Source organism: Pseudomonas sp. LBUM1661, assembly GCF_059695925.1.
In genome coordinates this window covers 6,213,462-6,271,132 of record NZ_CP166794.1, presented here as the reverse complement: position 1 = coordinate 6,271,132, position 57,671 = coordinate 6,213,462, and the positions used below count along the sequence as shown (strand labels likewise).

At 59.7% G+C, this 57,671-nt stretch carries 47 protein-coding genes and 1 tRNA gene (2 of these 48 cut by a window edge); 19 read left to right on the top strand and 29 right to left on the bottom strand.

Features of this window, described 5'->3' with window-relative positions:
* A protein-coding gene (locus ACA057_RS28870; RefSeq protein ID WP_497344214.1) for an acyl-CoA dehydrogenase C-terminal domain-containing protein crosses the window boundary here: on the top strand, positions 1-665 show its final stretch. 1,114 nt of this gene lie to the left of the window's left edge; only the last 665 of its 1,779 coding nucleotides appear in the window; its start codon lies off the left edge, out of view; it ends in the stop codon at positions 663-665.
* Positions 666-892: 227 nt separating this feature from the next.
* Here ACA057_RS28870 and ACA057_RS28865 read toward each other — a convergent pair whose 3' ends face one another.
* A complete protein-coding gene (locus ACA057_RS28865; RefSeq protein WP_497344212.1) occupies positions 893-1,822 on the bottom strand; it encodes a LysR family transcriptional regulator in 930 nt (309 codons plus the stop codon).
* 169 nt (positions 1,823-1,991) lie between these two features.
* On the opposite strand from ACA057_RS28865, the gene ACA057_RS28860 reads away from it, so the two are divergent.
* Together ACA057_RS28860 and ACA057_RS28855 are read left to right on the top strand one after the other, a co-directional pair.
* Positions 1,992-3,275 (top strand): aspartate aminotransferase family protein, encoded by a 1,284-nt coding sequence (locus tag ACA057_RS28860; protein ID WP_497344210.1) that lies wholly within the window; start codon positions 1,992-1,994, stop codon positions 3,273-3,275.
* 207 nt (positions 3,276-3,482) lie between these two features.
* Entirely contained in the window at positions 3,483-3,641 is a 159-nt protein-coding gene (locus ACA057_RS28855; protein ID WP_007904205.1) for a YqaE/Pmp3 family membrane protein, read from the top strand.
* Between the two features lie 119 nt (positions 3,642-3,760).
* Here the strand turns inward: ACA057_RS28855 and ACA057_RS28850 are convergent, their stop codons facing one another.
* From ACA057_RS28850 to ACA057_RS28805, 10 genes are all read right to left on the bottom strand, one after another.
* Positions 3,761-5,584 (bottom strand): S9 family peptidase, encoded by a 1,824-nt coding sequence (locus ACA057_RS28850; RefSeq protein WP_497344208.1) that lies wholly within the window; start codon positions 5,582-5,584, stop codon positions 3,761-3,763.
* Positions 5,550-6,692 (bottom strand): pyrroloquinoline quinone biosynthesis protein PqqE, encoded by a 1,143-nt coding sequence (pqqE, locus tag ACA057_RS28845; RefSeq protein WP_161794744.1) that lies wholly within the window; start codon positions 6,690-6,692, stop codon positions 5,550-5,552. Before pqqE ends, ACA057_RS28850 begins: the two co-directional genes overlap by 35 nt.
* Before the next feature lie 4 nt (positions 6,693-6,696).
* Complete coding sequence (pqqD, locus tag ACA057_RS28840; protein WP_008024193.1) at positions 6,697-6,972, bottom strand: pyrroloquinoline quinone biosynthesis peptide chaperone PqqD; 276 nt, start codon at positions 6,970-6,972, stop codon at positions 6,697-6,699.
* The gene (gene pqqC / locus ACA057_RS28835; protein ID WP_497344206.1) at positions 6,969-7,721 is read right to left on the bottom strand and encodes a pyrroloquinoline-quinone synthase PqqC; all 753 of its coding nucleotides are present in this window, start codon (positions 7,719-7,721) and stop codon (positions 6,969-6,971) included. The genes pqqD and pqqC overlap by 4 nt, the downstream gene beginning before the upstream one ends.
* A gap of 139 nt (positions 7,722-7,860) precedes the next feature.
* Positions 7,861-8,772 (bottom strand): pyrroloquinoline quinone biosynthesis protein PqqB, encoded by a 912-nt coding sequence (gene pqqB / locus ACA057_RS28830; RefSeq protein WP_497344204.1) that lies wholly within the window; start codon positions 8,770-8,772, stop codon positions 7,861-7,863.
* A 72-nt stretch (positions 8,773-8,844) separates the two neighbouring features.
* A complete protein-coding gene (pqqA, locus tag ACA057_RS28825; protein WP_009045898.1) occupies positions 8,845-8,919 on the bottom strand; it encodes a pyrroloquinoline quinone precursor peptide PqqA in 75 nt (24 codons plus the stop codon).
* Between the two features lie 155 nt (positions 8,920-9,074).
* Positions 9,075-11,498, bottom strand: a complete 2,424-nt coding sequence (pqqF, locus tag ACA057_RS28820; RefSeq protein WP_497344202.1) for a pyrroloquinoline quinone biosynthesis protein PqqF — start codon at positions 11,496-11,498, stop codon at positions 9,075-9,077.
* 48 nt (positions 11,499-11,546) lie between these two features.
* Positions 11,547-12,341 (bottom strand): carbon-nitrogen hydrolase family protein, encoded by a 795-nt coding sequence (locus ACA057_RS28815; protein WP_497344200.1) that lies wholly within the window; start codon positions 12,339-12,341, stop codon positions 11,547-11,549.
* A 12-nt stretch (positions 12,342-12,353) separates the two neighbouring features.
* The gene (locus ACA057_RS28810; protein ID WP_497344198.1) at positions 12,354-14,036 is read right to left on the bottom strand and encodes a flavin monoamine oxidase family protein; all 1,683 of its coding nucleotides are present in this window, start codon (positions 14,034-14,036) and stop codon (positions 12,354-12,356) included.
* A gap of 164 nt (positions 14,037-14,200) precedes the next feature.
* Positions 14,201-14,662, bottom strand: coding sequence for an Lrp/AsnC family transcriptional regulator (locus ACA057_RS28805; protein ID WP_008067391.1), 462 nt, complete (start codon positions 14,660-14,662; stop codon positions 14,201-14,203).
* Between the two features lie 176 nt (positions 14,663-14,838).
* On the opposite strand from ACA057_RS28805, the gene ACA057_RS28800 reads away from it, so the two are divergent.
* Together ACA057_RS28800 and ACA057_RS28795 are read left to right on the top strand one after the other, a co-directional pair.
* The gene (locus ACA057_RS28800; RefSeq protein ID WP_497344195.1) at positions 14,839-17,193 is read left to right on the top strand and encodes a glucose/quinate/shikimate family membrane-bound PQQ-dependent dehydrogenase; all 2,355 of its coding nucleotides are present in this window, start codon (positions 14,839-14,841) and stop codon (positions 17,191-17,193) included.
* 140 nt (positions 17,194-17,333) lie between these two features.
* On the top strand, positions 17,334-18,014 hold the full coding sequence (locus ACA057_RS28795) for a zinc metalloprotease (RefSeq protein WP_497350048.1): 681 nt from the start codon (positions 17,334-17,336) through the stop codon (positions 18,012-18,014).
* 685 nt (positions 18,015-18,699) lie between these two features.
* On the opposite strand, the gene ACA057_RS28790 is transcribed toward ACA057_RS28795, so the two are convergent.
* The 5 genes from ACA057_RS28790 to rpsU all read right to left on the bottom strand — a co-directional run bounded on the left by ACA057_RS28790 (position 18,700) and on the right by rpsU (position 27,244).
* Positions 18,700-18,776 (bottom strand) — tRNA-Ile (locus ACA057_RS28790).
* Positions 18,777-18,791: 15 nt separating this feature from the next.
* Positions 18,792-22,538: a bifunctional diguanylate cyclase/phosphodiesterase gene (locus ACA057_RS28785; protein WP_497344193.1), complete on the bottom strand. Its 3,747-nt coding sequence runs from the start codon at positions 22,536-22,538 to the stop codon at positions 18,792-18,794.
* Positions 22,539-22,660: 122 nt separating this feature from the next.
* Positions 22,661-24,511, bottom strand: coding sequence for an RNA polymerase sigma factor RpoD (rpoD, locus tag ACA057_RS28780; RefSeq protein ID WP_401353833.1), 1,851 nt, complete (start codon positions 24,509-24,511; stop codon positions 22,661-22,663).
* 67 nt (positions 24,512-24,578) lie between these two features.
* A complete protein-coding gene (dnaG, locus tag ACA057_RS28775) occupies positions 24,579-26,558 on the bottom strand; it encodes a DNA primase (protein ID WP_497344191.1) in 1,980 nt (659 codons plus the stop codon).
* Between the two features lie 470 nt (positions 26,559-27,028).
* Positions 27,029-27,244, bottom strand: coding sequence for a 30S ribosomal protein S21 (gene rpsU / locus ACA057_RS28770; protein WP_002551877.1), 216 nt, complete (start codon positions 27,242-27,244; stop codon positions 27,029-27,031).
* Positions 27,245-27,443: 199 nt separating this feature from the next.
* Here rpsU and tsaD point away from each other — a divergent pair, with 199 nt between their 5' ends.
* Positions 27,444-28,469 (top strand): tRNA (adenosine(37)-N6)-threonylcarbamoyltransferase complex transferase subunit TsaD, encoded by a 1,026-nt coding sequence (gene tsaD / locus ACA057_RS28765; RefSeq protein WP_401363502.1) that lies wholly within the window; start codon positions 27,444-27,446, stop codon positions 28,467-28,469.
* Positions 28,470-28,492: 23 nt separating this feature from the next.
* Here the strand turns inward: tsaD and plsY are convergent, their stop codons facing one another.
* Positions 28,493-29,062 carry a glycerol-3-phosphate 1-O-acyltransferase PlsY gene (plsY, locus tag ACA057_RS28760; RefSeq protein ID WP_401363505.1) on the bottom strand — a complete coding sequence of 190 codons (570 nt, stop codon included), beginning with the start codon at positions 29,060-29,062 and terminating at the stop codon, positions 28,493-28,495.
* A gap of 74 nt (positions 29,063-29,136) precedes the next feature.
* Here plsY and folB point away from each other — a divergent pair, with 74 nt between their 5' ends.
* Positions 29,137-29,493, top strand: a complete 357-nt coding sequence (folB, locus tag ACA057_RS28755) for a dihydroneopterin aldolase (RefSeq protein WP_497344188.1) — start codon at positions 29,137-29,139, stop codon at positions 29,491-29,493.
* The gene (gene folK / locus ACA057_RS28750) at positions 29,484-30,002 is read left to right on the top strand and encodes a 2-amino-4-hydroxy-6-hydroxymethyldihydropteridine diphosphokinase (protein WP_497344186.1); all 519 of its coding nucleotides are present in this window, start codon (positions 29,484-29,486) and stop codon (positions 30,000-30,002) included. The genes folB and folK overlap by 10 nt, the downstream gene beginning before the upstream one ends.
* Positions 30,003-30,013: 11 nt before the next feature.
* Here folK and ACA057_RS28745 read toward each other — a convergent pair whose 3' ends face one another.
* The 11 genes from ACA057_RS28745 to ACA057_RS28695 form a co-directional block, all read right to left on the bottom strand.
* Positions 30,014-31,243, bottom strand: a complete 1,230-nt coding sequence (locus ACA057_RS28745; protein WP_497344184.1) for a multifunctional CCA addition/repair protein — start codon at positions 31,241-31,243, stop codon at positions 30,014-30,016.
* A 63-nt stretch (positions 31,244-31,306) separates the two neighbouring features.
* A complete protein-coding gene (locus ACA057_RS28740) occupies positions 31,307-32,869 on the bottom strand; it encodes a SpoVR family protein (RefSeq protein ID WP_497344182.1) in 1,563 nt (520 codons plus the stop codon).
* Entirely contained in the window at positions 32,866-34,137 is a 1,272-nt protein-coding gene (locus ACA057_RS28735; protein WP_007980218.1) for a YeaH/YhbH family protein, read from the bottom strand. The genes ACA057_RS28740 and ACA057_RS28735 overlap by 4 nt, the downstream gene beginning before the upstream one ends.
* 204 nt (positions 34,138-34,341) lie before the next feature.
* The gene (locus ACA057_RS28730; protein WP_059407387.1) at positions 34,342-36,264 is read right to left on the bottom strand and encodes a PrkA family serine protein kinase; all 1,923 of its coding nucleotides are present in this window, start codon (positions 36,262-36,264) and stop codon (positions 34,342-34,344) included.
* 297 nt (positions 36,265-36,561) lie between these two features.
* Positions 36,562-36,891, bottom strand: coding sequence for a thiosulfate sulfurtransferase GlpE (gene glpE, locus ACA057_RS28725; RefSeq protein WP_497344179.1), 330 nt, complete (start codon positions 36,889-36,891; stop codon positions 36,562-36,564).
* Positions 36,892-36,924: 33 nt separating this feature from the next.
* Positions 36,925-37,809: a symmetrical bis(5'-nucleosyl)-tetraphosphatase gene (locus tag ACA057_RS28720; protein ID WP_497344177.1), complete on the bottom strand. Its 885-nt coding sequence runs from the start codon at positions 37,807-37,809 to the stop codon at positions 36,925-36,927.
* Positions 37,809-38,189: a Co2+/Mg2+ efflux facilitator ApaG/CorD gene (gene apaG / locus ACA057_RS28715; protein WP_401363526.1), complete on the bottom strand. Its 381-nt coding sequence runs from the start codon at positions 38,187-38,189 to the stop codon at positions 37,809-37,811. Before apaG ends, ACA057_RS28720 begins: the two co-directional genes overlap by 1 nt.
* Positions 38,190-38,312: 123 nt before the next feature.
* Complete coding sequence (rsmA, locus tag ACA057_RS28710) at positions 38,313-39,131, bottom strand: 16S rRNA (adenine(1518)-N(6)/adenine(1519)-N(6))-dimethyltransferase RsmA (protein WP_497344175.1); 819 nt, start codon at positions 39,129-39,131, stop codon at positions 38,313-38,315.
* Positions 39,128-40,117: a 4-hydroxythreonine-4-phosphate dehydrogenase PdxA gene (gene pdxA / locus ACA057_RS28705; protein ID WP_497344173.1), complete on the bottom strand. Its 990-nt coding sequence runs from the start codon at positions 40,115-40,117 to the stop codon at positions 39,128-39,130. The genes rsmA and pdxA overlap by 4 nt, the downstream gene beginning before the upstream one ends.
* Entirely contained in the window at positions 40,114-41,430 is a 1,317-nt protein-coding gene (surA, locus tag ACA057_RS28700; protein ID WP_497344171.1) for a peptidylprolyl isomerase SurA, read from the bottom strand. Before surA ends, pdxA begins: the two co-directional genes overlap by 4 nt.
* Entirely contained in the window at positions 41,411-44,209 is a 2,799-nt protein-coding gene (locus tag ACA057_RS28695; RefSeq protein ID WP_497344169.1) for an LPS-assembly protein LptD, read from the bottom strand. Before ACA057_RS28695 ends, surA begins: the two co-directional genes overlap by 20 nt.
* A 130-nt stretch (positions 44,210-44,339) precedes the next feature.
* On the opposite strand from ACA057_RS28695, the gene ACA057_RS28690 reads away from it, so the two are divergent.
* Genes ACA057_RS28690 through ACA057_RS28680 form a run of 3 tightly spaced genes read left to right on the top strand, consistent with a single transcriptional unit; the run spans position 44,340 to position 46,796 of the window.
* Positions 44,340-45,359: an aminoglycoside phosphotransferase family protein gene (locus tag ACA057_RS28690; protein ID WP_497344167.1), complete on the top strand. Its 1,020-nt coding sequence runs from the start codon at positions 44,340-44,342 to the stop codon at positions 45,357-45,359.
* A complete protein-coding gene (gene murU / locus ACA057_RS28685; protein WP_497344165.1) occupies positions 45,356-46,027 on the top strand; it encodes an N-acetylmuramate alpha-1-phosphate uridylyltransferase MurU in 672 nt (223 codons plus the stop codon). Before ACA057_RS28690 ends, murU begins: the two co-directional genes overlap by 4 nt.
* 1 nt (position 46,028) lies before the next feature.
* On the top strand, positions 46,029-46,796 hold the full coding sequence (locus ACA057_RS28680; RefSeq protein ID WP_497344163.1) for a TerB family tellurite resistance protein: 768 nt from the start codon (positions 46,029-46,031) through the stop codon (positions 46,794-46,796).
* A 142-nt stretch (positions 46,797-46,938) separates the two neighbouring features.
* Here the strand turns inward: ACA057_RS28680 and ACA057_RS28675 are convergent, their stop codons facing one another.
* Entirely contained in the window at positions 46,939-47,925 is a 987-nt protein-coding gene (locus tag ACA057_RS28675) for an alpha/beta hydrolase family protein (protein WP_497344161.1), read from the bottom strand.
* Positions 47,926-47,998: 73 nt separating this feature from the next.
* Here ACA057_RS28675 and ACA057_RS28670 point away from each other — a divergent pair, with 73 nt between their 5' ends.
* The 8 genes from ACA057_RS28670 to rpe all read left to right on the top strand — a co-directional run.
* Positions 47,999-50,395, top strand: coding sequence for a PAS domain-containing sensor histidine kinase (locus ACA057_RS28670; protein WP_497344159.1), 2,397 nt, complete (start codon positions 47,999-48,001; stop codon positions 50,393-50,395).
* 112 nt (positions 50,396-50,507) lie between these two features.
* Positions 50,508-51,137 carry a response regulator gene (locus tag ACA057_RS28665; RefSeq protein WP_003210977.1) on the top strand — a complete coding sequence of 210 codons (630 nt, stop codon included), beginning with the start codon at positions 50,508-50,510 and terminating at the stop codon, positions 51,135-51,137.
* Between the two features lie 343 nt (positions 51,138-51,480).
* Positions 51,481-52,605, top strand: a complete 1,125-nt coding sequence (locus ACA057_RS28660) for an ABC transporter ATP-binding protein (RefSeq protein ID WP_497344157.1) — start codon at positions 51,481-51,483, stop codon at positions 52,603-52,605.
* Positions 52,606-52,656: 51 nt separating this feature from the next.
* A complete protein-coding gene (locus ACA057_RS28655) occupies positions 52,657-53,700 on the top strand; it encodes an ABC transporter substrate-binding protein (protein WP_497344155.1) in 1,044 nt (347 codons plus the stop codon).
* A gap of 191 nt (positions 53,701-53,891) precedes the next feature.
* Positions 53,892-55,139 carry an ABC transporter permease gene (locus tag ACA057_RS28650; RefSeq protein WP_059407373.1) on the top strand — a complete coding sequence of 416 codons (1,248 nt, stop codon included), beginning with the start codon at positions 53,892-53,894 and terminating at the stop codon, positions 55,137-55,139.
* A 12-nt stretch (positions 55,140-55,151) separates the two neighbouring features.
* Complete coding sequence (locus tag ACA057_RS28645; RefSeq protein WP_307342881.1) at positions 55,152-55,976, top strand: ABC transporter permease; 825 nt, start codon at positions 55,152-55,154, stop codon at positions 55,974-55,976.
* Positions 55,977-56,196: 220 nt separating this feature from the next.
* On the top strand, positions 56,197-57,345 hold the full coding sequence (locus ACA057_RS28640; protein ID WP_401363562.1) for an iron-containing alcohol dehydrogenase: 1,149 nt from the start codon (positions 56,197-56,199) through the stop codon (positions 57,343-57,345).
* A gap of 80 nt (positions 57,346-57,425) precedes the next feature.
* On the top strand, positions 57,426-57,671 hold the 5' end (the start) of the coding sequence (rpe, locus tag ACA057_RS28635) for a ribulose-phosphate 3-epimerase (RefSeq protein WP_008035979.1). 429 nt of this gene lie beyond the right edge of the window; only the first 246 of its 675 coding nucleotides appear in the window; the start codon lies at positions 57,426-57,428; the stop codon falls past the right edge of the window.

Here is a 57,671-nt window from a genome sequence, read left to right as displayed (position 1 = left end):
TGGACACCGCCAAGTTCAGCGAAGACGCGACCACACGTAAACGTGCGGAAGACCTGGTGGCTCTGCTGACGCCAGTGGCCAAGGCGTTTCTGACTGACCTGGGGCTGGAAACCACGGTTCACGGCCAGCAGGTGTTCGGCGGCCATGGCTACATCCGTGAATGGGGCCAGGAACAACTGGTGCGCGACGTGCGCATCACCCAGATCTACGAAGGCACCAACGGCATTCAGGCGCTGGACCTTGTAGGGCGCAAGATCGTCGGTACGGGCGGGGCGTTCTACAACCTGTTCGCTGACGAGATTCGTCACTTCACCGCGACCGCCAGCGCCGATCTGGCCGAGTTCACCAAGCCGTTGAACGATGCCGTGACCACCCTCGACGAACTGACCGCATGGTTGCTCGACCGGGCGAAAAGCAATCCGAATGAAATCGGCGCTGCGTCGGTCGAGTATTTGCAGGTTTTCGGTTATGTCGCTTACGCCTATATGTGGGCACTGATGGCCAAAGCCGCCTTCGGTAAAGAAGCGCAGGACGATTTCTACGCGAGCAAGTTGGGTACGGCGCGCTTCTATTTCGCCCGCCTGCTGCCGCGCATTCATTCGTTGGGCGCATCGGTGAAGGCTGGTAGCGAGTCGCTGTTCTTGCTGGATGCAGCGCAGTTCTGACCTCGTAACGTTCTGTAAGCATTCTCTTACATAACGTGCTGCTGTTCTCCCATAGATGCAGATTGGATCCACAGCTAATCTAATTCACATGGACGTCGCGCAGGAAGCGCAAAGCAACAACACGGACACGTAGGATTCTGCCAGGACGGCGGAGTGAAATGGATGTCAGGGAAACAGTCTGCAAAGCCCCGCTTCGGCGGGGTTTTCTTTTGCCCGCAAAAAAGTGTTCAGCTCAGCCCATCGAGGGTTGTTGCGCTGTTCAAGCGCTCATCCGGTCGATTCATCACTTCCTCAAGCAATGTCCGCAATAAGCCCAGCGAGGCTTGTTGACGTTGCACATCGCGACACACCAGCCCGACTTTCAGCGGCACTCGCGGCTCGGTCAGCGGTTTCCACAGCAGCTCCCTATTGCCGTGTGCCTGTTGCGATCGTCCCGGCAACACCGTAGCGAGTCGCGTGTGTGGCAAGCTGTCGAGAATGCCTGCCATGTTGTTCAGTTCGGCCTGCACTTGCGGGCGTCGACCGAGGCTGGCCAGTTGTGCCTGCCAGATCTGCCGCACCTGAAACTCTTCACCCAACAGCAACATCGGCAACTCGGCGGCCTGACTCATGGAGACTTTCTTGAATTCCCGCAGTGGATGGTCCGCCGGGATGACCAGGGTCAGTTCATCTTCGTACAGCAATACGCCGTGCAATCCCGCCTGACGAGGCGGCAGATAGCTGATGCCGATATCCAAAGAGCCATTGAGCAAGCGCCGTTCGATTTCCAGCCCGGTCAATTCGTAGATCTGCACCACCAGATGCGGCTGCGCCTTGCGCACCCGTTCGAGCATCTGGGGCACCAGGCTGCTGTGGACGGTCTGCAAGACACCGATAGCCAGAGTCCGCAGGGCTTGTCCCTTGAAGTTGCCCAAGGCTTCGCGCGCCCGTTGCAAACCATCGAGCAAGGGCAGGGCGTGGTTGTACAACGTGTGGGCTGCCAAGGTCGGCAGTAGTCGCTTGCTGCTGCGTTCGAACAGGCTCACATCGAGGTTCTGTTCGAGATGGCGGATCTGTTGGGACAGCGCCGGTTGGGAAATAGAAAGTCGCTCAGCGGCCCGGCCTACATGGCCCTCTTCGTAGACCGCGACGAAATAGCGCAGTTGCTTGAAATCCATAAGGTGTGCTTATCGAAAATGCTGTGAAATCGAAATGGCTCATCGCCTTTGCTGCGCCTAGTCTAACCGCATTCACAAGGCTTACAGGGCCATAGAGCGCGATGAATACCGTTTACGTCGATGGTGTTTACATAGGTAAGGCAAAAAACCTCACGCGAGGTTTTTTCAGATGAATTTGTTCAACTTGCGTCGCAATCCACCGAGCCTCGATGACTTGGCCGTGGGCATCGCCCTTCCATCCCAAGGCGACAACCTGTCCAGCGAGCACCTGATGCCCAGTGTCGAGCGGCCGAAACAGATGTTCGTACGCGGCCAGGGCTCGTGGTTGTGGGACAGCGATGACCGCGCTTATCTGGATTTTTCCCAAGGTGGAGGGGCGAATAGCCTTGGACATAGCCCTTCGGTACTGGTCAACGCCATCGCGGCGCAGGCTCAGTCGCTGATTAATCCCGGTTTCGGCCTGCACAACCGCGGCATGCTCAATCTTGCCGAGCGACTGTGTACCAGCACCGGCAGTGATCAGGCGTACCTGCTCAACAGCGGCAGCGAAGCCTGTGAAGCGGCGATCAAACTGGCGCGCAAATGGGGTCAACGCTATCGAGGCGGCGCTTCGCGAATCATCGTGGCCAGTCAGGGTTGTCATGGCCGTAGTCTGGGGACGATTTCGGCGTCGGACAGTGCGAACCTGGTCAACCGATTCGAGCCGCAGCTGCCTGGCTTCAGCCATGTACCCTTCAACGACCTTGCGGCGTTGCATGCGGTCGTTGACGCCCGGACCGTAGCCATCATGCTCGAGCCGATTCAAAGCGAGGCCGGAGTGATTCCAGCCACCGAACATTACCTCAGGGGTGTCGAACGCCTGTGCCGTGAACTTGGCATCCTGCTGATCTTTGACGAAGTGCAAACCGGTATTGGCCGCTGCGGCACCTTACTCGCTGAAGAGTCCTACCGCGTTCGGGCAGACATCGTTGTTCTCGGCAAAGGGCTGGGCGGTGGCGTGCCATTGGCGGCGTTGCTGGCGCGGGGCAAGGCCTGCTGTTTCGATGTCGGCGAAATGGCCGGTACACATCATGGCAATGCACTGATGACCGCAGCCGGACTGGCTGTGCTCGACAGCGTGCGAGACAAGGGCTTTCTCGAGCACGTCAGGGAAACCGGTCAGCACCTGCGCGAAGGACTCGAGCGTTTGTCCCACCGCTACGGTCACGGTGAATGGCGCGGGCAAGGGCTGCTCTGCGGACTGACGCTGTCGGACGATTCGGCGGACGCCGTCGTCAAAGCGGCGTTATACGAAGGCTTGTTGCTCAACGCCCCACAACCCGACTGCCTGCGCTTTACCCCGGCCCTCACCGTCAGCAAAGCCAACATCGACGAAATGCTCCTGCGCCTGGCCCGCGCCTTCTCCCGCGTACGCACCGCGCAACTGCAGTGCCGCAAAGGGATTGCCGTCTGATCAGACTCGCCCTACACGAATTCCCGAACCGTCTCGCGGTATAACGCATCGCCCCACGCCTGATTCTTTTGGCGTGGGGCGTTTTTTTGTCTGCGCAATCACGCTGATCCTGATATTCGGCCGAGACTCACACTGAACCCTGACGAACGGTACAGGTCGATTAGTTGTATGGCTCACGCGAGCCAACTTCAAATCAGGAGCTGCCCCATGGACTTTATTCGTATCATCATCGCCATTCTGTTGCCGCCACTGGGTGTGTTTCTGCAAGTCGGTTTCGCCGGGGCGTTCTGGCTGAATATTCTGCTGACGTTGTGCGGTTATATTCCAGGGATCGTGCATGCGGTTTATATCATCGCCAAACGCTGAGTTTTTTGGCGTCAGGTAGATCGCTTTCGCGGGCAAGCCTCGCTCCTACAGATTTGGTGTCGCAGCACGACATGGCACCTGTAGGAGCGAGGCTTGCCCGCGAAGGACGCGCTGCGGTTTCAATCTGTTTGATCCATCACCCGCCGATAAAACAACCACTCCTGCTCCAGCGCATGCGCCTGATTGCCAGCCTTTCGAAAGCCGTGACGCTCGTCGGCGTAGTAATGCGCTTCAACCAGAATCCCGTTGTTATGCAGCGCCGTGACCATGTCCCGGGTCTGTTGCGGTACCACCACGGCATCCAGTTCGCCCTGAAAGAAAATCACCGGAACACTGATATTGCTCGCATGCAGCAACGGCGTTCGTGCGGCGTAGCGTTCGGCGTCCTGCACCGGGTCGCCGATCAGCCAATCCAGGTAATCGCCTTCAAACTTGTGGGTCGCGCGGCCGAGGGCGACGGGGTCGCTGACGCCATAAAGGCTGGCACCGGCGCGGAAGACTTTATGGAACGCCAGCGCACACAGCGTGGTGTAACCGCCGGCACTGCCGCCACGAATGAACGCCTGTTTGCCGTCGACCAAGCCGCGTTCATCGAGATGGGTCACGACCGCGCAAGCATCCTCCACATCGACATCACCCCAACTCAAATGCAGCGCCTGGCGATACGCCCGGCCATAACCACTGCTGCCACGGTAGTTGAGGTCGGCGACGGCAAACCCGCGTTGCGCCCAATACTGGATGCGCGGATCGAGCATCGGATAGCACGCCGATGTCGGGCCGCCGTGGATAAACACCACCAATGGCGGTTTCGCGTCACCGGTCATCGCCGGATAAAAGAAACCGTGAGCCTCACCCGAACCGCTCGGATAGCGCAGGGTTTGCGCAACGCTGATCTTTTCGGCCGGCAACGGTGCAACGCCACCGGCCAGCACCTCGACTTTCCGGGTCTTGCGGTCGATGGCAATAACCGCTGAGGGACTGACCGGCGAAGCGACGATGCAATAAATGAACTGCTCATCGAGGGCGAGATGGCGGAAGCGGCTGTAGTTGCCGGTGAAATCCTCACTGACGCCACCGCAAATACCCAATCGACCAAACCCGCCTTCGGTCCAGCTGGCCAGGTAGGTGTCTTCGCTGAGCGGTATCCAGGTGCTGCCGCCCAACTGCCACGGCGCCGGTCCATGATCGGCGGCAGCACTGGGCAGAGGACTCAACCCATCTGCCGACTCCATCCAGGGCTGCCAGAAACCGCCGCGATCGGTCAGGCAAAACAGACGACCGCTGTCATCGAATCGAGGTTGTTGCAGCGACTCTTCAACATCATTGCCTGCCACGCAACGCGGCAGAGCAAATTTGCCCTCGCTCTGACGTTCGGCAACCATCAAGCGAGTCGCGGTCCATGGCTGATCCGGGCGGCTCCACTCGATCCAGGCCAGTCGACGAGCATTCGGGCTCAGCGTCGGGGCGGCGTAAAAGTCCGCGCCCTCGGCCAGCAAATGACGCGTTCCGTCAGCCACATCGATCGCCACCAGGCGATGCCGATTACGATTTTCCTCAACCGCCAACACCTGACCGTTGGCGAACTGCAGATCCCCGTAACGGCATTCACTGGAAGTCAGCACCTCAGGCGCGCCCGTGAGTGACTGTCGGTACAACTGCTGATCGGCCTCGTTGACGAAAACAATCCCGTCATCGGTCAGGCAAAACGCGCCACCGCCATATTCGTACACGCGACTGCGCACGCTGAATCCCGGCGGTGTCAGGCAAATCGCCTGGCCATCGCGCCAATGCCAGATTCGACACGCGGCGTCCTCGGGACGGTACTCGTTCCAGAACAAGCCATGCCGGCCGGCCTGCAACTCGGCGAAGTCGATCCCGGCCGCGACGGCTTTGGCAGCGCTGAAGGGCTCAGCTTTTAGCGATGAGTCGTGAATTTCGTTCATTGCGAAAGGCCAGTTGTTCGATGGTCTGGGTCGCGTGCTCGGCTTCTTCGCGGGCCTTGAGGATCACGCCGTGATGTTCCGACTTGCTGCACACCGGGTCGGCATTGCTCGCGTCACCCGTGAGCATGAACGCCTGGCAACGGCAGCCGCCAAAGTCCTTTTCTTTCTCGTCGCACGAGCGACACGGCTCGGGCATCCAGTCGTAACCGCGAAAGCGGTTGAAGCCGAACGAGTCGTACCAGATGTGCTGCATGCTGTGATCACGCACGTTGGGAAACTGCACCGGCATCTGTCGGGCGCCGTGACACGGCAGTGCGGTTCCGTCCGGCGTGACCGTCAGAAAAATACTGCCCCAGCCATTCATGCAGGCTTTCGGACGTTCTTCATAATAGTCCGGCGTGACGAAAATCAGCTTGCACGGATGCCCTTCGGCTTCGAGCTTGGCGCGGTATTCGTTGGTGATGCGTTCGGCGCGGACCAGTTGTTCCTTGGTCGGTAACAAACCGACCCGATTGAGCTGCGCCCAACCGTAAAACTGGCAGGTAGCGAGTTCGACGAAGTCCGCCTCAAGGGCGATGCACAGCTCGATGATCCGGTCGATCTTGTCGATGTTGTGCCGGTGGGTGACGAAGTTCAGCACCATCGGATAGCCGTGGGCTTTTACCGCGCGGGCCATCTCCAGCTTCTGCGCGAAGGCTTTTTTCGAGCCGGCCAGCAAGTTGTTCACTTGCTCGTCGCTGGCCTGGAAGCTGATCTGGATATGGTCCAGGCCGGCCTTCTTGAAGTCGCTGATTTTCTGCTCGGTGAGGCCGATGCCGGAGGTGATCAGGTTAGTGTAGAAGCCCAACTTGCGTGCCTCGGCGATCAGCTCTGCAAGGTCCTGGCGCACCAGCGGTTCACCGCCGGAAAAGCCCAGTTGCGCCGCGCCCATCTCCCGCGCTTCGCGAAATACCTTGATCCACTGCTCGGTGCTCAGCTCTTTGCCTTGCTCGGCGAAGTCCAGCGGATTGGAGCAGTACGGGCATTGCAACGGGCAGCGATACGTCAGCTCGGCCAACAACCACAAGGGCAGGCCGATTTCCGGTTTGGGCGGTAACTTGTCTGACACGGAATCAGGCAAGTTCGATCCAGTGCTGAGCACGGGCGACCTCCATGAATTGCTCGATGTCGTCACCGAGCTCGGGCACGCCGGGGAACTGCGCGTCCAGTTCGGCAATGATTGCTGCGACATCGCGTTCGCCGTCAATCAAACCACCGATCAGCGCGGCGCTTTCATTGAGTTTAATCATGCCTTCCGGGTACAGCAGCACATGGCCTTTCTGCGCCGGTTCGTACTGGAAACGGTAGCCGGGACGCCAGGTTGGGGTCTTGCTGCGATCGAAACTCATAAGGTTATTCCTTTGTGCCAGACCCGTTGCTCGGTCACGCTGTGGTACGGCGGGCGATTCAGTTCGTAGGCCATGCTCATGGCATCGAGCATGCTCCAAAGAATGTCCAGTTTGAACTGGAGAATTTCCAGCATGCGCTCCTGGCCTTGCCGCGTCGTGTAGTGCTGCAAGGTGATCGCCAGACCGTGCTCGACATCACGGCGCGCCTGGCCTAGACGCGTGCGGAAATATTCATACCCGGTCGGGTCGATCCACGGGTAATGCTGCGGCCAGCTGTCGAGGCGCGACTGGTGGATCTGCGGCGCGAACAGTTCGGTCAGCGAGCTGCTGGCGGCTTCCTGCCAACTGGCGCGGCGGGCGAAGTTGACGTAGGCGTCCACGGCGAATCGCACGCCGGGCAGCACCAGTTCCTGGGAGCGCAGCTGGTCCGGGTCGAGGCCGACGGCTTGGCCCAAACGCAGCCAGGCTTCGATGCCGCCGTCTTCGCCGGGGGCGCCGTCATGGTCCAGCAAGCGCTGAATCCACTCGCGACGGATCTCGCGGTCCGGGCAATTGGCGAGGATCGCGGCGTCTTTCAGGGGGATGTTCACCTGATAGTAGAACCGGTTGGCGACCCAGCCCTGGATCTGCTCGCGGGTCGCCCGGCCTTCGTACATCGCCACGTGATACGGGTGATAGATGTGGTAGTAGGCGCCCTTGGCGCGCAGGGCGGCCTCGAATTCGGCGGGGGACATTGGAGTGTCAGTCATGTCTGTTCTCCGGGAACAACCATCGGGTTATGGGGTGTCTGGTCGGGCCTTATCGCCAGCAGGCTGGCTCCCACATTGGACTGCGATCAACTGTGGGAGCCAGCCTGCTGGCGATAGGCCGCGCAGCGGTCTGTATGCCTTACAGCACAATACTCATGCCGTCATACGCCACTTCAACCTTACGCCGCGCCAACTCCGCACGCTCCGGCGAATCCTCATCGAGAATCGGGTTGGTGTTGTTGATGTGGATAAGTACTTTGCGCTGCTTGGGCAGTTGTTCCAGCACTTCCAGCATGCCGCCGGGGCCGTTCTGCGCCAGGTGGCCCATTTCCCGGCCAGTGCGGGTGCCGACACCACGGCGTTGCATTTCGTCGTCATCCCACATCGTGCCGTCCACCAACAGGCAATCGCTGCCGGCCATGATTTCCAGCAACGGTGCATCGACCTTGCCCAGGCCCGGCGCGTAGAACAGTTTGCCGCCAGTGTTCACGTCTTCGACGATCAGGCCGATGTTGTCGCCGGGGTGTGGGTCGAAACGGTGCGGCGAGTAGGGCGGCGCCGCGCTGCGTAGCGGCAACGGGGTGAAGCGCAGGCTCGGGCAGGCCGGGATGATGAAGCTGCGGTCGAGCTCGATGCGGTTCCAGTTCAACCCGCCGTTCCAGTGGGTCAGCATGGTGAACAGCGGGAAACCGGTGCTCAGGTCTTCATGGACCATGTCGGTGCACCAGACATGATGCGGGCAACCTTCGCGCAGGCTGAGCAGGCCGGTGGTGTGGTCGATCTGGCTGTCCATCAGGATGATCGCGCTGATGCCGGTATCGCGCAGGGCGCGGCCCGGTTGCATCGGGGTAAAGCTCTGGAGCTGGGCGCGGATGTCCGGCGAGGCGTTGCACAGGATCCAGTTCACGCCGTCATCGGAAATCGCGATGGACGACTGGGTACGGGCCTTGGCCCGCAGGCTGCCATTGCGAAAACCTGCGCAGTTCACACAGTTGCAGTTCCACTGGGGGAAACCACCGCCGGCGGCGGAACCTAGAATCTGGACAAACATGGCAGCTCCATCATTTCAACGCTGAAAACAAAAACGCCTCGGCGAGCCGAGGCGTTGCACTTCGATACAAACTTAGCGGCTTGCGAAGTACATGGTGACTTCAAAGCCGATACGCAGATCGGTGTAAGCAGGTTTGGACCAGGACATGGGAGCGCTCCTTCAGGTGATGGGACAGTTGAGATCTATACATATAGTCCACCTCCAGCCGGAGATGTTCAGATAGTTAGGTGGCTATGTTACTCAAAATTACAGAGTGTTTGGCCGCCATTCTCGGAAAAAGCTAATTGCGCCACCGGTAATGATCATTTTGCCGCTTGCCAAGGCGCGCTCGGGCAAGGCCCGCTGGCCAGACAGCGCCAGCCGCCTTCGGCATCGTTCAATCGCTGTACGGCGGCGTGTAGCGCAGGGCGGTCGATGGCCAGGATCGCCAAGGGCAGTTGCGTCAGATAATCCGACGAGTGGCCCGCCAGTTTGCCCTGCCAGAGCAGTTCCGCGGCCTGCGCGTTGGGCAGTGCGGCGCTATCGAATTGATCGGCCAGTGCCTGGCGCTGGTCGATGAAGGATGCGTCATCGATGCTGTCGATCAGGCCGGGTAAACCATTGAGGAACTGTTCGATGTGTTCCAGCAGGTCCAGCGGTGCGACGCTAGGTGACTGCACGCCGAACAGCAACCCGGTCTGCCCATGAATCTGCCGCAGGGCGCTGAACACGGCATAACCGAGTTGCAGTTCCACCCGCAGACGCTGGTAAAACGGCGTCTGGCAGAGGTGAGCGAGCAAACGCCAGGCCGCTTCATCGGCGATGTCCTGCGTGGCAGTCGGGCAGAAGAGCAGCAGCGCATGTTCGCTGGAATGGGTGTCGACGGTGCTCCAGAGATGCTGTGAGCGGATCGATGCAGGCGGCGTCAATTGACTGTCCACTGTGCCGGGCACACGACTCAAGGCAAGACCCATAGCCGCTTGCGTCTGGGCCGATAGACCCATCGCCAGGCCATCCCAGCGTGCGCTCGACCAGAGTGGCTGCCAGTCGTCCGAGTCCGAAGTGTGCGCCAGGCACTGATCAGGCAGCGCCTTGAGCAGCTGTCGAATCGGCATCAACGCCGGGACTTCCGGTGGGGAATCAATGACAGGTTTTGTCAGCTCTTTCAGTACATGTTCGAGGACGGTGGGCATGGGTTCCTGTAGACCGGTCATTTTCAGCAACCATTCATTGCCCGATGCACTGAAGGAAAAGTCGACACCCGCCTGACGCGCGTCTTCGCGCAACGACTGCAGGTGATTTTCCACACTGGCTTGAAGGCTGGTGCGAGGCGCGGAGTGCAGGCGCCAGCGCAAATAAACGGCACCTTCTGCGGTGTTATCCGGCAACGCCTGACTGAATTGCATCGGCGAGCGTTCGCGACGATTGCGCGACCGATCCTGAGCAAAGGTCCGCAGGCCACGGTGGGCGCTGGTCTGGCCGCGAATCAGGCCGGCATTTGCAGTCGGAGTCTCTTCACGCAAAAACGGATTGGGTGTCGGCAGTTGCCATGGGCCGCTGAAGTTATCCACAGCGCCGATTTGTTTCAGGATTTCCTTGAGGGCGGTAATGCCTTGTTCGGTTAACCCTATCTCACGTTGTTCGCTGTCCAGTCGGGCCAGTGGCAAGGCGCCGCTGACGTGCTGCTGGCGCTGGAGCAGGGCGGCGTATTCGTCGCGCAATTCGGCCCAGTCTTGCTGGGCGGAAAAGAAGCCAAGCCAATCGAGAAGCTGTTCGCGGATACCCGTTTGCGGCGCGTTGGCCGGCAGTGTGAATTCGATGTGCAACAGAGCTTGCCCGGCGAACTGATACAGCGGCGCGGCTTTCAGGTTGTCAGCCAGCCCTTGCGCGCGCAATTGCGCCAGCAACCCACCGGGCTTCGCGGCGTTCAGCCAATGGCACAGGAACGCCAGCGCCTCGGGCGATGAATCCGGCAGTGCTTCGAAGGCGAACAGCACATCCAGTCGACGCTCGCCGGCCTGTTGATAACTGTTGTCCGAAGAATCCATCAGGGCCGTAGGCGCGTGTTGCGGGGTTTTTTCTCCTACAGGAATCACCGCGCCAAAACTCAGGGCCAAGGCCTTCAATTCGTCGAGACTTTGCGGCCCGGTCAGGCTCAAAGTCATCTGCCCAGTCTGATAAAACCGCTGATAGAAATCCTGCAACGCTTGCTGAAACTCGGGATGTGGCACCGGCAGGCTGTAGCGATTACCGGCATGAAACGCCCGCAACGGGTGAGCAGCCGAGAGCCCGTCGAACAGCGCGAATTGCTGTTGAGCGGCCGCATCGCGGGACCATGCGACAAATTCTGCGTGCAGCACCTCCCGTTCCCGCCGCTGATCGTCCCGATTCATACGCGGATGAGCGAGCATGTCTGACAGACGCTCCAGCCCACCGCTGAACGCTTGAGGCGGCAGTTCGAAAAAGAAGTCCGTGGTGCGCTCACTGGTTCGCGCGTTCACTTGTCCGCCATGCCCTTGGACGTAGGCCATCAGCCCTTGTCCCGCAGGAAAGCGCTCCGTCCCGAGAAACAGCAGATGTTCAAGAAAGTGTGCCAGTCCGGGCCAGGCCAGCGGCACGTCATGGCTGCCAGCCGCAACCCGCAACGCCGCCGCGCAGCGCTTCAAATCGGGTGCATGACGCAGCGTCACCCGCAGGCCGTTGGCCAGGGTTTCAGTGAGGGGGCGAGGGTGATTCAGCGCAGGCATGAGCACTTCCAGGACAGAGAAGCGCTAATGCTAGCGGATAACGGTGGATCAGCGCTTGTTCAGCGCACCATAGAGCTCGGGGCGACGATCGACCAAGTAGCGATTGGCGGCACGGGAATTGACCATCAACTGACGATCCAGCTCGCCGACAATCAGCGCTTCATCAAGACCGGCCTGGGCGATGCGACTGCCATCCGGTGCGGCGATGCTGCTCTGGCCGCAATACTGGATCTCGCCTTCGTGCCCGCAATAGTTGGCGTAGGCCACGTAGCACTGGTTTTCGAAGGCCCGGGCGCGGACGGTGATGTCGGCGACGAAATCGAAGGGAATCATGTTCGCCGTCGGCACCAGGATCAGCTCGGCACCGGCCAGGGCCAGGCGCCGCGCGTTTTCCGGGAACTCCAGGTCGTAGCAGATCAGGAAACCGAGCTTCCAGCCGTTCAGCTCAACCAGCGGAAGCTCATCTGACCCGGCGCTGAACATCGAGTGATCGAGGTCGCCAAACAGATGAGTCTTGCGGTAGTTGCACAGGCGCTCGCCGTTGGCGTCGATCAATTGCACAGCGTTGTAGATCTGACCGTCCTCGGTGCGCTCGGGGTAGCCATACAGAATGGCGATCCCCGTCGTCTTGGCGATGCGCGCGATCTGTTGCGCCGACTCACCGTTGTGCACCTCCGCCAGCACACTGACGGCGTCGACGCCGATGTTGTAGCCGGTCAGGAACATCTCCGGCAGCACCAGCAGATCCGCACCCTTGGCCTCCAGCGCCAGTTGATGCAGGCGTTGTAGATTGCCTGCGACATCCAGGGGCAGCGGTGGACATTGGTAAAGGGCTACGCGCATTTCGGATTCCTCTTACTCGGGCAGGGCGATCGGACCGATCTCGTTGAACACATCTCCTGGACCCGGGTTCTCGGCGTGAGTTTCACCGCCGAAGTGTTTCATGATGCCCCACACAGCGTTAAGCGAAGTCTGCACCGCGCCTTCAACCCAGGCTGGCGTCCACGAAACGTCGTCGCCCGCAATGAAAATACCGCGCTGCTCGGCTGGCATGTCGGCCTGCATGAAGTGCGCGTACATGCGCTGGTTGTAGCGGTAATGGCCGGGCAGGGCGCCTTTGAAGGCGCCGAGGAAGTGCGGATCGGCTTCCCACGAAACGGTGATCGGGTCGCCGATGATTCGTGCGGCAATGTCGACTTTCGGGTAGATCTTCTTCAATGCATCCAGTGCCAGTTTCACGCGTTTTTCCACCGGGTGCGGAAGCATTTTCAACGCGTCGCTCATCCACGAGTACGACAGGCAAATCACGCCGGGTTTGTCGTCGCCGTTGTCGAACAGGTAGGTGCCACGGGTCAGGCGATCGGTGAGGGTCATGCTCATCAGGTCACGGCCGGTTTCCGGATCCTTGTCCTTCCAGAATGGCCGGTCGACCATCACGAAGGTTTTCGACGATTGCATGTAGCGGGTGCGGTCGAGGGCCATCCACATCTTTTGCGAGAACAGGGTTTCGTCGCATTCGATCTGGGTGGTCAACAGCCAGCTCTGGCAAGTGGTCAGCACCGCTGCGTATTCGCGGGTGTCGCCGTAGTTGTCGGTGACAGTAAAACGGCCGTTAGCGGCGTGCGCGATTTTCTTCACGCCGGAACGTGGCGCGCCCCGGTGCAACGAACTGAGGCTGGTGCCTTCGGGCCAGTGCACGCAACGTTCCGGCACATGCCGCCAGATGCCCAGCGGCACTTGTTCGACGCCGCCGACCACCAAGTGCTGGTGATCGTCGCAGTTGGTCATCACCACGCGGAAGATTTCCAGCATCGAGTTCGGGAAGTCCGAGTCCCAGCCGCCGGTACCGAAACCGACCTGGCCGAACACTTCGCGGTGATGGAACGACAACTTCGCAAAGGCTTTGGAGGTGGCGACAAAGTCGTAGAACGTGCGGTCGTCCCACAGCGGAACCAGAGTGTTCCACAGCTCTTTCAGGCGAGGCACGTCGCGGTCACGAATGGCTTGCTGGATATCGGAAAACTGCGAGCCCGCTTCCAATGCATCCGCCCAGGCGTCAGCCACTTCATGGAACAGTGCAGGAAGATCCGCCAGTTTTTGTGCGTAATGGGTTTTGCCTTCCAGGTCGATCACCGTGCTGCCCGATGCAGGGGTCAGCGGGTTCGGGAAAGGTTTGGTCTCGAGGCCGAGTTTGTCGACGTAGTGATAGAACGCGGTGGAGGACACCGGGAAGCGCATGCCGCCCAGTTCCGCAATGATACCTTCGGCGCCGTTGAACGCCTGGGAGCGCAAACGACCACCCATTTTCGAGGCTTCGTAGACGACGGGTTTGAGGCCCAGTTTCATCAACTCATATGCAGCCACTAAACCGGCGATGCCAGCACCGACAATCGCGACCTCGGCACCGTGATTGTGCTCTGGAATGCTGCCCAGGCCGGCCGGGTGCTCGATCCAGTCGTCGAAGGCGAACGGAAAGTCCGGACCGAAAATGGTGACTGGCTTCTTACCGTCTGCAGGATGGCGATTGTTCTTGTTCATGGCTGACCTTGCTGGCGACCCGACGCGGAATGCGCATCTGAGTATAGGAAAAGATGCCAGCCATTCTAGAGAGCGTAGAACACGTTAATAAGACGCAATGTGTCGTCGTTTTGCAGGTTTAATGATCAATATGACGATCTTTAACTACATACTGATCAATGTGGTCAAACCGGCTGCCCCCGATCAATCTTGCTGCTCAAGATGATCGACGTCGTCGTCTTCTCCACCCCATCCACACTGCCAATCTGATCCAGCAACTGATCCAGCTGTTCCGGCGAGTCAGTCCGCAACCACGCCACATAATCAAATTCGCCACTCACCGCACACAGCTGCTGCACCTGGGCCATTGCACTGAGCCGGCGCAACACTTCCTTGCCGGACCGCGGTTGCACCGTAATCCCGACGTACGCCTGCAACCCGCCATCCACCACTCGCTGGCCTAAACGCACGCCATAACCGGTGATCACCCGAGCCTTTTCCAGGCGCGCCAGGCGCGATGTAACGGTGGTCCGGGCAATGCCCAGCTGCCGAGCCAGCATGGCCACGCTCTCGCGGGCATTGATCTGCAAGGCCGCGATCAATTGGCGGTCGATTTCGTCAAGAACGGGCGGGCGAGTGTCAGGCAAAGCGGCAACTCCAGCGGCACACATCAATGGGCAAGCATGTTACAGGCACATCCCGCGCAGTGGATGTTTGATCTGGCCTTACGACCGTTCATGCCATTTTTGGCTGCGACAATTTGCCATAAGTAACTAGCTGGTACATTATTCCGCGCTTGTCACAAATGGGGAAAATTTCCGACATGAACACTTCTGGGGCTGCCAGCGGCGGCAAATGGTTGCTGATAGGGCTGGGTGTCCTGATCGCATTAATCGGACTCGGCCTGGCCGGAGGCGGTGGATATCTGGTCTCGCTCGGCGGCAGCGGGTACTTCCTGCTGATGGGCCTGGCGATGCTGGTGTCCGGGCTGATGATCGCCCGCTGCAAACCACAGGGGGCCTGGCTGTATGGCCTGGCACTGATCCTGACGGCAATCTGGGCGGTGTGGGACAGCGGTTTCGAATACTGGCCGCTGGTTTCGCGCGTACTGACGTTTGCCGTGATCGGCCTGGTTGTCGCGCTGATCTATCCAACGCTCGTGCGTGCATCGGGCGCGACGGCGGGCCGGGGAGCTTATGGCTTGGCCGGCATTCTGGGCGTCGGCGTTGTCGCAACGATGGCTTACATGTTCGTGCCCACTCATGTGGTCAAGGCCAGCAGCGAACCCGCGGTCACGCCGGTTGCGCCCGGCACCGAACAGAAAGACTGGTCCCATTGGGGCAACACCCCCTTCGGCAATCGTTTTGCCTCGCTGGACCAGATCAACAAGGGCAACATCGACAAATTGCAGGTGGCCTGGACCTTCCGCACCGGCGACATCCCGCAAAGCACCGGCGCCGGTGCCGAAGACCAGAACACGCCGCTGCAAATCGGCGACACGGTCTACACTTGCACGGCGTACGGCAAAGTCTTCGCCCTCGACGCCGACACTGGCGCTCAGCGTTGGAAGTTTGATCCGCAAGGCACTGCACCTAACTGGCAGCGCTGCCGTGGCCTGGGTTACTCCGAAACCCCGGCGACTTCGGATAACTCGCCATCAGCCTGTACGAAACGTCTGTTTCTGCCGACCGGTGATGCCCGTCTGATTGCAATCAATGCTGAAACCGGTAAGCCATGCGAGGAATTCGGCAACAAAGGCACCGTCGATCTGACAACTGACATGGGCGAAGTGAAGCCCGGTTACTACCAGCAAACCTCGACCCCATTGGTTGCGGATGACGTGGTGATCGTCGGTGGCCGCGTGGCCGACAACTACTCAACCGGAGAACCACCAGGCGTGGTTCGTGCGTACGATGTGCGCAGCGGTGAACTGGTCTGGGCGTGGGATCCGGGTAACCCGAACACCAGCAAACGCCCGCCAGTGGGTGAGACGTATACCCGTGGTACGCCTAACGTTTGGTCGGCCATGTCCTACGACGCCAAACTCGGTCTGGTGTACCTGCCGACCGGCAACGCCACCCCGGACTTCTTCGGCGGCCAGCGTACGGAGTTCGATGACAAGTGGAGCTCGTCCATCGTCGCCATCGACGTAAAGACCGGTCAGGTGCGTTGGCACTTCCAGACCACTCACCACGACCTGTGGGACTTCGACCTGCCAGCCCAGCCGCTGCTGTACGACGTACCTGACGACAAGGGCGGCCTGCAGCCAGCCTTGGCGCAAGTGACCAAGCAGGGCGAGATCTTCCTGCTCAACCGCGAAACCGGTGTGCCGATCGCCCGCGTCGAAGAGCGCCCGGTGCCTCAAGGCAATGTGCCCGGCGAACGCTACTCGCCGACCCAGCCGTTCTCGGTGGACATGCCGTCAATCGGCAACAAGACCCTGACCGAATCGGACATGTGGGGCGCCACGCCGTTCGATCAGTTGATGTGCCGCATCCAGTTCAAAGGCATGCGCCACGAAGGCGTCTACACCCCGCCCGGCATGGACCGCGCCCTGCAATTCCCGGGTTCGCTGGGCGGCATGAACTGGGGCAGCGTCTCGGTGGACCCGAACACGCATTACATGTTCGTCAACGACATGCGCCTGGGCCTGGCCAACTACATGATCCCGCGTGACAAGATCGGCGCCGGGGCCAGCGGTATCGAAATGGGCGTCGTACCACAGGAAGGCACACCGTTCGGCGCCATGCGCGAACGCTTCCTCTCGGCGGCCGGCATTCCGTGCCAGAAACCGCCGTTCGGCACTATGTCGGCTATCGACCTCAAGACCCATAAACTGATGTGGCAAGTGCCGGTCGGCACCGTGCAGGACACCGGCCCGCTGGGCATCCGCATGCACCTGCCGATCCCGATTGGCATGCCGACACTGGGCGCATCCCTGGCGACACAGTCGGGCTTGTTGTTCTTCGCCGGTACCCAGGATTTCTACCTGCGTGCTTTCGATACGGGCAACGGCAATGAGATCTGGAAGGCTCGTTTGCCGGTGGGGAGTCAGTCGGGTCCGATGACTTACGTTTCGCCGAAAACCGGCAAGCAGTACATCCTGCTGACGGTGGGTGGCGCGCGTCAGTCGACGGACCGTGGGGACTACGTCATTGCGTACGCCTTGCCCAAGTAAAGGCTGAATCGCAGGTACGAAAAGCCGCGTAATTGCGCGGCTTTTTTGGCTGAGCGCAACGCCATCAACGGGATCACGCGATGGACAGCAAATGGTCACTCGTAGTCGAATGCGAAATCGAAGCATGCGAGACGATGAACATGACCAAGAAGCTGCCTCCCGCTATACGGGACCATGCAGTGCAGATTGCCCATCACGAAATGGGGCACTATGTCATCGCCCGAGCGCTGGGGTTTGCAACGGGCGGCGTGACCCTGACAGTGACCATGGACTTAAGGCATCACGGGGGCGCTTCCATCATCTTGGCGCGACCCATTTCGTCGATAGAGGCGATGAAGGAGCATTTGGAGGCCCGAATGATGGTCCTCTTAGCTGGCGCTATGGCGCAGACGTTATCTTCAAAAAACTCCACAAAAAAACATGTCGATAAGTCCAAAGCGGCAGCCATCCTGAATGGAGAGTTGGGTGCAGAACAGGACTACGCAAAAATAAGAGAGTTACGGCACTTGCTGCGCAACATCGCCTACCCCGATACGGATCCAGCCTCGTCTGGGCGCATTGCAGCGGAGCTGAAAGAGATTACTGATCGCGTGTGGCTGCGAACTCAGACAATCGTGGAGGCTTTGGCCGATACGATTGCCGAACTGGCAGGAGCGCTGGTAGACGGCATGGTTATCGTGGAGCAGTGGGGTAGGGCGGCGGATACGTATGAGGCTATGTTGACGGGTGAAATGCTTGAGCGGCTGCGTTTGGTGCAGGCTATTCCAACGTTGAGAGTTCGGACTGACAGCTGCAGTGATAACGGTCAGCACAGGGAATAACGATGGACCAAGGAATTACTTGCTCACAACCATAGCGTCTTGCACCAGTGGCAGTAGTGCATCGGTTGCCGCTAACAGTTCAGCCAGACAGGGCTGTGTTATGAGCATCCTTCAAGCGGTCGGTTGCTGACCTGAGCAGCCCTTCACATTCTTTACGATCTGGCGGTTCAGCTTTGAGGTTGCCGCTGCGCACGAGGTTTTCCAGGCTGTCGTTACTGCCCATTGGATGCCTTTTCAGGATGACGGCCGATCAAATCGATTTTGTCCTGCTGCTCAACCCGCACTACAAAGCTGTTGCCGGCTGCTTTCTTGGCCTGCCAGTCGGCCAGGCTGTACAGCGTCGGGTTGATGGTGCGGCCAAGGTAAAGAGAGCATCGCTAAGCGGGATAGCAGGCATGGTTAGATCTATAGGTCCCAAAAAGGGAGCGTTAGGTCCCTTTTTGGGAATTTTCAAGCCTGCTGTGTTTAGGCGCTGTTCGATTGGTCTTCTCCCTTCGCTTAATGGTCAGCAATATCCAAAGAGTATCCCGTCGAAGAAAAGCCCAACAAGGCATCAAAGTGCCCAAACGTAAGTTTCGGAGATTGCCTACAACGTCTTCGGACGTCACCCGATTTAGGGGTGCGCGAAGCAACCTGGATTAAACGTCAGGCACGAAAAAGCCGCGCATTGCGCGGCTTTCTTGTTTGGTGGGCCCACACGGACTTGAACCGTGGACCAAAGGATTATGAGTCCTCTGCTCTAACCAACTGAGCTATAGGCCCTCAGTAGGCCGCGGATTATAGCGACGGTTTCTCGGCTGTGCTATCCGAAAAGTCTGAAACTCGTATACGAAGAAACGTCGCGGCGAATTCCTCCGGTGGCAAGGGCAGGCTGACGATGTAGCCCTGGATCTGTTCACAGCCTTCGGCGGCCAGGAATTGCTGCTGCGCGAGTGTCTCGACGCCCTCGGCGATCACGGTGAATTGCATGCTGCGCCCGAGCGCGATGATGGCGCGGACGATGGCGGCATCGTGCGGGTCATCCGGCAGGCCGCGGACGAAAGACTGGTCGATCTTGAGAATGTCCAGCGGCAAGCGCTTGAGATAACTCAGGGATGAGTAGCCGGTGCCGAAGTCGTCTATCGCCAGTTGCACGCCCAGGTGTTTGAGCTGATGCAGTACCGTCAGCGCTTCTTCTGCCTGGCTCATGATGAAGTTTTCGGTAATTTCCAGTTGCAGGAAATCGGGCCGGAGGTGGTTGTCCTTGAGCAGTTGTTCGATCCGGCCCAGCAGGTTCGGTTGACGCAGTTGCGCGCCCGCGAGGTTGACCGACAGCGGGCCGAGGCATTCGTAATCCAGGTTCCATTCGTACATCTGCCGACAGGCGGTTTCAAGGACCCAGTCGCCGATCTGCAGGATCATGCCGTTTTCTTCGGCCAGGGAAATGAAGTGTTCCGGCGGCACGTCGCCAAAGGTCGGATGGCGCCAGCGAATGAGCGCTTCGGCGCCGACCAGACGATGGTCGTCGAGGCTGATCTTCGGTTGGTAATGCAGGTGCAGCTCGTTGCGCTCGATGGCGCGTCGCAGTTCGTGCTCCAGCGCCACCCGTTCGCTGGCCTGGGCGGTGAGGTCGCGGGTGTAGCTTTCGACCCGGTTGCGGCCTTTGGCCTTGGAGCGGTACATCGCGGCGTCGGCATTCTTGACCAGCGTGGCGACGTCGCAGCCATCCTTGGGATACAGGCTGGTGCCGATACTGGCGCTGATGAAAAACTCATGCTCGCCGGCCTGGAACGGAGCGCCGAAGCAATTGAGGATTTTGGTCGCGATGTTGTCGGCATCGCTGGATTGCTGCAGGCCAGGCAGGAGGATGATGAACTCGTCGCCACCGAGGCGCGCCACGGTGTCAATGTCGCGCAACTGCTCCTTGAGGCGCACGGCAATGCCCTTGAGCAGCAGGTCGCCGACCGGGTGACCCAGGCTGTCGTTGATGTGTTTGAAACGGTCCAGGTCGAGGAACAGCACGGCGCCTTGTCCGCCGTTTTCCTGCTGGTTGTTGAGCGCGGTCAGCAGTCGGCTCTCGAACAGCGTTCGGTTCGGCAGGCCGGTCAGTGGGTCGTGGTGCGCCTGGTAGTCGAGCTTGGCCTGGGCATGTTTAAGGCTGGAAATATCGGCAAACACGGCGACAAAGTGGGTGATGAACTTGTCGCGGTTGCGCACCGCGCTGATGGTCAACCAGCTCGGGTAAAGCTCGCCGTTCTTGCGCCGGTTGGAAATCTCGCCTTGCCAATGACCTTCGGCGGTCAGTTGGTGCCACATGGCCGCATAGAACGCGCTGTCATGCAGGCCGGAGGCGAGCAGGCGCGGGGTGTGGCCGAGGGCTTCGCTCTCGCTATAACCGGTGATTTCGGTAAACGCGCGATTGACCGCACTGATGTGCTGTTGAGTGTCGGTGATCAACACACCCTCGGCGGTGCTCTCGAACACCGTGGCCGCTTGTTGCAGTTTTTCCTGCATCACGTGCCGCTCGGTGATGTCCCGGGCGATGGTCAACATGCAGTCTTCATCGCCGATCGGCAGCGGACGGCTGGACACCTCGCAGAGGCGGATCTGCCCGTCACTGCGGCGAATATGGCAACTGAAGTCGCGAACGAAACCGTCGCGGTGCAGCAGGTCAAGCATCTGTTTACGCTCATTGAGATTGACCCAAATGCCCAGGTCCAAGGCTGAGCGGTCCACCGACATCGCACTGTTGAAACCGGTAATCCGGCTGAACCCCTCGTTGACCTCCAGCAGCAAACCATCGCTCTGCCGAGACAGCAGCAAGCCGTCGGGGGAGGCATGGAAGGCCTTGGCGAATTTCTCTTCGGACGTTTGCAGTTGCTGCTGGGTTTCCTTGAGCTGGCTGATATCGCGCACAACCACCACCAACGCCGGTGTTGTATCGAGGTCGAACGGTTCAGCGGAGATCAGGCCGGTAAACACCTGCCCATTGTTGCGGCGAAAGGGCATCTCCAGGTTGCGGATGCTGCCGGCCTGTAGTCGTTCCAGCAATCCCGGCCCAACGCCGGGAATGCCCCAGATGTTCAGGTCGGTGGCGGTCTGGCCGATGACATCTTCGGCCTTGAGGCCAATCTGTTCTTCGAACGCTTCGTTGACCTCCAGCAGGCAGCCGTCGGAGAGGCGCGCGATGACCAGGATATCCGGGCATTGCTGGAACACCGAAGCGAACTTCTGTTCCGACAAGCGCAACGCTTCTTCGGTGCGCTTGGCCTCGCTGATGTCGATCATCAGCCCGCGCATCACCGGTTCATGGCCGTGTTCGATCAGGCTGACGATGTCGCGCACCCAAATGCACCGGCCATCGGCGGTGATCACGCGGTAATCGAGGCTGTGATCGCGCCCGGCCAGGACTTCGTGATCGCAGAAGGTCTGGGCGCGGGTCAGGTCGGCGGGGTGAATGATGTTGCGCCAGAAGCCCGGAATCAGCCAATGAGACAGCGGGTACCCGAGCAAATCCTCGGCATGGGGCGACACATAACTGTAAGTGAAGTCGGTGATCCGCGCTTCCCAGGCGATGGCCGAGAGGCTCTCCACCAGTCCGCGATAATGGTATTCGCTGCTGCGCAGTTCCTGTTCCAGATCCACCCGGCGCGAGATTTCCGAGCTCAGTCGGCGGTTGATCCGGATCACCGTTGCCAGCACGCCCACCAGAAGCAGTAATCCCGGCAGGCCGTAAACCAGTAAATCGGACCAGAATGTTCGGTGATCGAGAACGTTGCCGACCCAATGCTCCTGAATGGCGCTGATTTCACTGGGGGTCATGTCGGCGAGGACTTTGTCCAGGATGCCGACCAGTATCTTGTTGCCTTGCGGTACGCCCATGGCCAGTTGATAGCGATACGGGGTTTCTCCGCTGACATACAGCCCGTCGAGCTTGAGCTGGCGCAGACTCCAGACGCTGGAGGCGAGATCGCCCACCACCGCGTCCACTTCATCGGTCGCCAGCGCCTGCAACGCTGAGCTGACATTAGGCATCGCCACCAGATTCAAATCGGGATTGTGCGTGCGCAGCAGTTCGTGGGGGGCGTAGTTCTCCACCACGGCGATTTTCAGGCCGTACAGGTCTTCCAGCTTGCGCGGCTGGGGGCCGCCGACATGAGCAAGAATGACAATCGGAAAATCGAGATAGGGACGGGTAAACGACAGATAAGCCTGGCGCTCCGGGGTCGACATGATGCCCGGCAGCAAATCCAGCTTGGCTTGTTTGGCCTGCTCCAGGACCACCGTCCAGCTGACCGGCTCGATAGGGGTGAGCTTGATGGCCAGGCGTTGACGGATGAGGTCGATATAGTCCGCTGCAAGGCCCTGATAGCGGCCCTGATCGTCGCGAAACTCAAAGGGTGGCCATGACGCATCAACCCCCAGGCGCAAGTCCGGGTGGGCCGCCAGCCAGCGACGTTCATCGTCGGTCAGAGTCAGGGCGCCAGCCGTTGCGGTCCAAGTCAAAAGCGACAGCAAAAAAAGCACGGTCGGCAGTCTGGGCATAACGGTCTCGTTATGGCTCGGGGAATGTTTCGAGTGTAGACGGGCAAATCGGCGGGAGGGGCGTCGCGGGGGATTTAATCTGCATAAAGCAAAACCCCCGGCCTGGGCCGGGGGTTTTGTGATCACTCGTCGAGGAAGGAGCGTAAATGCTCGCTTCTCGTCGGGTGGCGCAGCTTGCGCAGCGCCTTGGCTTCGATCTGACGAATCCGTTCACGGGTCACGTCGAACTGCTTACCAACCTCCTCGAGGGTGTGGTCGGTATTCATGTCGATACCGAAGCGCATGCGCAGAACCTTGGCTTCACGGGCAGTGAGGCCGGAGAGCACTTCGCGAGTCGCTTCTTTAAGGCTCTCAACGGTAGCAACATCGATTGGCGACTGCATGGTCGAGTCTTCGATGAAGTCACCCAGATGGGAGTCTTCGTCATCACCGATCGGGGTTTCCATGGAGATCGGCTCTTTAGCGATCTTCAATACCTTGCGGATCTTGTCCTCAGGCATTTCCATGCGTTCGCCCAGCTCTTCCGGGGTCGGTTCGCGACCCATTTCCTGCAACATCTGCCGGGAAATACGGTTGAGCTTGTTGATCGTCTCGATCATGTGCACCGGAATACGGATGGTGCGGGCCTGGTCGGCGATCGAGCGAGTGATCGCCTGACGGATCCACCAGGTGGCATACGTCGAGAATTTGTAGCCGCGGCGGTATTCGAACTTGTCTACCGCTTTCATCAAACCGATGTTGCCTTCCTGGATCAGATCGAGGAATTGCAGGCCACGGTTGGTGTACTTCTTGGCGATGGAGATCACCAGACGCAAGTTCGCTTCAACCATCTCTTTCTTCGCGCGGCGGGCCTTGGCCTCACCGATCGACATGCGACGGTTGATGTCCTTGATCTCGGCGATCGTCAAACCGGTTTCGGTTTCCAGCGCGGTCAGCTTTTGCTGGCAACGAATGATGTCCGGCTGCAGGCGACCAATGGCTTCAGCGTATTTGCTTTTGCCTTTGGCCAGTGCGTCGGTCCAGCTTTCGTCGACTTCGTTGCCCGGGAACTGGCGCAGGAAATCGGCACGCGGCATGCGAGCATCACGGACGCAAAGTTGCATGATCGCGCGCTCTTGCTGACGCAGACGATCCAGGGCACTGCGAACACGCTCGACCAGGCCTTCGAATTGCTTCGGTACCAGTTTGATCGGCATGAACAGCTCAGCCAGGGCGATCAGCTCGGCAATTGCCAGCTTGTTGCCACGACCGTGCTTTTTCAGCGCCTTGCGGGTGATTTCCATCTGATCGGAGACAGCGCCAAAACGCTGTGCTGCGATGACCGGATCAGGACCGCTTTCGGCTTCTTCTTCGTCATCCGTCGTTGCTTCGGCGTCATCGTCGTCGGTGTCGTCGTCCGCTTTCACGGCTTTCGGATCGACAGGCGGTGGCACTTCGGCTGCAGGCGGCGCAATGCCGTCGTCCGGGTCGATATAACCGCTCAGGACGTCGGACAGGCGGCCACCTTCGGTGGTGACGCGAGTGTATTCGGAGAGAATATGGTCAACCGTGCCAGGGAAGTGCGCGATTGCGCCCATCACTTCACGGATGCCCTCTTCAATACGTTTGGCGATTTCGATTTCGCCTTCACGTGTGAGGAGCTCTACCGTACCCATTTCACGCATGTACATGCGCACTGGGTCGGTGGTGCGACCAATGTCGGTCTCGACCGCTGCCAACGCTGCTGCTGCCTCTTCGGCCGCGGCTTCGTCGGTATCGGCGTCGGCCAGCATAAGGGAATCCTTATCTGGCGCAACCTCGAATACGTTGATCCCCATGTCATTGATCATGCGGATGATGTCTTCCACCTGTTCCGGATCTGAAATATCCTCCGGCAGGTGGTCGTTGACCTCCGCGTAAGTCAGGTAACCCTGCTCACGACCAAGTGTGATCAACTCTTTGATACGAGACTGCTGTTGCGCTTTTCCGGACATAACACCCTATCCACTGAAGGTCTTGGCGGGCAAAAAACAAGCCGAGGATTATACCTGAGCTATGACCTCACGCGCCAGTTGAGGTCGGGGTTGATACAGCCATATTGCGTTTTAATAGGTCGCGCATCTGATTTGCGATCTGAATTGCTTCCTCCGCGGTCAGTCCTGGCTGCCTTGCTTTTCTGATTAATGCTTCCAGGCTATCCGTGTGTTGAGCCGCTGATAACCTAGTAATGGTGTCTAAAAACTGTCGTTCAAGGTTGTCGCCTTCAATCAGCCATTCCTTTTCTGCCAATGCTTTGAGCAATCGTCCCTGTTCGGTCCCGTGCCAGCGGGCCATTAACTGAATTGAGTTTAGCTTAGGATTTTTTTGCACGGCCTCGACAAGGGCCACCAACAGTTGCGCGTAGGTGTTGCTCTCATTGGCGAAGTGATTGGCGGTTTCTACCTTGCCCGCCAACTCCGGATGATGAATGAGCGTGCGCAGCGCAATTAACGTTGGGGCTTCCACGGCGATCGGGGTGCGCGGGGCGCTCTGTTGATCGCGATCACCGCCACGCTTGCCGTTCTTGTCCCAGGGCTTCTTGTCCCATTTCTTGCCGCCGGCACCGGGTTTCTTCGGCGTCCACTCTTGCTGCGGCGCGTACATCTCTTGCGCCTGCGGCTGATGGTAGTCGCTGTAATCCGGCATGGCGTCGTAATCGATGCCCGGATCGTAGGCCGGTGGCGCTTCCTGAGGTGCGCTGTGAACCAACTGACTGACGGCTTCACCGGTAAGGCCGGTGATTTCGGTCAGTCGTTGACGCATCAGGATGCGCAGGTTGGCGCCCGGGACTTTATCGATCAGCGGCGCCGCGAGGGTGGCCATGTGGGCCTTGCCTTCGAGCGAGCGCGGATCCGATTCCTCGGTCAGTTGCTGGAAGAAATAATCGGCCAGCGGTTGCGCGTGCTGATTGATCCGTGCGCGGAAGGCGTCAGTGCCTTCGGAGCGGACCAGCGTATCCGGGTCTTCACCTTCCGGCAGGAACAGAAAGCGTGCGCGTCGCCCATCTTGCAGGCACGGCAGGGCGGCTTCCAAAGCTCGCCAGGCGGCATTGCGGCCAGCTTGGTCGCCGTCGAAACAGAACAGCACGTTGGGTACGACGCGAAACAGTCGTTTCAAGTGTTCTTCGCTGGTCGCGGTGCCAAGCGTGGCGACGGCATTGCGCAGGCCTTGCTGGGCGAGGGCGATGACGTCCATGTAGCCTTCGACGACGATGATTTCGTCGAGGTTGCGGTTGTGCTTGCGTGCTTCATACAGGCCGTAGAGCTCCTGGCCTTTATGAAATACCGGGGTTTCCGGTGAGTTCAGGTACTTCGGTTTGTCGTCGCCCAGTACCCGGCCGCCGAAAGCGATGATGCGCCCGCGGCTGTCACGGATCGGAAACATCACTCGATCGCGAAAGCGGTCGTAGCGTTTGCCGGTTTCGGCGTTCTCGATCAGCAAGCCGGCATCGACCATGGCTTTTTGTTGCAGGGTGTCGCTGCTCAGGTGCTTGAACAGGTTGTCCCAGCCAGGCGGAGCAAAGCCGAGGCCGAAGTCCCGGGCGATTTCACCCGTCAGTCCGCGACCCTTCAAGTAATCCACAGCGGCTTTGCGCGATGGATGGCTCTTCAGGGCCTGCCGGTAAAAGTCGGCGGCGGCGGTGAGCAGCGGGTACAGCGGCGAATCAGTCGGCTGCCGCGGTTTGTGCGGCCGGCCGCTTTCTTCGCGGGGGATTTCCATGCCGGCGGCTTTGGCCAGTTCTTCGACAGCCTGGACGAAATCCAGGTTGTCGTGGTCCATCATGAAGCCGAGGGCGTTACCGCCAGCGCCGCAGCCGAAGCAATAGTAGAACTGCTTGTCAGGGCTGACGCTGAAGGAGGGGGTTTTCTCTTTGTGAAACGGGCAGCAGGCGGTGTAGTTCTTGCCGGCCTTTTTCATTTGCAGGCGCGAGCTGACCACATCGACGATGTCGGTGCGGTTCAGAAGGTCGTCAATGAAGCTCTGGGGAATTAGCCCGGCCATGGCGTTCTCGTCATCTGCGCTGAAATAGACCCGAAACGAAGGGCGGCTGGGTTTGAGGCGCGCAAAATGTGCGGCTCGACCAGTGTCGTCTGCGTAATCGCTGTCGGGAAGTGTATCTGCCGAAAATCCACTGACGTTAGTACCAATCAGTATTCGACTATTTGAAAGTATTGCGCTGAAATCCGCTGCGGCCAGTTGATGGCCTCGGATAGCTCATAAGCGGGCACGCAAGAAGGTGCCTTGGGCTGATCGTCGTGAGAGGAATCAGTGGGTGTGCTCGTCAGTAGCCTTGGAAGGCTCGTCAGAAAAGACGTGCACCGCTGGCAAAAGAGCCAGGTCTGACGCTGTGAAGCAGATTTGTCTCGGTCGCGTCTGCGGCTTTGACGGTGAAGCATCAAGCGTTTTCCGCAAATGCCATTAGCCCGGCTGAGGGCCGGGCTTGGCAGAAGCTTGCTACGAACGTCTGTGTATTAGTACAGACGAACGGCGCGGCGCTGTTCGCGCTGAACTTTCTTCGCGTGACGCTTAACAGCGGCTGCTGCTTTACGCTTACGCTCGGAAGTAGGCTTCTCGTAGAATTCGCGGCTACGAACTTCAGCCAGTACACCGGCTTTTTCGCAGGAGCGCTTGAAACGACGCAGAGCTACGTCGAAGGGTTCGTTCTCTTTTACTTTGACGGCTGGCATCCAGAGCTACCTTCATTCATTACCGGGGTCAACATCCTCGTGGCAAAAGAGCACTTGAAGACGTCGGTTTTTAAGGGTTGCGGATGTTAACCCCTCATCGCTCGGAATGCAAAGCCTCTGATCGAAAACCGCTGGTCGGGGCATCACGTGGCGACTATTATGCGCGCCTTCGAATTCAGCCTAAACAAGGCGCAAACCCATGCTAGTACTGGGATTAGAAACCTCCTGCGACGAAACCGGTGTCGCACTTTACGACAGTGAACGCGGCCTGCTGGCCGACGCGCTGTTCAGCCAGATCGACCTGCACCGCGCCTATGGCGGTGTGGTGCCGGAGCTCGCCTCGCGCGACCACGTCAAACGCATGCTGCCCTTGATTCGTCAGGTGTTGGCCGAGGCGGACTGCGTGCCGACAGAGATCGACGCCATCGCCTACACCGCAGGTCCTGGCCTGGTCGGTGCCTTGCTGGTGGGCGCTTCCTGCGCCCAGGCACTGGCGTTTGCCTGGGGCATTCCGGCGTTGGGCGTGCACCACATGGAAGGCCATTTGCTGGCGCCGATGCTGGAGGCGCAACCTCCGGAATTCCCGTTCGTCGCTTTGTTGGTGTCAGGCGGTCATACGCAGCTGGTTCAGGTCGATGGAATCGGGCAATACACGCTTTTGGGCGAGACCCTCGATGATGCTGCCGGTGAAGCGTTCGACAAAACCGCAAAAATGATGGGCCTCAATTATCCGGGTGGCCCGGAAATCGCTCGTCTGGCGGAACAAGGCGTTGCAGGACGTTTTACGTTTCCGCGTCCGATGTGCGACCGCCCAGGCCTGGCTTTCAGCTTCAGTGGCCTGAAAACCTTCGCGCTGAACACCTGGCAGCAGAGCGTCAGCGCCGGGGACGACAGCGAGCAAGCCCGTTGCGACATCTCGCTGGCGTTCCAGCAGGCCGTGGTGGAGACTTTGACCATCAAGTGCAAGCGCGCCCTGAAACAGGCGGGCATGAAGCGTCTGGTGATCGCTGGGGGCGTTAGCGCCAACAAGGCGTTGCGCACCTCGCTGGAGAAGATGCTCGGCGACATGCAGGGCGATGTGTTTTATGCCCGTCCGGAATTTTGCACCGACAATGGCGCGATGATTGCGTTTGCCGGTTGCCAGCGCTTGCAGGCCGGTCAGCACGAAAGCCTGGCGATCAGCGTGCAGGCGCGCTGGCCGATGGAGCAATTGTCGGGGTTGTGATGAGCGGCGCTCATGCGCGGTATTTAAAAATGCCGTTCGCGCCCGGCAAACAGGTCGCGTAGATTGCCGCGATGGCGCCAGACAATCAGTCCTGTGAGTGCGCTCATGGGCAGCAGCGCCGCCGGTTCTTGCCAGGCTAGCAGCGGCAGGGTCAGCGGTGTGGCGATCAAGGCGGCCAGCGAGCTGGTGCGGGTCAGGTAGAACGTCAGCAGCCAGGCACAGACCGCCAACAGCGCAGCAGGCGGGTACAGGCCCAGCAGCATGCCGGCAGCGGTGGCGACACCCTTGCCGCCGCGAAAGCGAAAGTACAACGGGAACAGGTGGCCGATGACGGCACTGACGCCGATCCAGGCCTGTTCTTGCAGCGAAAGGCCCACAAGGCCTGCGATCAGTACGGGCAGCAAGCCTTTGCAGAGGTCGCCGAGCAACGTCAGGACGGCGAGTTTTTTGCCGGCCAGGCGCAACATGTTGGTGGCACCGGCATTGCCCGAGCCACTCATTCGCGGATCGGGGTTACCGGTCAGGCGGCTGAGCAAAATGGCAAAGGACAGAGAGCCGAGCAGGTAGGCGAGGATCGCCAATAACCAAAACATGCTAACTATTCCGGGCGAGGACGCCCTGATTCTAACGGCGCAATGCGCCCTTGTCGTGCAGCGGAGAAAAGTGCTTGGACAGAGTGTTTATCGAGGGCCTGGAAGTCGACACCGTCATCGGTGCCTACGACTGGGAGCGAGGCATCCGACAGTGCTTGCGTCTTGATCTGAGCTTCGCCTGGGATAACCGCCCGGCCGCAGCCGGTGATGACCTGACGCTGGCACTCGATTACGCGAGCGTTTCGTCGCGCATCCAGGCCTTTGCCGAGCAGGCTCAATACCAGTTGGTCGAGACCTTTGCCGAGCGTTTGGTTGAGGTGCTGATGAGCGAATTCAAGATCAGCTGGATGCGCCTCAAGTTGACCAAGCCAGGCGCTGTCCCGGCAGCCACCGGTGGTGTGGGCGTGGAGATCGAGCGCGGATGTCGCTGACTCAGGTGTACCTCGGGCTCGGTAGCAATATCGAGCGCGAAACCCATTTGCAGGCTGGCCTCGACGCCCTGGCGGGGTTCCTGGTGGATATACGCTGCTCGGCGGTGTTCGAAAGCCAGCCGGTGGGCATCAAGAGCGGGCCGTTCTTCAACTTCGTGGTCTCGGCTTACACCGATCTGCCGCTGATTGAGCTGGACCGTCGGTTGAAATTCATCGAGGCGGACAACGGTCGTTACGCACCGGATCGCAAGGGTTTGCCGCTGGATATCGACGTGCTGCTGTTCGGCGATCTGGTCGGCAACTTCGATGGCTTGATCCTGCCGCGGGCCGAGATTCTGAAAAATGCCTTTGTGCTGTGGCCGTTGTCGCTGATAGCGCCGGATCGCGTGCATCCGGGTGTAGGCAAAAGCTTTGCAACGTTGTGGGGCGAGGCGCAGATAGATCAGGTGTTGGCGCCGGTGGCGTTTGAGTGGCGCGGTGAGCAGTTGACCCCTTCAGCATTGTTGTGACGCGAAGCTTTTCAGGCGGATGACGCCTCTTTGTAAGCTTTCAAAGCCTTGAGCCGCTCGCGTTTGATCGCCTCGCCCAACTCCGGCCCTTTGAATCCCTTCTCCAGCAACGGCTGAACCGCCACGCTGCGAGCCGCAGACGCTGCCCCGCGCAAATAATCCGCCTGTGGATAACTTCGCTGCTCCAGGCCTTTGCGCCCACGCGCGTCCATCTCGCACGCCGCGATAAATTCTTCGAACCGCTGCGGTCGACGGTAAACGTCGAAGCTCTGCAGCAACTCCAGCAAAGTCGACGCCTTCAGTTCCAGGGCGCGATGGCCGTGGGTGTGATATTTGCCCACCAGCAGCGCCAGTTCCTGGCAATCCTTCGGCGCCTTGAAGCGTTCATTGACCGCTTTGATCAGTTTCAAGCCCGTGTGTTCGTGAGCAATGTGCCGCGGCCATTCCTCCTTGGGTGTCAGGCCTTTGCCCAAGTCATGCAGCAAGCAAGCCCAGCGTACGGTCAGCGGTTGTTTATGCAGCGCCGCTTGTTCCAGCACGCTCAGGGTGTGTACGCCGGTGTCGATTTCCGGGTGATGAGCTTCCGGTTGCGGTACACCGAACAACGCATCAACTTCCGGCATCAACACCTTGAGCGCGCCGCATTCACGCAGTACTTCAATGAATACCTGGGGCTGATCTTCCATCAAGGCGCGGGAGATTTCTTTCCAGCTGCGTTCAGCGGTCAACGCCTCCAGTTCGCCTGACTCACTGAGTTGGCGCATCAGCTCCAGGGTTTCGGGTGCCACGGTAAAACCCATTTCGGCATAACGCGCCGCAAAGCGCGCAACGCGTAGAACCCTGAGCGGATCTTCGGCGAATGCGGGGGAAACGTGGCGAAGCAGGCGCGCTTCGAGGTCGCGCTGGCCGTGATAGGGATCGGTCAGGTTTTGCTGATCGTCTTCGGCCATCGCATTGATCGTCAGGTCGCGACGGATCAGGTCTTCTTCGAGGGTGACTTCGGGGCTGGCGTGAAAGGTGAAGCCGCCGTAACCGCGGCCGCTTTTGCGCTCGGTACGGGCGAGGGCGTATTCCTCACCGCTTTTTGGATGAAGAAACACCGGGAAGTCTGCGCCGACCGGACGAAAGCCCTTGGCGAGCATTTCTTCGGTGGTGGCGCCGACCACGACCCAATCGATATCGGTGACAGGTTTGCCCAGCAGGCGATCGCGAACCGCACCGCCAACTTTATAAATCCGCATAAAAAACCTCCGTTAGCTCGACAGAATAACCTTTGCGTCGAACTTCCGGAGGCACAAACAGGATCAAAGATGAATGACAGCCAGGTCCAGTCGGCCGTAATCGCCTTCAGCGTGTTCGCCTCTGGGCGGTACATGTTGGGTTTTCATCACTTGGTCGCCTTGCAGGGTTTCCAGGTGAATATCGAAGCCCCAGAGCCGGTGCAGGTGTTTGAGCACTTCCTCGGTGGACTCGCCCAGTGGTTTGCGGTCGTGTTGCTGGTGACGCAAAGTCAGGGAGCGATCGCCGCGCCGGTCGATACTGTAAATCTGCACGTTGGGTTCGCGATTGCCCAGGTTGTACTGTGCGGCCAGGGTTTCACGAATGATGCGGTAGCCTCCTTCATCATGAATCGCCGGGACCAGCAAATCGTCCTTCTGGTCGTCATCGAGAATGCTGAACAACTTCAGGTCGCGGATCACCTGCGGTGACAGGTACTGCAGGATGAAACTCTCATCCTTGAAGCTGCTCATGGCGAACTTGATGCTCGACAGCCAGTCGGTGCCGGCAATTTCAGGGAACCAGCGATAGTCCTCTTCGGTCGGGTGTTCGCACATGCGCCGGATGTCCCGGTACATGGCAAAACCCAGGGTGTAGGGGTTGATGCCGCTGTAGTACGGGCTGTCGAAGCCGGGTTGATAGACCACGCTGGTGTGGGACGTCAGGAACTCCATCATGAAGCCGTCGGTTACCAGGCCTTCGTCATACAGGTCGTTCATCAAGGTGTAGTGCCAGAACGTGGCCCAGCCTTCGTTCATCACCTGAGTCTGGCGTTGCGGGTAGAAATACTGCGCAATCTTGCGCACGATCCGCACGATTTCGCGCTGCCAGGGTTCCAACAGTGGCGCATGTTTTTCGATGAAGTACAGGATGTTTTCCTGAGGTTCGGCGGGGAAGCGTGCGTTGTCCTTGTCGCTGTATTTGTCCGCGCCTTTCGGAATGGTCCGCCACAGATCGTTGATCTGCTTCTGCAAATGCTCTTCCCGATCCTTCTGCCGACGGCGTTCTTCTTCCGCGGAAATCGGATACGGACGTTTGTAACGGTCGACCCCGTAATTCATCAGGGCGTGGCAGGAATCGAGCAAATCCTCTACCGCGTCGATGCCGTGGCGCTCTTCGCATTGCATGATGTACTGCTTGGCGAACACCAGGTAGTCGATGATCGAACTGGCATCCGTCCAGGTGCGGAACAGGTAATTGCCTTTGAAAAAGCTGTTGTGCCCATAGCAGGCATGGGCCACGACCAGCGCTTGCATGCAGATGGTGTTTTCTTCCATCAGATAGGCAATGCACGGGTCCGAGTTGATCACGATCTCGTAGGCCAGCCCCATCTGGCCGCGCGAGTAGGATTTCTCGGTGCTGAGGAAGTGTTTGCCGTAGGACCAATGGTGATAACCCAGCGGCATGCCGACGGAGGCATACGCGTCCATCATCTGCTCGGCGGTGATCACTTCAATCTGGTTGGGATAGGTGTCCAGGGCATAACGAGCCGCCAGGCGACTGATTTCTTTGTCGTAGGCCTGGATCAGCTCGAACGTCCATTCTGAGCCGGTGGAAATGGGTTGGCGCTTCTGCTCTTTGGCGGTCATGTCACTAACCTGCGCTGGAAGAGTTCACGGAAGACCGGATAGATATCCCCGGCCGAGACCAGTTGTTGCTGGGCAAAAGTGTCAGAAAAAGCTTCAGCGATGCGTTCGTACTCGAACCACAAGGCCTGGTGTTCGCGCGGGGTGATCTCAACGTAAGTGTAGTACTGCACGAACGGCATGATCTGGTTGATCAGGATGTCGCGGCAAATCGGCGAGTCGTCGTTCCAGTTGTCGCCGTCGGAGGCCTGGGCGGCATAGATGTTCCACTCATTGCTTGGATAGCGCTCGGCCATGATCTCCTGCATCAGTTTCAATGCGCTGGAAACGATGGTGCCACCGGTTTCCCGGGAGTAGAAAAACTCTTCCTCATCCACTTCGCGGGCGCTGGTGTGGTGCCGGATGAACACGACGTCGATCTTGTCGTAGTTACGCTTGAGGAACAGGTACAGCAAGATAAAGAACCGCTTGGCGATGTCCTTGGTCGCCTGGGTCATTGAGCCGGACACGTCCATCAGGCAGAACATCACCGCTTTGGAACTGGGGTTGGGCTGCTTGATGAGCAGGTTGTACTTGAGGTCGAAAGTGTCGAGAAACGGTACGCGATGGATGCGCGCACTGAGTTTTTCGATTTCCGCCTCGATTTCCTGAATATCGCCGAAGTTGTCCGGCTCTTCCTGCTTCAGTCGCAGGAGTTCTTCCTTGGCTTCACGCAATTTCGCCCGGCTGCTGCCGGACAGGGCGATTCGCCGTGCATGGGCCGAGCGCAAGGTGCGGATGATGTTGATCCGCGACGGGTTGCCCTCGTTGCTGATGCCTGCGCGAACGGTCTTGAAGGTGTCGGTGCCAGTCAGGTTGCGCTTGACCAGGTTCGGCAGTTCGAGGTCCTCGAACATGAATTCGAGAAATTCCTCCTGGGTGATCTGGAAGACGAATTCGTCCATCCCTTCGCCCGAGTTACCGGCCTTGCCCGGGCCTCGGCCACCGCCACCTCCGGGCGGACGGGCGATGTGCTCGCCGCTGGTGAATTCCTTGTTGCCTGGATGCACGACGGTCTGCTTGCCACCGCGACCGTGGTGAAGCACCGGCTCATCGATGTCGCGACCGGGAATGCTGATCTGTTCGCCGTGTTCCATGTCGGTAATGGAACGCCGACTGACCGCCTCTTCGACGGCCTTCTTGATGTGATCACGGTAACGCCGCAGAAACCGCTGACGGTTCACCGTGCTCTTGTTCTTGCCATTGAGACGTCGGTCGATCACATAGCTCATGACTGCTCCTTAGAAGCTGTCCTGAAAGGGGCGAGCGGTTATGCAGCATCGGACCGGTGCCAAGGGATGTTCACGCTCCCCCAAGCGCTTTTGGATGCTGCCTGAACCTCGCTACCGACTTTCGAACACCTTCCAGAGGTCTGTGTAACAGAAAAAGCGTACACAGGCCTCTGGCTGACGACAACCGGTCTGACCGGCAGCGGGTTACTGTGATTTTCTGACGCGCAGGTACCACTCGGACAGCAGTCGTACCTGTTTGTCGGTGTAGCCCCGCTCGACCATCCGTGTGACGAAGTCGTTGTGCTTCTGCTGGTCCTCTTTGCTGGCCTTGGCGTTGAAGCTGATGACCGGCAGCAGGTCCTCGGTGTTGGAGAACATTTTCTTCTCGATGACCACCCGCAGTTTTTCGTAGCTGAGCCAGGTTGGGTTCTTGCCGTTGTTGTTGGCCCGGGCGCGCAGTACGAAGTTGACGATTTCGTTGCGGAAATCCTTCGGATTGCTGATGCCGGCCGGTTTTTCGATTTTCTCCAGTTCTTCGTTCAGTGCTACGCGGTTGAGGATTTCGCCGGTTTCCGGGTCGCGGTATTCCTGGTCCTGGATCCAGAAGTCTGCGTACAGCACGTAGCGATCGAAGATGTTCTGGCCGTACTCGCTGTAAGACTCGAGGTAGGCGGTCTGGATCTCCTTGCCGATGAATTCGATATAACGCGGTGCCAGGTACTCCTTGAGGAAGCGCAGATAGCGTTCGCGGGTCTCGGCCTGGAACTGTTCCTGTTCGATCTGTTGTTCCAGCACGTAGAGCAGGTGCACCGGGTTGGCGGCGATTTCGTGCGGATCGAAGTTGAAGACTTTCGACAGAATCTTGAACGCAAAGCGGGTCGAAAGACCGTTCATGCCTTCGTCGACACCGGCGTTGTCGCGGTATTCCTGGATCGACTTGGCTTTCGGATCGGTGTCCTTGAGGTTTTCGCCGTCATACACGCGCATCTTGGAATAGATGTTGGAGTTTTCCGGCTCTTTGAGGCGCGAGAGCACGGTGAACTGGGCAAGCATCTTCAAGGTGTCAGGCGCGCAGTGAGCCTTGGCCAGCGAACTGTTGAACAAGAGCTTGTCGTAGATCTTCACTTCGTCGCTGACCCGCAGGCAGTACGGCACTTTGACGATGTAGATCCGGTCGATGAACGCTTCGTTGTTCTTGTTGTTGCGGAAGGTGTGCCATTCCGATTCGTTGGAGTGGGCCAGCAGGATCCCGGTGAACGGAATCGCCCCCAGGCCTTCGGTACTGTTGTAGTTGCCTTCCTGGGTGGCGGTCAGCAATGGGTGCAGCACCTTGATCGGCGCTTTGAACATTTCGACGAATTCCATCAGGCCCTGGTTGGCCCGGCACAGTGCGCCCGAGTAGCTGTAGGCGTCGGCGTCGTTTTGCGGGAATTCTTCCAGTTTGCGGATATCGACCTTGCCCACCAGTGCCGAGATGTCCTGGTTGTTTTCATCTCCCGGCTCGGTTTTGGCCACGGCGATCTGATTAAGGATCGACGGATAGAGTTTCACCACGCGGAACTGGCTGATGTCGCCGCCGAACTCGGCCAGGCGTTTGGTGGCCCATGGCGACATGATGGTGTTGAGGTAGCGCCGCGGGATGCCGAAGTCTTCCTCGAGGATCGCGCCATCTTCGGTGGCGTTGAACAGACCCAGAGGCGATTCGAATACCGGCGAGCCCTTGATCGCGTAGAAGGGCACTTTCTCGATCAGCTGTTTCAGCTTCTCGGCCAGGGATGATTTACCGCCACCGACGGGGCCGAGCAGGTAGAGGATTTGTTTCTTCTCTTCCAGGCCCTGAGCGGCATGGCGGAAATACGACACGATCTGGTCGATGCATTCTTCCATCCCGTGGAAGTCTTCAAAGGCCGGATAGCGGCGGATCACCTTGTTGGAAAAGATTCGCGACAGTCTCGAGTTGGTCGAGGTGTCGAGCAGCTCCGGTTCTCCGATGGCCAGCAGCAGACGCTCGGCGGCGGAGGCGTAGGCGCTGCGGTCCTGTTTACACAGCTCAAGATACTCTTGCAGCGAGAGTTCTTCCTGGCGTGTGGACTCGAAGCGTTGTTGGAAGTGGCTAAAGATACTCATGACGTCACCTCGCTCGATACGTGGAGCCGACGCCGGATCAGTCAGTCGATGCTGGCAGCAACCGGATATGCGATTGCTGTTTACCCCCCAGAACCCTTTCAAAGCGTACCGCCTCGAAAGCTACTCCCGATGACCCGCGCGCCGGTGTACCGGCTCTCCCCTGTTTTGGATGGCCTGCGCTTAAGGATAGTTGCTTATTCGGGAGGTAAAGGCGAGATACGTAATTAGTTGTGGCAGACCGTTCGTCTGCCACCGCGCTAGCCCGCGGCGGCCGGGGCCTCGCGTGTTACAAAAAAATTATTCGGAGGTGCCTTGCGCCGTTTCCGAAGGATAAATCGTACGCCACAGTTCGAAACCGCCATCCATGCTGTAGACGTCGGAGAAGCCCTGGCTGATCAGGTACGCCGCCGCACTCTGGCTTGAATTGCCGTGATAGCAGACCACTACCGTCGGTGCATCAAGGTCGGCGGCACGGATGAAATCCGAGATGGAAACGTTGTCCAGATGCTTCGAACCGCTGATGTGCAGCGCGGCATAAGTGGCAGGGTCGCGGACGTCGACCACCACTGCGCCTTGTTCGCGCAGGGCCTGGGCCTGTTCCGGGGGGATACGTTTGAATTCGCTCATGGCGGGCTCCTGTGGCTCGGCTGAAAGCGCAGTCTAGCGCGGGGCGTTGACTGACGATTGTTCGGACATTTGTGGGGCGACTGGTGGCACGGCAGCGTGGCCATGCTCGTCGCATTTGCAGGACAGGCGCTCAAAGCTGTCGACGTTCATCAGGGTCAGGGCGCCGCCCCAGACGCAACCGGTGTCGAGGGCCGAGATGCCCGGCTCCAGGACTTTGCCTTCCAGCGCGGCCCAATGACCGAAGATGATCTTCAGGCCTTTGGTCTTGCGCTCCTTGTGCTGGAACCAGGGTTTGTAACCCGGCGGCGCAGAGTCGAGGCCTTCCTTGCTCTTGAGGTCAAGCTTGCCTTCGGCGGTGCAGAAGCGCATGCGAGTGAAATAGTTGGTGATCACCCGCAGACGTGGCACGCCTGTGAGGTCGCTGTCCCATTTCGCCGGTTCGTTGCCGTACATGCCATCGAGGTAGGGCGGGAGCAGGTTGTCATCGCGCAGGGCAGCCTCGACCTCGGCGGCGCATTTCAGGGCTTTGCGCAGCGACCATTGCGGCGGAATGCCGGCATGCACCAGGGCCACGTTACGTTGCTCGTCGTAGTGCATGAGTTTTTGCTGACGCAGCCATTCCAACAGCTCGGCGCAATCGGGCGCTTCGATAATTTCGCGCAGGGTGTCGGCTTTCTTCAGGCGTTCGATGTTATTCCCGGCGGCCAGCAAGTGAAGGTCATGGTTGCCGAGTACGCACACCAGCGATTCGCGGATGCTATAGAGGAAGCGCAAGGTTTCCAGGGACTGCGGGCCGCGATTGACCAGATCGCCCACCAGCCACAGCCGATCCTTTGCCGGATCGAAGGCGACTTTTTTAAGCAGGCATTGCAGCGCTTCAAGGCAACCTTGCAAGTCACCGACAGCATACGTCGCCATCAGTGCAAGGCTCCGGGCACCGCCAACCGGAAGGGTGCGATGACAGCGTCGAAGTGTTGACCGTCGTCGGCGACCATCTGGTAAGTGCCCTGCATCGTGCCGACCTTGGAGGTCATGACCGTGCCGCTGCTGTAGGTATGGCTCTGGCCCGGCTCGATCAGCGGTTGCTGACCCACAACGCCGGCGCCGCGTACTTCCTCGACATGCCCGTCGCCGTCGGTGATGACCCAATGCCGTGACAGCAACTTGGCCGGTAACTCGCCATTGTTTTGCACGGTAATGGTGTAAGCGAAGGCAAAGCGTTCGTGCTCGGGTTGCGATTGTTCTGCCAGATAGCGAGTGACGACGCTGACGTCGACCTGATAACGAGGATCGGACATGCAAGAGGCCTTAAAATCGAAGCGGGACGCGGGGCGTAGCTGATGGAACTCAGTCTAGGCCAAGTATCGGGTAGTAAACCAGACATGACGGCCGGTGTCCTACCCGATAACGCTTCAAGCCTGTCAGATGTCGGCAGGCGTCTGTAGGACTTGTTCGCTGAGCTTGTCGGCCAGGCGCACGAAAGCGGCCAGGTCGAGCTGCTCGGGACGCAGGCTGCCATCGACGCCGGCAGCTTCGATTTCATCGTTGCTCAGCAGTAATTTGAGCGTGTTGCGCAGGGTCTTGCGGCGCTGATTGAAGGCCTCGCGGACGACGCGTTCCAGCAGTTTGTGATCCTTGGCCGGGTGCGGCAATACGGCGTGCGGCACCAGGCGGACGATGGCGGAATCGACTTTCGGCGGCGGATTGAACGCGCCCGGACCCACGTTGAACAGGTGCTCAACCCGGCAGTGATACTGAACCATGATCGACAAACGGCCCCAATCACCACCGCCGGGACCGGCCGCCAGACGCTCGACCACTTCCTTTTGCAGCATGAAGTGCATGTCGCGAATCAGGCTGGCGTTATGCAACAGATGGAAAATCAGCGGCGTGGAGATGTTGTACGGCAGGTTGCCGACCACTCGCAGAGTGTTCGGCGCGGCGTTCAGGCTGTTGAAGTCGAACTTCAGTGCATCACCCTGATGCAGGTTGAAGTTGCTCTTGTGGGCGAACTGCTGATTGAGGATCGGGACCAGATCCTTGTCCAGCTCGACCACGTCCAGCTGAGCGCCACTGTTGAGCAGGCCTTGGGTCAGCGCGCCCTGGCCCGGACCGATTTCCAGCAGGTGATCTTCAGGCTTGGCGCGGATGGCACGCAGGATGCGGTCGATAACGCCGGCATCGTGCAGGAAGTTTTGGCCAAAGCGTTTGCGCGCCTTGTGTTGGTAATGCTCGGTCATAAACGGGTCTCGGCCATCTGGTAGGCGGTTTCCAGGGCGACTTGCAGGCTGCCGGTATCGATTTTGCCGCTGCCGGCCAGATCCAGGGCGGTGCCGTGGTCGACCGATGTGCGGATGATCGGCAAGCCGAGGGTCACGTTGACTGCCGCGCCGAAGCCTTTGTATTTCAGCACGGGCAGGCCCTGGTCGTGGTACATCGCCAGCACCGCGTCGCAGTGCTCCAGATATTTGGGGGTAAACAGAGTGTCGGCGGGCAGGGGGCCGCGAAGGTCCATGCCCTCGCCGCGCAGGCGCTCTAATGTAGGTTCAATGATGTCGATTTCTTCATGGCCCAGGTGTCCGCCTTCGCCGGCGTGCGGGTTGAGCCCGCAGACGAGGATGCGTGGCCGGGCGATGCCGAATTTTTCTTGCAGGTCGGCGTACAGAATCCGCGTGACCCGTTCCAGGCGCTCCGGTGTGATTGCATCGGCAATCTCGCGCAGGGGCAGGTGAGTGGTGACCAGGGCCACGCGCAATCCGCGAGTGGCGAGCATCATCACCACTTGCGCGGTGTGGGTCAGGTCGGCGAGAAATTCCGTGTGCCCGGAAAAGGCGATCCCGGATTCATTGATCACGCCCTTGTGCACCGGGGCGGTGATCATGCCGGCGAAGTGCCCGTCCAGGCAGCCTTGGCCCGCTCGGGTCAGGGTTTCCAGGACGAAAGCCGCATTGGCCTTGTCCAGTTGCCCGGCGGTGACCTTGGCGTTGAGCGGCGTATCCCAGACATACAGGCTGTTGGCTGGCGCGGGTGCATCCGGCCAGTGGTCCGGGGTTACCGGCAGCAAATCGACAACCACACCCAGCTGCGCGGCCCGCTCAAGGAGCAGGTCGCGGCTGGTAATGGCAATCAGGGGATGTGGCTGGGCTTGCGAGGCGAGCAGCAGGCACAGGTCAGGACCTATGCCCGCCGGTTCGCCGGGTGTCAGCGCGAAACGTTTGGGTTTCACTGTGTTGCCTGGTCTGCACCAGGGAGTTTGATCTCTACGTACGCTTCGTCACGGATCTGACGCAGCCAGGTTTGCAGCTCTTCGTCGTATTTGCGGTTACGCAAGACGGTCATGGCTTGCTGCTCACGCGCTTGAGTCGTGTTGTCGGTGGCGCGGCGCCCAAGGACTTCCAGGACGTGCCAGCCATATTGGGTCTGGAACGGCTTGGACAGCTTGCCTTGAGGGGTCTTGGCCATCACTTCGCGGAACTCGGGCACCAGTGCATTCGGGTCGATCCAGTTCAGGTCGCCGCCGTTGAGCGCGGAGCCCGGATCTTCCGAGTAGCTTTTCGCCAGTTCGCCGAAGTCTTCGCCCGATTCGATACGGGTGTAGAGGGATTCGGCCAGCGCTTTGGTTTTTGCTTCGTCGCGAATCGGGCTCGGCTTGACCAGGATATGACGCACATGCACTTCGTCGCGCACCTGGGTCTCACCGCCACGCTTGTCGAGGATCTTCAGGATAATGAAGCCGCCCGGTGTGCGCATCGGTTGAGTAATGTCGCCGACTGCCATGGTGCCCAGCATGCGATCGAACGGAGGTGGCAATTGAGCGGCTTTACGCCAGCCCATGTCGCCGCCTTCCAGAGCGGTTTCGCTGGCGGATTTGGCGATTGCCAACTGACCGAAGTCAGCGCCTTGCTTGAGCTGCTGGTACACCGCATCTGCTTGCTTGGCGGCATTCTGAATCGCGTCGGAGTTGGCGCTTTCCGGCGTAGGAATCAGGATGTTGGCCAGGCGGAACTCTTCGGACAACTGCATTTTGCCAAGGTCGGAAGCGAGGAAGTTCTTCACTTCCTGCTCGGAGACCTGGATGCGCTCGGCCACACGGCGCTGACGCACGCGGCTGATGACCATTTCACGGCGAATCTGGTCACGCGCATCTTCATAAGACAGACCGTCGCGAGTCAGGGCGGCGCGGAATTGATCCACCGTCATGTTGTTGCGCTGGGCAATGGTGCCGACAGCCTGGTTCAGTTCTTCATCGGTGATGCGGATACCGGAACGCTCGCCGATCTGCAATTGCAGGTTTTCGACGATCAGACGCTCAAGTACCTGCTGATCCAGTACGCCGGCCGGCGGCACGGCAGCACCGCGTTTGGCGATGGTTTGCTGAACTTCATGAACGCGTTGGTCCAGTTGGCTCTGCATGACCACGTCGTTGTCGACGATGGCCACTACTTTATCGATGGACTGTACCGCGGCGTTGGCCGCAGTACCCAGGAACAGCGCGCCCAGCATCAGCGGGCGCAGACAATCAGAAAGCTTGGTCTTCACGTTCACGATAACCTTGAATGCCTTTGTCGAGGAAGCTCTCTACTTTGGCGCCGGTGAGGCCGCCGAGTCCCTTCAGAACAATTTGGAGGAAGACGCCATGGTCGCCTTTTTCGTTTTGCGGAGCTTCCTGACTGAATTCGTCGTAGGAAACCCAGTAACGGTTGATCAGGCGCAGTTTCCAGCAGCAGTTGTCGTACTCGAAACCACCGAAGGCTTCCAGGGTACGGTTGCGGTTGTAGTCATACTGCCAGCGGCTGATGGCGTTCCATTGCGGCACGATCGGCCAGATCACCGAGAAGTCGTGCTGTTCGATTTTGTAGTAATCCTTCACGTAGCCAGGCGTGCCCGGGGTGCCGTAGTCACCACCACCCACTTGCCATTTACCAGTGGTCTGGTCGTAACGGATCTGGTCATTGCGATAGCGATAGCCGGCGTTGATGACCTTGTTCGGGTTGTCTTCAGGCTGGTAGTGGAACATCGCGCTGCCCGAGCGTGGGCTGCGGCTGTCCGGGTCCCAGTTGTAATCGGCCGTGGTGCGCCAATCGCGGTTCCAGCGGTATTCGTATTCCAGCGCATAAGGCGAAACATTGGCATGCGCATCGTCGCGGGTTTTGGCATCGATACCCGGCAACTGGACTTCACGGTCCTTGAAGTACAAGGCCTGGCCGACGCTGATGCGTTGACGTTCGAAGCCGTTGTCTTCGATCCAGCGGTTGGTCACGCCCAGGGACAGTTTGTTCTCGTCGCCGACACGGTCGGAGCCGGAGAAACGGTTGTCACGGAACAGCGACGCGTAGTTGAAGGTGTACTCGCCGGTGTCGAATACCGGAATGTCTTCCTGGTCTTTCTCAGGGACATAGAGGTAGAACAGGCGCGGTTCCAGGGTCTGGCGATAGTTCTTGCCGAACCAGGTGGTGTTGCGATCGAAGTACAGGCCGCTGTCGATGCTTGCGATCGGGACGCCACGGCTCTGATTGGTGCCGAATGTGCCGTTGAGCTTGTCCTGTTCCGCGGTCTGTGCTGCAACCTGGCTTTTACCGATGCTGTCCAGATCCAGTTGATACTGCGTGTACTGGTACTTGAGCGATGGCTTAAGGAAACCATACGTCCAGTTCAGCGGCAGGCTTACGACTGGCGCCAGGTTGAGACGGTCGCCGTTGGCGCGCGCCAGACCTTGAACGTTGGTGTCGAGCCGTGGAGATACGTTGCCGTCTTCGTCGGTGTAGTTACCGTTTTGCAGATCCCGGTCAAACCGTACGATTTCAGTGTTGTACTTGAAATCCAGGCCACCCGGATGGTACGGCAGCGCACCGTCGAAGGTGATCTGCGGCAAACGGTCATACGGCGTGATGTTCGACACGGTCGCCAGCTGATAAGCCTGGGCGTTGATACGTGCGGTGTAATCGTCGCCGCGATAGCTGACCGAACCTTGCTGATTCACGTAGTCGGCACTTTTCACGCCAATCTGATCGGTTTGCAGATCCTGGAAGTAATACGGATCGCTGATGTTGGTGTAATCGACCTGAGTGAATACCCGCGAATCCAGACCACCCTTGTGCTGCCAGTTGTACATGTAGCGGGTTTTGTCGTAGTCGCTTTGCTTGCTGCGCTCGTTATCTTCGTCGTTGAGGTATGCGGCGCCGAACTGACCTTCACTGGATTGGGTCAGGTAGCGGAACTCGCCTTCCATCAACAAGCCGCGCTTGCCCATGTAGCGTGGGTACAACGTGGCATCGTAGTTCGGTGCCAGGTTGAAGTAGTACGGGGTCACCAGCATGAAGCCGGTATCGCTGCCGGTGCCGATGGTCGGCGGCAGGAAGCCCGACTGGCGACGGTCGTCGATCGGGAAGTAGATGTACGGCGTGTACAGGACAGGAATGTCCTTGACCCGCAGTGTCACGTTGGTCGCGGTACCGAAGCCGGTGGCCGGGTTCAAGGTGATGTTGTTGCCCTTGAGCTGCCAGGCGTTGCTGTTCGGCTCGCACGTGGTGTACGTACCATCCTTGAGGCGGATGATCGCGTTCTCGGCACGTTTGGCGTACAGCGCGTTACCGCGGATGCGTGATTTGTGCATCACGTATTCGGCGTTGTCGATCTTGGCTTCACCGGTGTCGAGTTGCACGTCGGCGTGGTCGCCCACGATCAGCGCGCCGTTGTCGCGAACACGCACGTTGCCGCTCAGTTCGCCACGGCTCTCGGCCTGGTAGAGGTTCGCTTCGTCGGCTTCGACCTGCATGCTGCCCTGACGCATGACCACGTCACCGGCCAGGGTGGCGACCTGCTCATCCTGCTTGTAGCGGGAGGCCTTGGCACCGAGGAAGGTCGGAGCGTCACTTTTGTTCGTCTTGTCATTCATGCCAGGACGAATCGGTTCGATATAGGAACCAGAGCAGTAAGGACCGGTTTCGGCCAATTGCGCTGCAGTGAGGTTCTCGCGCGGAACCCAGTCGAGGTGGCTGTAGTCTGCACTACGCGACTTCAGGCCGCGGCCCTTGGACTCGGTGACGAGTACAGGTTTGGCGCCGGTGTCTTCGCTGGAGCCGCTCTCGGTCGCAGGCTCGCCGCCCGAGCTGACCGCGCTGCCGTCATGGACGGGGCGAGGTGGCAGCGCAGCTGCTGGAGATTTTGGCGCACAGTCCCAGGCACCCGAAGCAGAGACTGAGCAGTCATACTGTTCCGCGGCGACCACGAATGAAGTGGCTAGAGGTTGCAGGGCCAGCAGACTGCCGGTAACCAACAACGGAAATTTTTTACGAAACGCGGGGGATTTCAATGCCATCTTATTAGTCCGGGCTTCCTGCGTGCCATCTGCCCGCGGTGTGGGCCGCACGCCTCTCGATGGTCTGAAAAAGATGCTGGATAATAAAGCATGACCCGCTTGACGGCTAGCGCCGTCGGAGACCCTTGCAATGCCTGACCAAGATGTACGTTTGCAACACCTGAAAGTTTGGCTCGATGAGCAGTTGGCGATCCTCTTTGCAGAGCAAGGCTGGGGCGTCGTACCCCCGGCCACGTTGACCGCGGCCAGTAGCGACGCGAGTTTTCGGCGCTATTTCCGCTGGGAAGGCGAGGGCAGAAGCTTCGTCGTAATGGACGCGCCGCCGCCCCAGGAAAACTGCAAACCCTTCGTGGATATCGCTTTTTTGCTGGCGAAATCCGGAATAAATGTGCCGAAAATTTATGCCGAGGACCTCGAACGTGGTTTTCTTTTGCTCAATGACCTGGGCAATCAGACTTATCTCGATGTAATCGACAGCGAAAACGCCGACGATTTGTTCGAGGATGCCCTGCAAGCACTGCTGGCTTTTCAGCAGTTGCCGATGGTCGCGCCGCTGCCGAGTTATGACGTGGCATTGCTGCGGCGCGAGCTGGAATTGTTCCCTGAGTGGTACGTGAAGCGCGAGTTGGGTATCGAGTTCGACCCGGCGCAGCAAATGCTCTGGCAGAACGTCACTGACCTGTTGATCGACAGTGCCCTGGCGCAGCCGAAAGTGCTGGTGCATCGCGACTACATGCCGCGCAACCTGATGCTCAGTGAGCCCAATCCTGGTGTGCTGGATTTCCAGGACGCGGTCTATGGCCCCGTAACCTACGACGTCACTTGCCTGTTCAAGGATGCCTTCCTCAGCTGGCCGGAAGAGCGCGTTTACGGTTGGCTGGAAAACTACTGCCAGCAAGCCGGCGCCCTGGGCATTCCGGTTCAGCCAGACTTCGAAGACTTCCTGCGCGCCAGCGACCTGATGGGGGTGCAGCGTCACCTGAAAGTCATCGGCATCTTCGCCCGCATCTGCCACCGCGACGGCAAGCCGCGTTACCTGGCCGATGTGCCGCGCTTCTTTGCCTATATAGAGGCAGTGATCGCCCGCCGTCCTGAATTGGCCGAGCTGGATGTGTTGCTGTTGAGTCTGCGTGCCGGAGCGAATGCATGAAGGCAATGATTCTGGCGGCCGGCAAAGGCGAGCGCATGCGCCCGCTGACCCTGACCACGCCAAAACCGCTGGTTCGCGCAGGCGGGGTGCCGCTGATCGAGTATCACCTGCGTGCGCTGGCCGCCGCCGGTTTTACCGAGATCGTGATCAACCATGCCTGGCTCGGCCAGCAGATCGAGGATTATCTGGGCGACGGCGCGCGTTATGGCGTGAGCATTCAGTACTCGCCGGAAGGTGAGCCGCTGGAAACCGGCGGCGGGATTTTCCGCGCGTTGCCGTTGTTGGGCGAGGAGGCCTTTGTGGTGGTCAACGGTGACATCTGGACCGACTACGACTTCAGCGTGTTGCATCAGCCCATCGCCGGCCTGGCCCATCTGGTGCTGGCCGACAACCCTGCGCATCACCCGACGGGAGATTTCGGCCTGAACGACGGGCAGGTGCGCGACGGTCAGCCGGGCGGCGCAACCTTGACCTACAGCGGTATCGCGGTGCTGCACCCGCAACTGTTCGACGGTTGCTCTGCCGGGGCGTTCAAACTGGCGCCGTTGTTGCGCGCAGCGATGGCGCAAGGACAAGTGTCTGGCGAGCATTTGAATGGGCATTGGGTGGATGTCGGCACTCATGAACGCCTCGCTGAAGTTGAAGCCCTCATAGAAGCGAGCCGCTGACATGCTTTGGCCAGGGACTCTGATTGGAGCCGGAGCAGGCTTTGCCATAGCCAGCATTCCGGGGGCCATGCTTGGCGCGTTGCTGGGACAAGCGCTGGATCGGCGTTTGAACCTGCAGAGTTGGGCGCACTTGCGCGAAAAACTCGGCGGTCGTCCGGTGTTGCGCAACGACGAATTGCTGTTCGTGTTGTTGGGCCGGTTGGCCAAGTGCGATGGGCGGGTGGTGGATGGCCACATCCAGCAGGCCCGCCAGGAGATGCGTTCGCTGGAAATGACCGAGTCGGCCCAGCGCCGGGCGATTGCCGCGTTCAATCGCGGCAAGTCAGGTCATGACCGGCTGCGCGGTTACCTGCGGCGCTTGAGTGCTCAGCCTCATGCGGCCGAAGGCGTTTTACGCGCCTGCTGGCGGATGGTCTGGGCCGATGGTCGCGCCGGTGGCCGTGAGCGCGAGCTGATTGTGCAGTGGGGTAAATGGTTGGGCTGGACGCCGCAACAGGTGCAGGCCCTGGCGACCGACTATGAACCGCAGAAACGCGGGTTGGGCAACAGTGTTGCAACCTATCAGGACGCCTTGCGGCTTTTGGGCGTGTCCGCCACCAGTGAGCCGGCGCAGATCAAGCGGGCGTACCGGCGCCTGCTCAGTCGGCATCACCCGGACAAAATTGCTGGCAGCGGTGCGTCGGCGTTGCAGGTTCGAGAGGCGACTGACAAGACTCGCGAATTGCACAATGCCTATACGTTGATTCGTCAGCGGCGGGATTTTCGCTAGCCGGGCAGTGTTGTTGTGCCTGTGAGGCCGCCTTCGCGAGCAAGCCCGCTCCCACATTAGATCTTCAGTGGGCATAGATTTTGTGTGCGGCCGAGATCAAATGTGGGAGCGGGCTTGCTCGCGAAGGGAGCGACGCGGTCTATCAGTCCGCCGCAGGCTGAGGATTCAACCAGCCACGCACCCGACGAAACAGCTGTTCCTGCTCCGCTTTGGTATCAGGCAATGCCTTGAGCGACACCTGACTAAAGCCTGAAACCTTCAACCGCTTGCTGGCTTGCAAGCGCTCCAGGGCCAAAGTGCGATCCAGCGGCTTGTCCATGTAGAAGATGTCCGCAGTGGGCAACTTCAAGGTCGGCGTCAGCTCGACCAGTTCGGGTTTCGCGGTGGCGGGCGTCTGCGCCGCGACCATCACGAACTTCTCCACTTGCGATGGCTGCTTCTCGCTCAAATACCGTGCAGCCCAGTAAGCGCCAGTGCCGTGACCCAGCACCACGATGCTGCGAGCACTTTGCTGTTCGGCGTAGGCAATGGCTGCATCAATGCGAGAAAAGATGCGTTCGGCGTCGGCCTTTGATTGTTCCTCGGTGGTTTCAGCGATGGCCTTGTCGGCCACTTCTGCTTCACCGCCGGCCGCTTGTTCAATGGGGGCGGCCGTGGTCGAGTCCTTGCTGCCGGTTTCCGGCGCTTTGAGCGTTGGCGGCATTTCCACGACCCGTGGCGCGATGGCATCGCTTTGCAGGTCCGGCAAGGTGATACTCAGGCTGCTCCATTGGGCGTCCGGCAATTTACGGCGCAATGGCCCGATTGCTTGCGGCCAGTCAACGGTTTCACCGGCGCCAGGGATGATAATCACCGCGCCTTTGGGTTCGGCGGTATTGGCCGGTTTCCACAAGGCCAGGAACGTGTCGGCGCCGGCTTGGAGTTGTTGCTGTTCTTGAACGGGGATTTTTCGCTCAAGTGCTGTCGATTCTTCCTGACTACGCTCAAGCAGCGGCTGACGCTCGACGGGTTTTTCTTCTGTGGCAGGCGCTGAGTCAGCCGCCTCGACGGCTGCTTCGACAGAAAACGCGCAAGGCAGGATCAGCGACAGGCACAATGCTGGCAGTGCCAGGCGGTAGACAGGGGGCATCGGATATTCCAGGCCAGAAGTTATTCCGGCAGCCTAATGGGTTGGTCAGTATTTGTCAGTGTGTGAGATTTCGATGATGCGTTTTCGCTGCCTGTGGGTTATCGGCTGTTTATGGTTTCCCTTGATGGGTTGGGCGGCCGCCGTGCCACCGACGCACGTCGCACAATTGTCCGCGGGCCAGCAGCAATGGCTGGCGCAGCATGACGAATTGAGGGTCGGACTGGTGTTGCAAGCGCCCTTTGCCCAATACGACCGCCGTTTGCAGCGCCTGTCCGGGGTGAACGTCGAGCTGATGAAATGGCTGGCCAAGGCACTCAAGGTCGAGCTGAGCTGGCGCAATTTCCCCGACCTTGCACACCTGGAAGCCGCTGCGCGCGACGGTGAAATCGACATTGCCCCGGGGCTGACCCAAACCCCCGGAGGCCTGCGGCTCTGGCAGTTTTCCGATCCGTACATGCGGGTGCCGCAACTGGTGGTCAGCGACCAGAAAAGCGCCGGCGTGGTTGAGCTGGAAAAACTCGACAGCCAGACCCGCGTCGCCGTGCGCATGCCCAGTGCCACCGCCGATTACCTGCGTAGCAACTATCCGCACCTGAACCTGCAAGGCGTACCGATCGAGCGCCAGGCCTTGCAGTTGCTGCTCAGTCAGCAGGCGAGTTACGCCGTGGTCGATGAGGCGCAATTGGGGCGCCTGTCCATCGAGCCGGAGTTCTCTGGGCTTTTGGTCGTCGGCGACATTGGCCTGCCGCAACTGCTGCGCGTCGCCACTCGGCGGGACTGGCCAGAGCTGGCCGGCATTGTCGAAAACGCCTTGCGGGCAATCCCAGCCAAGGACCTGGAACAACTGCACAACCAATGGTTGCAACCCAAATACCCGCGGCTGACCGAATCCCCCGGTTTCTGGCAAAACCTTTGCCTGCTGTTGCTGGTGTTGACCCTGAGCAGCATGGCCATCGTGTTCTGGCAGCGTCGGCAACAGCACAGTCTGGAGCAACGATTGCTGGAGGCGCGGCAAGACATAGCCTTGCGTACCGCCAGCGAAGAGGCCTTGCGCCTGACGCAGTTTTCCATCGATCAGAGCACCGTCGGCATCCTCTGGGTCAACTGGGACAGCCATGTGCGCTACGCCAACCGCGCCGCCGAAACCATGCTCGGTTATCCGGCGGGCGGAATCATCGATCGGCCGTTGATCGACTTCGAACCCGGCTTGCACATGGACCGTTGGCTGAACCTGTGGAAACGCGCGCGGGCCAGCGAAGAGGGCCCGCAAAGTTTCGAAACCAATTGTGTGCGGGCCGATGGCAGCATTCTGCCGGCGGATGTATCGCTGAGCTTCCTGCGGTTTCGCGATGGCGAATACCTGGTGGTCTACCTCAACGATGTCACCGAGCGCCGTCGCGCTTTGGCGGCGTTGCAGGAAAGCGAAGCGCGGCTGCAAGGGATCGCCGCCAACGTGCCCGGATTGGTCTTTCGTCTGGAACGGGCGCCGGTGACGGGGCAGATTGATTTTGCCTACATCAGTGAAGGCAGCGAAAGTCTCTCGGGTTACTCGCCCGCGACCCTCGCCCATCGCGACAAAGGCTTGCGCAGCCTGGTGCATCCGGACGACAAGGCCAGCTATCACCAAACCCAGGATCATGCGCTGGATACCGACAGCGACTGGTCGTGGCAAGGGCGGATTCTCACCCGTTCAGGCGAACAGCGTTGGGCCGAGATCAAGGCGATTACCCGGCGACTCGAAGACGGTGCGTATGTCTGGGACGGGATCGTCTGGGACATCAGCGAGAGCAAGCGCATCGAACTGGAGCTGGCCAGTTCCCGGGAGCAACTGCGTGAATTGTCGGCGCACCTGGAAAGCGTGCGGGAAGAGGAAAAGGCACGGATCGCCCGGGAAGTTCACGACGAGCTGGGTCAGATGTTGACCGTGCTCAAGCTGGAAACGTCCATGTGCGAACTGGCCTACGCGCAACTCGACCCCGGCCTGAATGAGCGCTTGAACAGCATGAAGCGCTTGATCGCTCAGTTGTTCCAACTGGTGCGTGATGTGGCCACGGCGCTGCGGCCACCGATTCTCGATGCAGGGATCGCCTCGGCAATTGAATGGCAGGCCCGACGATTCGAGGCGCGCACGCAGATTCCGTGTCTGGTGCAGGTGCCGGATAACTTGCCGGTGCTCAGTGATGCCAAGGCCATTGGCTTGTTCCGGATCCTTCAGGAAGCGCTGACCAATGTCATGCGCCATGCCCAGGCGCATACTGTCGAGCTGACACTGACGCTGGAAGGCGACGAGTTGTGTCTGACCGTCAGCGATGATGGCGTAGGATTCGTCGCTTCCACCGGTCGGTCGACATCCTTTGGGGTGGTCGGCATGCGTGAACGGGTGTTGATCATGGGCGGGCAGTTGACGCTTGAGAGTGAACCGGGGGAGGGCACGACCCTGAGTGTGCGAGTGCCGTTGGATGGGGCCTGATGTTTTTGAGTTGTTTGCGCCGACGCCTTCGCGAGCAAGCCCGCTCCCACATTTGATCGCGGTTTAATGTGGAAGCGGGCTTGCTCGCGAAATCTTGAATCTGGAGAAGAACGTGATCCGTGTACTGGTAGCTGAAGACCACACCATCGTCCGCGAAGGGATCAAGCAACTGATCGGCCTGGCCAAGGACCTGTTGGTGGTGGGGGAGGCGAGCAATGGCGAGCAGTTGCTCGAGACCTTGCGTCATGTGCCCTGCGAAGTGGTGTTGCTGGATATCTCCATGCCGGGGGTCAATGGCCTGGAGGCGATTCCACGGATTCGTGCGCTGAACAATCCGCCGGCGATCCTGGTGCTGTCGATGCACGACGAAGCGCAAATGGCCGCCCGGGCGCTGAAGGTGGGCGCGGCGGGCTACGCGACCAAGGACAGCGATCCTGCACTGTTGCTGACGGCGATCCGCAAAGTCGCGGCGGGTGGGCGTTACATCGACCCGGACCTGGCCGACCGCATGGTCTTCGAAGTCGGCCTGACCGATTCGCGACCGTTGCACTCCTTGCTGTCGGAGCGAGAATTCTCGGTGTTCGAGCGCCTGGCCCAGGGCGCCAACGTCAACGACATTGCCCAGCAACTGGCCTTGAGCAGCAAAACCATCAGCACCCACAAGGCGCGGCTGATGCAGAAACTCAACATCACCTCCCTGGCGGAACTGGTGAAGTACGCGATGGAACACAAACTCCTCTAAGCCCTGCCACCGTCCAATGTGGGAGCGGGCTTGCTCGCGAAGGGGCCGTGTCAGTCGACATTAATATTGCCTGACACACCGCTTTCGCGAGCAAGCCCGCTCCCACAGGAATCGTGGTGGCATGTCCATTTACGACAGGCTCAATCACCCCGTTTGCCTGTTCTCGTGGCTCGCAGCTGACAGCTTGCCGCTGCGTTTGCCAAAACGCGCCATCCTTGTAGGGCAATCCCTACCCCCAACCTTCCATTCTGCTGAGGCCATTCTCTCCTGCGCCCCGATTTGCGTGGTCGGCAGCGTCCACTAGGCTTAGTCCACAGCAGTCATCAACAACAAAGGTGTGGGTATGAGCCAGGTCGATTCAAACGCAGGGACCAGTGACATTCTGGTCAGCTTTCGTGGAGTGCAGAAAAGCTACGACGGCGAGAACCTGATCGTCAAAGACCTCAACCTGGAAATTCGCAAAGGCGAATTCCTCACCCTGCTCGGGCCGTCCGGCTCCGGCAAGACCACCAGCCTGATGATGCTCGCCGGTTTCGAAACACCGACCGCAGGCGAAATCCAGCTGGCCGGGCGTTCCATCAACAACGTGCCGCCGCATAAGCGTGACATCGGCATGGTGTTCCAGAACTACGCGTTGTTCCCGCACATGACGGTCGCCGAGAACCTCGCGTTCCCGCTGACCGTGCGCGGCTTGAACAAGAGCGACGTCAGTGACCGGGTCAAGCGTGTCCTGAGCATGGTGCAACTCGACACCTTCGCCCAGCGTTATCCGGCCCAACTGTCCGGCGGTCAGCAGCAGCGTGTGGCGTTGGCCCGGGCGCTGGTGTTCGAGCCGCAGCTGGTGCTGATGGACGAACCCCTCGGTGCACTCGACAAGCAACTGCGCGAACACATGCAGATGGAAATCAAGCACCTGCACCAGCGTTTGGGCGTGACCGTGGTCTACGTGACCCACGACCAGGGCGAAGCCCTGACCATGTCCGACCGTGTGGCGGTGTTCCACCAGGGCGAGATCCAGCAGATCGCCGCGCCGCGCACCCTTTACGAAGAGCCAAAAAATACCTTCGTCGCCAACTTCATCGGTGAGAACAACCGCCTCAATGGCCGCTTGCACAGCCATACCGGCGACCGCTGCATTGTGGAACTTGGCCGAGGGGAAAAAGTTGAAGCCCTGGCCGTCAACGTCGGCAAGACCGGCGAACCCGTCACGCTATCGATTCGCCCGGAACGCGTGAGCCTCAATGGTTCCAGCGAGTCCTGCGTCAACCGCTTCTCAGGGAGGGTGGCGGAATTCATCTATCTGGGCGACCACGTCCGGGTTCGCCTGGAAGTCTGCGGCAAGACCGACTTCTTTGTGAAACAACCGATTGCCGAGCTCGATCCCGCGCTCGCGGTCGGCGACGTGGTACCGCTTGGCTGGCAGGTCGAACACGTTCGCGCGCTCGACCCACTTCTAGAGGCGCATTGATCGCCCCCCTGCTTCAACAACACCCAACCCTGCACGTGGAGAGAACAATAAATGTTGAGATCCCTGAAATTCACCGCTTTGGTCATGGGCATGATCGGCGCGGCGCACGCGATGGCGGCGGGCCCGGACCTGACCGTGGTGTCCTTTGGCGGAGCGAACAAGGCTGCGCAGGTCAAAGCCTTCTACGCACCGTGGGAAGCGGCAGGCAACGGCAAGATCGTGGCGGGCGAGTACAACGGCGAGATGGCCAAGGTCAAAGCCATGGTCGACACCAAGAGCGTGTCCTGGGACCTGGTAGAAGTTGAATCGCCAGAACTGTCCCGTGGTTGCGACGAAGACATGTTCGAGCAACTTGATCCGAAGCTGTTCGGCAAGTCCGAAGACTACGTCAAAGGCGCTATCCAGCCTTGCGGCGTGGGCTTCTTCGTGTGGTCGACCGTGTTGGCCTACAACGCCGACAAGCTGGCCTCCGCGCCAACCAGTTGGGTGGATTTCTGGGACACCAAGAAGTTCCCGGGCAAACGCGGCCTGCGTAAGGGCGCCAAGTACACCCTGGAATTCGCGCTGATGGCTGATGGCGTTGCGCCCAAAGACGTCTACAAAGTACTGGCCGGCAAGGATGGTCAGGACCGCGCGTTCAAGAAACTCGATGAGCTGAAACCAAGCATTCAGTGGTGGGAAGCCGGCGCACAACCGCCGCAATACCTCGCTTCCGGTGACGTGGTCATGAGCTCGGCCTACAACGGCCGGATCGCGGCCGTGCAGAAAGAAAGCAACCTGAAAGTGGTGTGGAACGGCGGCATCTACGACTTCGACGCATGGGCCATTCCAAAAGGTCTGGACGCCAAGCGCGCCGAAGCGGCGAAGAAATTCATCGCCTTCTCGGTACAGCCGCAGCAGCAGAAGACCTACTCGGAAAACATCGCCTACGGTCCGGCCAATATCCAGGCAGTACCGTTGCTGGCCAAGGATGTCCTGAAAGACATGCCGACCACCCCGGAAAACATCGCCAACCAGGTGCAGATCGACGTCAGCTTCTGGGCTGACAACGGCGAGCAACTGGAACAGCGCTTCAATTCCTGGGCTGCGAAGTAAGCCCACCCGAGGGCTTACCCACCCCTGTAGGAGCGAGGCTTGCCCGCGAAGGCGGCGTGTCAGTCGACGTCAATGTTGAATGTGCAGACGCTTTCGCGGGCAAGCCTCGCTCCTACAGGGGGATGTATCGCTAACAAGAACAGAGGTGGCCTGCCTGCCTCTGTAACGATCAAAGATTTCCGGAGTACGCCATGGCCACCGCCATTCCCCTGAACGCGGGCACTGACCCCACCTTGAAGCAGCGGCTCAAGCACGCCGAGCGGATCAACCGCTGGAAAGCACAAGCCTTGATCGCGCCATTGGTGCTGTTTCTGTTGCTGGTGTTCCTGGTGCCGATCGTGGCGCTGCTCTACAAAAGCGTGGGTAACCCGGAAGTGGTCGGCGGCATGCCGCGCACCGTGGCGGCCATCGCCAGTTGGGACGGCCGAGGCCTGCCCGCTGAACCGGTTTACAAGGCGGCCAGCGAAGACCTCGCTGAAGCCCGCAAGAATCAGACGTTGGGCGACTTGTCCAAGCGCTTGAACATGGAGTTGGCCGGCTACCGCAGCCTGCTGACCAAAACCGCCCGCGCCTTGCCGTTTGCCACAGAGCCGGCCTCTTATAAAGAAGCGCTGGAAGGGCTCGACGAGCGTTGGGGCGACCCGGCCTACTGGCAAGCCGTACGCCGTAACACCAGCAGCATCACACCGTATTACCTGCTGGCGGCCGTCGATCATCGCATCGACGATCTCGGCGAAGTGGCCCCAGCCACCCCGGACCAGGCGATCTACCTCGACATCTTCGCCCGCACCTTCTGGATGGGCCTGATCATCACCGCCATCTGCCTGGTGCTGGCCTATCCGTTGGCTTACCTGCTGGCGAACCTGCCATCTCGGCAAAGCAACCTGCTGATGATTCTGGTGCTGCTGCCGTTCTGGACCTCGATCCTGGTGCGAGTGGCGGCGTGGATCGTGTTGCTGCAATCGGGCGGGCTGATCAACAGCGGCCTGATGGCGATGGGCATCATCGATAAGCCGCTGGAGCTGGTGTTCAACCGCACCGGGGTCTACATCTCGATGGTGCACATCTTGCTGCCGTTCATGATTCTGCCGATCTACAGCGTGATGAAAGGCATCTCGCCGACCTACATGCGCGCCGCGATTTCCCTCGGCTGCCACCCGTTCGCCAGTTTCTGGCGGGTGTACTTCCCGCAGACCTATGCCGGCGTCGGCGCCGGGTGCCTGTTGGTGTTCATCCTCGCGATTGGCTACTACATCACCCCGGCGTTGCTGGGCAGTCCGAACGACCAGATGGTCAGTTACTTCGTCGCCTTCTACACCAACACCAGCATCAACTGGGGCATGGCGACCGCGCTCGGTGGGCTGCTGCTATTGGCGACCGTGGTGCTTTATCTGATTTACAGCTGGCTGGTGGGCGCCAGTCGCCTGCGCCTGAGCTAAGGGGAGAACGAAATGCTGAGTCCTTATATGTCGCCCATTGAACGGGTGTGGTTCTACAGCTTGCGGATTCTCTGCGGCTTGATTCTGTTGTTCCTGATTCTGCCGGTGCTGGTGATCATTCCGCTGTCGTTCAACTCCGGGAGTTTTCTGGTGTACCCGCTGCAGGGTTTCTCGCTGCAGTGGTATCACGATTTCTTCGCCTCGGCCGAATGGATGCGCGCCTTGAAGAACAGCATCATCGTCGCCCCGGCGGCCACGGTGCTGGCGATGATCTTCGGTACGCTGGCGGCGATTGGCCTGACCCGTGGCGACTTCCCGGGCAAGCCGCTGGTGATGGCACTGGTGATTTCGCCGATGGTGGTGCCGGTGGTGATCATCGGTGTCGCCAGTTATCTGTTCTTCGCGCCGTTGGGGCTGGGCAACAGCTTCTTCTCGCTGATCGTGGTGCATGCGGTGTTGGGTGTGCCGTTTGTAATCATCACCGTGTCGGCGACGTTGCAAGGGTTTAACCACAACCTGGTGCGCGCCGCTGCCAGCCTCGGTGCTTCGCCGCTGACGGCGTTCCGTCGAGTGACCTTGCCGCTGATCGCGCCTGGGGTGATTTCCGGTGCGCTGTTTGCGTTCGCCACGTCGTTCGATGAAGTGGTCGTGACGCTGTTCCTCGCCGGTCCGGAACAAGCGACCTTGCCACGGCAGATGTTCAGCGGCATCCGCGAAAACCTCAGCCCGACCATCGCCGCCGCCGCGACGCTGCTGATCGCCTTCTCGGTGATCCTGCTGCTGACCCTGGAATGGCTGCGCGGGCGCAGCGAGAAACTGCGCACCGCCCAGGTCTGACGGCTCACACCATCCCCTGTGGGAGCGAGCCTGCTCGCGATAGCGACCTGACATTCAACATTGATGTTGACTGTCACACCGCCATCGCGAGCAGGCTCGCTCCCACAGTTGTTTTGTGGTGGTTTCGGGATCGTTGGTCATTCACACCCTGAATAGCAGACAAACCCCAATCCCCAGCTACTATTGTGCCCAGCTCCCCTATCTATAAGAGGCTGCGCACATGAGTCTTTCCTCTTTCAAAATCGCTCACAAACTGATCACCGGCGCAGGTGCCATCGAGCAACTGGCCGCCGAGCTGACGCGGCTGGACATCGACAACCCGCTGATCGTCACCGACGCGGCACTGGTCAAGTCCGGCACGGTAGAGCTGGCGCTGGCGCAGCTGGGGGATCGGACCTACGAGATTTTCGACCGTGTGCTGCCGGACCCGGAAATCGCCATCGTCGAAGACTGCATGCGGGTTTACCGCGAAGGCGGGCATGACGGGCTGATCGGCCTGGGCGGTGGCAGTGCGATCGACATCGCCAAGAGCGTCGCGGCGTATGCCGGTTACCACGGGGCGCTGGAGGATTTGTTCGGCATCGATCAGGTACCGCGCAAAGGCCCGCCGCTGATCGCCATCCCGACCACCGCCGGCACCGGCTCGGAAGTCACCAACGTGGCGATCCTCTCCGACAAGGTCGCGCAGCTGAAGAAAGGCATCGTCAGCGACTATCTATTACCGGACGTGGCGCTGGTCAGCCCGCAAATGACCCTGACCTGTCCGCGCAGCGTCACGGCCGCCAGTGGCGTCGATGCGCTGGTGCATGCCATCGAATCCTACCTGTCTTTGAATGCCTCGCCGATTACCGATGCCCTGGCCATCGGCGCCATCAAACTGATCGCCAAGGCGTTGCCCAAGGCCTACGCCAATCCGTCCAACCTGCAGGCCCGCGAAGACATGGCCACCGCCAGCCTGATGGCCGGCATGGCGTTCGGCAATGCCGGGGTCGGCGCGGTGCACGCGCTGGCCTATCCGCTGGGCGGGCGCTTCAACATTGCCCACGGCGTCAGCAACGCTTTGCTGCTGCCGTATGTGATGACCTGGAACAAAATGGCCTGCGTGGAGCGCATGCAGGATATCGCCGAGGCCATGGGGGTGAAGACCGCTCATCTGAGCGCCAATCAAGCGGCCGATAAGGCGGTGGAGGCGATGACCGAGTTGTGCGCGGCGGTGGAAATCCCGCCGGGCCTGCGCAGCTTCGGCGTTCCAGAAGACGCCATTCCGGCCATGGCTGTGGAAGCGGCGGGAATTGAGCGCCTGATGCGCAACAATCCGCGCAAACTGAGTGCGGTCGATATCGAGAAGATCTACCGAGCGGCTTACTGATCATCGCAGTCACGGTGCGCGCGCCAAAGCATGCGGTATACAATGCGCGCCATCGTGATTCTGCTCAAAAAAGGTGCGTCATGCAGCCCTTCGTCATTGCTCCGTCGATTCTCTCCGCCGACTTCGCCCGCCTGGGTGAAGAAGTGGACAACGTCCTGGCCGCCGGTGCCGACTTCGTGCACTTCGATGTCATGGACAACCACTACGTGCCGAACCTGACCATCGGCCCGATGGTCTGCGCCGCGCTGCGCAAGTATGGCGTGACCGCGCCGATCGACGCGCACCTGATGGTCAGCCCGGTGGATCGCATCGTCGGTGACTTCATC

Coding starts and splice junctions, on each gene's coding strand:
- rsmA (WP_497344175.1), bottom strand. CDS start 39,131: ATGACCGAGCATTACCAACACAAGGCGCGCAAACGCTTTGGCCAAAAC.
- pqqF (WP_497344202.1), bottom strand. CDS start 11,498: ATGCCTGCGCTGAATCACCCTCGCCCCCTCACTGAAACCCTGGCCAAC.
- pqqD (WP_008024193.1), bottom strand. CDS start 6,972: ATGAGTTTCGATCGCAGCAAGACCCCAACCTGGCGTCCCGGCTACCGT.
- ACA057_RS28640 (WP_401363562.1), top strand. CDS start 56,197: ATGAGTCTTTCCTCTTTCAAAATCGCTCACAAACTGATCACCGGCGCA.
- ACA057_RS28680 (WP_497344163.1), top strand. CDS start 46,029: ATGCTTTGGCCAGGGACTCTGATTGGAGCCGGAGCAGGCTTTGCCATA.
- ACA057_RS28695 (WP_497344169.1), bottom strand. CDS start 44,209: ATGGCATTGAAATCCCCCGCGTTTCGTAAAAAATTTCCGTTGTTGGTT.
- ACA057_RS28865 (WP_497344212.1), bottom strand. CDS start 1,822: ATGGATTTCAAGCAACTGCGCTATTTCGTCGCGGTCTACGAAGAGGGC.
- ACA057_RS28745 (WP_497344184.1), bottom strand. CDS start 31,243: ATGCGGATTTATAAAGTTGGCGGTGCGGTTCGCGATCGCCTGCTGGGC.
- ACA057_RS28795 (WP_497350048.1), top strand. CDS start 17,334: ATGACCAAGAAGCTGCCTCCCGCTATACGGGACCATGCAGTGCAGATT.
- ACA057_RS28655 (WP_497344155.1), top strand. CDS start 52,657: ATGTTGAGATCCCTGAAATTCACCGCTTTGGTCATGGGCATGATCGGC.
- ACA057_RS28810 (WP_497344198.1), bottom strand. CDS start 14,036: ATGAACAAGAACAATCGCCATCCTGCAGACGGTAAGAAGCCAGTCACC.
- tsaD (WP_401363502.1), top strand. CDS start 27,444: ATGCTAGTACTGGGATTAGAAACCTCCTGCGACGAAACCGGTGTCGCA.
- ACA057_RS28850 (WP_497344208.1), bottom strand. CDS start 5,584: ATGAACGAAATTCACGACTCATCGCTAAAAGCTGAGCCCTTCAGCGCT.
- ACA057_RS28730 (WP_059407387.1), bottom strand. CDS start 36,264: ATGAGTATCTTTAGCCACTTCCAACAACGCTTCGAGTCCACACGCCAG.
- glpE (WP_497344179.1), bottom strand. CDS start 36,891: ATGAGCGAATTCAAACGTATCCCCCCGGAACAGGCCCAGGCCCTGCGC.
- ACA057_RS28720 (WP_497344177.1), bottom strand. CDS start 37,809: ATGGCGACGTATGCTGTCGGTGACTTGCAAGGTTGCCTTGAAGCGCTG.
- ACA057_RS28855 (WP_007904205.1), top strand. CDS start 3,483: ATGGACTTTATTCGTATCATCATCGCCATTCTGTTGCCGCCACTGGGT.
- rpsU (WP_002551877.1), bottom strand. CDS start 27,244: ATGCCAGCCGTCAAAGTAAAAGAGAACGAACCCTTCGACGTAGCTCTG.
- ACA057_RS28690 (WP_497344167.1), top strand. CDS start 44,340: ATGCCTGACCAAGATGTACGTTTGCAACACCTGAAAGTTTGGCTCGAT.
- ACA057_RS28645 (WP_307342881.1), top strand. CDS start 55,152: ATGCTGAGTCCTTATATGTCGCCCATTGAACGGGTGTGGTTCTACAGC.
- folK (WP_497344186.1), top strand. CDS start 29,484: ATGTCGCTGACTCAGGTGTACCTCGGGCTCGGTAGCAATATCGAGCGC.
- ACA057_RS28735 (WP_007980218.1), bottom strand. CDS start 34,137: ATGAGCTATGTGATCGACCGACGTCTCAATGGCAAGAACAAGAGCACG.
- ACA057_RS28815 (WP_497344200.1), bottom strand. CDS start 12,341: ATGCGCGTAGCCCTTTACCAATGTCCACCGCTGCCCCTGGATGTCGCA.
- pqqB (WP_497344204.1), bottom strand. CDS start 8,772: ATGTTTGTCCAGATTCTAGGTTCCGCCGCCGGCGGTGGTTTCCCCCAG.
- ACA057_RS28650 (WP_059407373.1), top strand. CDS start 53,892: ATGGCCACCGCCATTCCCCTGAACGCGGGCACTGACCCCACCTTGAAG.
- dnaG (WP_497344191.1), bottom strand. CDS start 26,558: ATGGCCGGGCTAATTCCCCAGAGCTTCATTGACGACCTTCTGAACCGC.
- murU (WP_497344165.1), top strand. CDS start 45,356: ATGAAGGCAATGATTCTGGCGGCCGGCAAAGGCGAGCGCATGCGCCCG.
- rpoD (WP_401353833.1), bottom strand. CDS start 24,511: ATGTCCGGAAAAGCGCAACAGCAGTCTCGTATCAAAGAGTTGATCACA.
- ACA057_RS28660 (WP_497344157.1), top strand. CDS start 51,481: ATGAGCCAGGTCGATTCAAACGCAGGGACCAGTGACATTCTGGTCAGC.
- ACA057_RS28860 (WP_497344210.1), top strand. CDS start 1,992: ATGAATTTGTTCAACTTGCGTCGCAATCCACCGAGCCTCGATGACTTG.
- pqqC (WP_497344206.1), bottom strand. CDS start 7,721: ATGACTGACACTCCAATGTCCCCCGCCGAATTCGAGGCCGCCCTGCGC.
- plsY (WP_401363505.1), bottom strand. CDS start 29,062: ATGTTTTGGTTATTGGCGATCCTCGCCTACCTGCTCGGCTCTCTGTCC.
- ACA057_RS28670 (WP_497344159.1), top strand. CDS start 47,999: ATGATGCGTTTTCGCTGCCTGTGGGTTATCGGCTGTTTATGGTTTCCC.
- ACA057_RS28740 (WP_497344182.1), bottom strand. CDS start 32,869: ATGACCGCCAAAGAGCAGAAGCGCCAACCCATTTCCACCGGCTCAGAA.
- ACA057_RS28800 (WP_497344195.1), top strand. CDS start 14,839: ATGAACACTTCTGGGGCTGCCAGCGGCGGCAAATGGTTGCTGATAGGG.
- ACA057_RS28785 (WP_497344193.1), bottom strand. CDS start 22,538: ATGCCCAGACTGCCGACCGTGCTTTTTTTGCTGTCGCTTTTGACTTGG.
- ACA057_RS28675 (WP_497344161.1), bottom strand. CDS start 47,925: ATGCCCCCTGTCTACCGCCTGGCACTGCCAGCATTGTGCCTGTCGCTG.
- apaG (WP_401363526.1), bottom strand. CDS start 38,189: ATGTCCGATCCTCGTTATCAGGTCGACGTCAGCGTCGTCACTCGCTAT.